At 65.9% G+C, this 50966-nt stretch carries 46 protein-coding genes; 15 read left to right on the top strand and 31 right to left on the bottom strand.

The window, feature by feature from the left end; all coding sequences use genetic code 11:
- Positions 1-16: 16 nt before the first annotated feature.
- Positions 17-472, bottom strand: coding sequence for an RDD family protein (locus tag ACL02S_RS19500; protein ID WP_412803895.1), 456 nt, complete (start codon positions 470-472; stop codon positions 17-19).
- A gap of 276 nt (positions 473-748) precedes the next feature.
- Between ACL02S_RS19500 and glnA the strand changes: the two genes are divergently transcribed.
- Entirely contained in the window at positions 749-2185 is a 1437-nt protein-coding gene (gene glnA / locus ACL02S_RS19505; protein WP_412803896.1) for a type I glutamate--ammonia ligase, read from the top strand.
- A gap of 331 nt (positions 2186-2516) precedes the next feature.
- Positions 2517-3074 carry an HD domain-containing protein gene (locus ACL02S_RS19510; RefSeq protein ID WP_412803897.1) on the top strand — a complete coding sequence of 186 codons (558 nt, stop codon included), beginning with the start codon at positions 2517-2519 and terminating at the stop codon, positions 3072-3074.
- A 49-nt stretch (positions 3075-3123) separates the two neighbouring features.
- Here ACL02S_RS19510 and ACL02S_RS19515 read toward each other — a convergent pair whose 3' ends face one another.
- The 8 genes from ACL02S_RS19515 to sucB all read right to left on the bottom strand — a co-directional run bounded on the left by ACL02S_RS19515 (position 3124) and on the right by sucB (position 14209).
- A complete protein-coding gene (locus ACL02S_RS19515) occupies positions 3124-5316 on the bottom strand; it encodes an elongation factor G-like protein EF-G2 (protein ID WP_412803898.1) in 2193 nt (730 codons plus the stop codon).
- Positions 5317-5498: 182 nt separating this feature from the next.
- Positions 5499-6635, bottom strand: a complete 1137-nt coding sequence (locus ACL02S_RS19520; protein WP_412803899.1) for a hypothetical protein — start codon at positions 6633-6635, stop codon at positions 5499-5501.
- Between the two features lie 220 nt (positions 6636-6855).
- Complete coding sequence (locus ACL02S_RS19525) at positions 6856-8316, bottom strand: serine/threonine-protein kinase (protein ID WP_412803900.1); 1461 nt, start codon at positions 8314-8316, stop codon at positions 6856-6858.
- 253 nt (positions 8317-8569) lie between these two features.
- Positions 8570-9610 carry a lipoyl synthase gene (gene lipA / locus ACL02S_RS19530; RefSeq protein ID WP_412803938.1) on the bottom strand — a complete coding sequence of 347 codons (1041 nt, stop codon included), beginning with the start codon at positions 9608-9610 and terminating at the stop codon, positions 8570-8572.
- Between the two features lie 85 nt (positions 9611-9695).
- Positions 9696-10442, bottom strand: a complete 747-nt coding sequence (gene lipB / locus ACL02S_RS19535; RefSeq protein WP_412803901.1) for a lipoyl(octanoyl) transferase LipB — start codon at positions 10440-10442, stop codon at positions 9696-9698.
- A gap of 206 nt (positions 10443-10648) precedes the next feature.
- Complete coding sequence (locus ACL02S_RS19540) at positions 10649-11194, bottom strand: GNAT family N-acetyltransferase (protein ID WP_412803902.1); 546 nt, start codon at positions 11192-11194, stop codon at positions 10649-10651.
- Positions 11191-12099: a TIGR01777 family oxidoreductase gene (locus ACL02S_RS19545; RefSeq protein ID WP_412803903.1), complete on the bottom strand. Its 909-nt coding sequence runs from the start codon at positions 12097-12099 to the stop codon at positions 11191-11193. The genes ACL02S_RS19540 and ACL02S_RS19545 overlap by 4 nt, the downstream gene beginning before the upstream one ends.
- Before the next feature lie 19 nt (positions 12100-12118).
- Positions 12119-14209 (bottom strand): 2-oxoglutarate dehydrogenase, E2 component, dihydrolipoamide succinyltransferase, encoded by a 2091-nt coding sequence (gene sucB, locus ACL02S_RS19550; protein ID WP_412803904.1) that lies wholly within the window; start codon positions 14207-14209, stop codon positions 12119-12121.
- Between the two features lie 259 nt (positions 14210-14468).
- Between sucB and ACL02S_RS19555 the strand changes: the two genes are divergently transcribed.
- A complete protein-coding gene (locus tag ACL02S_RS19555; RefSeq protein WP_412803905.1) occupies positions 14469-14831 on the top strand; it encodes an oxidoreductase in 363 nt (120 codons plus the stop codon).
- A 68-nt stretch (positions 14832-14899) separates the two neighbouring features.
- On the opposite strand, the gene ACL02S_RS19560 is transcribed toward ACL02S_RS19555, so the two are convergent.
- Positions 14900-16411 carry a leucyl aminopeptidase gene (locus tag ACL02S_RS19560; protein WP_412803906.1) on the bottom strand — a complete coding sequence of 504 codons (1512 nt, stop codon included), beginning with the start codon at positions 16409-16411 and terminating at the stop codon, positions 14900-14902.
- A 127-nt stretch (positions 16412-16538) separates the two neighbouring features.
- On the opposite strand from ACL02S_RS19560, the gene gcvT reads away from it, so the two are divergent.
- Complete coding sequence (gcvT, locus tag ACL02S_RS19565) at positions 16539-17639, top strand: glycine cleavage system aminomethyltransferase GcvT (RefSeq protein WP_412803907.1); 1101 nt, start codon at positions 16539-16541, stop codon at positions 17637-17639.
- A gap of 142 nt (positions 17640-17781) precedes the next feature.
- A complete protein-coding gene (locus ACL02S_RS19570; RefSeq protein ID WP_412803908.1) occupies positions 17782-18879 on the top strand; it encodes a branched-chain amino acid aminotransferase in 1098 nt (365 codons plus the stop codon).
- A gap of 15 nt (positions 18880-18894) precedes the next feature.
- Here the strand turns inward: ACL02S_RS19570 and ACL02S_RS19575 are convergent, their stop codons facing one another.
- From ACL02S_RS19575 to cobT, 3 genes are all read right to left on the bottom strand, one after another.
- Positions 18895-19605: an MBL fold metallo-hydrolase gene (locus tag ACL02S_RS19575; RefSeq protein ID WP_412803909.1), complete on the bottom strand. Its 711-nt coding sequence runs from the start codon at positions 19603-19605 to the stop codon at positions 18895-18897.
- Positions 19606-19660: 55 nt separating this feature from the next.
- Positions 19661-20407 carry an adenosylcobinamide-GDP ribazoletransferase gene (locus ACL02S_RS19580; protein WP_412803910.1) on the bottom strand — a complete coding sequence of 249 codons (747 nt, stop codon included), beginning with the start codon at positions 20405-20407 and terminating at the stop codon, positions 19661-19663.
- Between the two features lie 100 nt (positions 20408-20507).
- Positions 20508-21587: a nicotinate-nucleotide--dimethylbenzimidazole phosphoribosyltransferase gene (gene cobT, locus ACL02S_RS19585; protein ID WP_412803911.1), complete on the bottom strand. Its 1080-nt coding sequence runs from the start codon at positions 21585-21587 to the stop codon at positions 20508-20510.
- 371 nt (positions 21588-21958) lie between these two features.
- On the opposite strand from cobT, the gene ACL02S_RS19590 reads away from it, so the two are divergent.
- Positions 21959-23398: an FAD-binding oxidoreductase gene (locus tag ACL02S_RS19590; RefSeq protein ID WP_412803912.1), complete on the top strand. Its 1440-nt coding sequence runs from the start codon at positions 21959-21961 to the stop codon at positions 23396-23398.
- 41 nt (positions 23399-23439) lie between these two features.
- On the opposite strand, the gene ACL02S_RS19595 is transcribed toward ACL02S_RS19590, so the two are convergent.
- From ACL02S_RS19595 to ACL02S_RS19605, 3 genes are all read right to left on the bottom strand, one after another.
- Entirely contained in the window at positions 23440-24006 is a 567-nt protein-coding gene (locus ACL02S_RS19595) for a bifunctional adenosylcobinamide kinase/adenosylcobinamide-phosphate guanylyltransferase (protein ID WP_412803913.1), read from the bottom strand.
- Positions 24007-24051: 45 nt separating this feature from the next.
- Complete coding sequence (locus ACL02S_RS19600; protein WP_412803914.1) at positions 24052-25035, bottom strand: helix-turn-helix domain-containing protein; 984 nt, start codon at positions 25033-25035, stop codon at positions 24052-24054.
- A gap of 290 nt (positions 25036-25325) precedes the next feature.
- Positions 25326-25928, bottom strand: coding sequence for a DUF3043 domain-containing protein (locus tag ACL02S_RS19605; RefSeq protein WP_412803939.1), 603 nt, complete (start codon positions 25926-25928; stop codon positions 25326-25328).
- A gap of 297 nt (positions 25929-26225) precedes the next feature.
- On the opposite strand from ACL02S_RS19605, the gene ACL02S_RS19610 reads away from it, so the two are divergent.
- Positions 26226-26576: a HesB/IscA family protein gene (locus tag ACL02S_RS19610; protein ID WP_412803915.1), complete on the top strand. Its 351-nt coding sequence runs from the start codon at positions 26226-26228 to the stop codon at positions 26574-26576.
- 143 nt (positions 26577-26719) lie between these two features.
- A complete protein-coding gene (locus tag ACL02S_RS19615) occupies positions 26720-27688 on the top strand; it encodes a carbohydrate kinase family protein (protein ID WP_412803916.1) in 969 nt (322 codons plus the stop codon).
- Between the two features lie 22 nt (positions 27689-27710).
- On the opposite strand, the gene asnB is transcribed toward ACL02S_RS19615, so the two are convergent.
- The gene (gene asnB, locus ACL02S_RS19620) at positions 27711-29654 is read right to left on the bottom strand and encodes an asparagine synthase (glutamine-hydrolyzing) (protein ID WP_412803940.1); all 1944 of its coding nucleotides are present in this window, start codon (positions 29652-29654) and stop codon (positions 27711-27713) included.
- 364 nt (positions 29655-30018) lie between these two features.
- On the opposite strand from asnB, the gene ctaC reads away from it, so the two are divergent.
- Both ctaC and ACL02S_RS19630 read left to right on the top strand, forming a co-directional pair.
- Complete coding sequence (ctaC, locus tag ACL02S_RS19625; protein ID WP_412803917.1) at positions 30019-31104, top strand: aa3-type cytochrome oxidase subunit II; 1086 nt, start codon at positions 30019-30021, stop codon at positions 31102-31104.
- Positions 31105-31118: 14 nt separating this feature from the next.
- Positions 31119-31535 (top strand): cytochrome c oxidase subunit 4, encoded by a 417-nt coding sequence (locus ACL02S_RS19630; RefSeq protein ID WP_412803918.1) that lies wholly within the window; start codon positions 31119-31121, stop codon positions 31533-31535.
- Between the two features lie 157 nt (positions 31536-31692).
- On the opposite strand, the gene ACL02S_RS19635 is transcribed toward ACL02S_RS19630, so the two are convergent.
- The 12 genes from ACL02S_RS19635 to ACL02S_RS19690 form a co-directional block, all read right to left on the bottom strand.
- Positions 31693-32982: an FAD-binding oxidoreductase gene (locus ACL02S_RS19635; RefSeq protein WP_412803919.1), complete on the bottom strand. Its 1290-nt coding sequence runs from the start codon at positions 32980-32982 to the stop codon at positions 31693-31695.
- A gap of 52 nt (positions 32983-33034) precedes the next feature.
- Positions 33035-34603: an alkaline phosphatase D family protein gene (locus tag ACL02S_RS19640; protein WP_412803920.1), complete on the bottom strand. Its 1569-nt coding sequence runs from the start codon at positions 34601-34603 to the stop codon at positions 33035-33037.
- A 108-nt stretch (positions 34604-34711) separates the two neighbouring features.
- On the bottom strand, positions 34712-35437 hold the full coding sequence (locus ACL02S_RS19645) for a lysophospholipid acyltransferase family protein (RefSeq protein WP_412803921.1): 726 nt from the start codon (positions 35435-35437) through the stop codon (positions 34712-34714).
- 206 nt (positions 35438-35643) lie between these two features.
- Entirely contained in the window at positions 35644-36654 is a 1011-nt protein-coding gene (locus tag ACL02S_RS19650) for an ROK family glucokinase (protein ID WP_412803922.1), read from the bottom strand.
- A complete protein-coding gene (locus ACL02S_RS19655; protein WP_412803923.1) occupies positions 36651-37076 on the bottom strand; it encodes a hypothetical protein in 426 nt (141 codons plus the stop codon). The genes ACL02S_RS19650 and ACL02S_RS19655 overlap by 4 nt, the downstream gene beginning before the upstream one ends.
- Entirely contained in the window at positions 37066-38376 is a 1311-nt protein-coding gene (locus ACL02S_RS19660) for an ArsA family ATPase (RefSeq protein ID WP_412803941.1), read from the bottom strand. Before ACL02S_RS19660 ends, ACL02S_RS19655 begins: the two co-directional genes overlap by 11 nt.
- Positions 38373-38810 carry an SRPBCC family protein gene (locus tag ACL02S_RS19665; protein WP_412803924.1) on the bottom strand — a complete coding sequence of 146 codons (438 nt, stop codon included), beginning with the start codon at positions 38808-38810 and terminating at the stop codon, positions 38373-38375. Before ACL02S_RS19665 ends, ACL02S_RS19660 begins: the two co-directional genes overlap by 4 nt.
- 40 nt (positions 38811-38850) lie before the next feature.
- Positions 38851-39234, bottom strand: a complete 384-nt coding sequence (locus ACL02S_RS19670; RefSeq protein WP_412803925.1) for a polyketide cyclase / dehydrase and lipid transport — start codon at positions 39232-39234, stop codon at positions 38851-38853.
- Between the two features lie 29 nt (positions 39235-39263).
- Positions 39264-40391 carry a glycosyltransferase family 4 protein gene (locus ACL02S_RS19675; protein WP_412803926.1) on the bottom strand — a complete coding sequence of 376 codons (1128 nt, stop codon included), beginning with the start codon at positions 40389-40391 and terminating at the stop codon, positions 39264-39266.
- A 75-nt stretch (positions 40392-40466) separates the two neighbouring features.
- On the bottom strand, positions 40467-41393 hold the full coding sequence (locus tag ACL02S_RS19680; RefSeq protein ID WP_412803927.1) for a hypothetical protein: 927 nt from the start codon (positions 41391-41393) through the stop codon (positions 40467-40469).
- 274 nt (positions 41394-41667) lie between these two features.
- Complete coding sequence (locus ACL02S_RS19685; RefSeq protein ID WP_412803928.1) at positions 41668-42765, bottom strand: NlpC/P60 family protein; 1098 nt, start codon at positions 42763-42765, stop codon at positions 41668-41670.
- 246 nt (positions 42766-43011) lie between these two features.
- On the bottom strand, positions 43012-43620 hold the full coding sequence (locus tag ACL02S_RS19690; RefSeq protein WP_412803929.1) for a C40 family peptidase: 609 nt from the start codon (positions 43618-43620) through the stop codon (positions 43012-43014).
- Positions 43621-44171: 551 nt separating this feature from the next.
- Between ACL02S_RS19690 and ACL02S_RS19695 the strand changes: the two genes are divergently transcribed.
- Together ACL02S_RS19695 and ACL02S_RS19700 are read left to right on the top strand one after the other, a co-directional pair.
- A complete protein-coding gene (locus tag ACL02S_RS19695) occupies positions 44172-45974 on the top strand; it encodes a DEDD exonuclease domain-containing protein (protein ID WP_412803930.1) in 1803 nt (600 codons plus the stop codon).
- Between the two features lie 5 nt (positions 45975-45979).
- Positions 45980-46255, top strand: a complete 276-nt coding sequence (locus tag ACL02S_RS19700) for an Lrp/AsnC family transcriptional regulator (protein WP_412803931.1) — start codon at positions 45980-45982, stop codon at positions 46253-46255.
- Between the two features lie 9 nt (positions 46256-46264).
- Here the strand turns inward: ACL02S_RS19700 and trpD are convergent, their stop codons facing one another.
- Together trpD and ACL02S_RS19710 are read right to left on the bottom strand one after the other, a co-directional pair.
- The gene (gene trpD, locus ACL02S_RS19705; protein WP_412803932.1) at positions 46265-47326 is read right to left on the bottom strand and encodes an anthranilate phosphoribosyltransferase; all 1062 of its coding nucleotides are present in this window, start codon (positions 47324-47326) and stop codon (positions 46265-46267) included.
- Positions 47327-47376: 50 nt separating this feature from the next.
- On the bottom strand, positions 47377-47823 hold the full coding sequence (locus ACL02S_RS19710) for a hypothetical protein (RefSeq protein ID WP_412803933.1): 447 nt from the start codon (positions 47821-47823) through the stop codon (positions 47377-47379).
- A gap of 178 nt (positions 47824-48001) precedes the next feature.
- On the opposite strand from ACL02S_RS19710, the gene ctaE reads away from it, so the two are divergent.
- The 3 genes from ctaE (at position 48002) to qcrA (ending at position 50853) form a co-directional block, all read left to right on the top strand.
- Entirely contained in the window at positions 48002-48613 is a 612-nt protein-coding gene (gene ctaE, locus ACL02S_RS19715) for an aa3-type cytochrome oxidase subunit III (protein WP_412803934.1), read from the top strand.
- Positions 48614-48699: 86 nt separating this feature from the next.
- Positions 48700-49563 carry a cytochrome bc1 complex diheme cytochrome c subunit gene (qcrC, locus tag ACL02S_RS19720; protein WP_412803935.1) on the top strand — a complete coding sequence of 288 codons (864 nt, stop codon included), beginning with the start codon at positions 48700-48702 and terminating at the stop codon, positions 49561-49563.
- A 114-nt stretch (positions 49564-49677) separates the two neighbouring features.
- Positions 49678-50853 (top strand): cytochrome bc1 complex Rieske iron-sulfur subunit, encoded by a 1176-nt coding sequence (gene qcrA, locus ACL02S_RS19725; protein ID WP_412803942.1) that lies wholly within the window; start codon positions 49678-49680, stop codon positions 50851-50853.
- Positions 50854-50966 lie beyond the last annotated feature (113 nt).

Genomic DNA, 50966 nt, shown 5'->3' on the forward strand with positions numbered 1-50966 from the left:
GCGGGTGGTCAGGTATTCAGCGCGAATGCACCAGTGCTGTGCCGGTGGCCCGATCGTGCATGCCGCGCCCGTCGGCGTCGGTGAACAGTGCGGGCGCAACGAAGATCAGTAGTATCTGCCTGGCCAGTGCCCGGACGAATCCGACCGGCACCGGCGCATCGATGCGGACCGTTCGCAACCGTAGGAAGTACTGACCGGGTGTGAAACCGAACAGCGCCACCGCCACGACGCCGATGACGAACCAGATCAGCAGGGTCAAGCTCGACGCCGAGCCGCTGCGTGTGATGAACGTCGCGATGCCGAGCGCGATCATCCAGTCTACGAACAGGGCGGCGATCCGGCGGCCCATCCCGGATAGGGATCCCGCTCCGGTCTTCGGTAGCCCGAGTTGTTCCCCCTGGTACCCGAGGATTGCCGAATCGCCGGAATCCGTCGGAGGTCCAGAAAGCCAGGAACCGGTGATACGTGCCATGTGTTTCAGGATAGGCGCGCCGGAGCTGCGGGTCAGCACCGCATGAGCGGTCAGGCCCGGAGGTGGTAGCGGGGTGTGACCGGTGTCGGCGCGCACGGTGGACCCGGCGGGACTACCATGCTGTTCGTGCCCGGAGGTCACCTCCACCGGGCAAGCATACGTGTAACACTGGCGAAACACGGCCTTGACTGCGCGGAAACACGAAATCCATAGCGTCTGGTCGCGACGAACCCACGCAATCGACACGGGCTGGGAACCGATCCGTAAGGAGAACAAGTGACGTTCAGCACGGCCGACGAGGTCATCAAGTACATCGCTGACGAGGACATCGAGTACGTCGACATCCGGTTCAGCGACCTTCCGGGTGTGCAGCAGCACTTCTCGATTCCGGCGAAGGCGTTCACCACCGACCTCGCCGAGGAAGGGCTGGCGTTCGACGGTTCCTCCGTTCGCGGGTTCCAGTCCATCGACGAGTCGGACATGCTCCTGCTGCCCGATTTCAGCACCGCGCGCGTCGACCCGTTCCGCGCCGCCAAGACGCTGAACCTCAACTTCTTCGTGCACGACCCGTTCACCAGGGAGGCCTACAGCCGCGACCCTCGTAACGTCGCGCGTAAGGCGGAGGAGTACCTGCGTTCGACCGGTATCGCCGATACCGCGTACTTCGGTCCCGAGGCGGAGTTCTACATCTTCGACTCGATCCGCTACGACTCGGCCATGAACGGCGCCTTCTACGAGATCGAGTCGGTCTCGGGCTCCTGGAACACCGGCGCGGAGTTCGACCCGGACGGCGGCCGCAACCGTGGCTACAAGGTCCGTAACAAGGGCGGCTACTTCCCGGTCGCGCCGTACGACCACTACGTCGACCTGCGCGACAAGATCTCCACCAACCTGCAGAACTCCGGCTTCGAACTGGAGCGCGGCCACCACGAGGTCGGCACCGCCGGTCAGGCCGAGATCAACTACAAGTTCAACACCCTGCTCTCCGCGGCCGACGATCTGCAGCTGTTCAAATACATCGTCAAGAACACCGCGTGGGCCGAGGGCAAGACCGTCACCTTCATGCCGAAGCCGCTCTTCGGTGACAACGGCTCGGGTATGCATGTGCACCAGTCGCTGTGGAAGGACGGCAAGCCGCTGTTCCACGACGAGGCAGGCTACGGCGGTCTGTCGGATCTGGCCCGCCACTACATCGGCGGTATCCTGCATCACGCGCCATCGCTGCTGGCCTTCACCAACCCGACGGTGAACTCCTACCACCGCCTGGTCCCCGGCTACGAGGCCCCGATCAACCTGGTGTACTCGCAGCGCAACCGTTCCGCCGCCGTCCGCATCCCGGTCACCGGCAACAACCCGAAGGCCAAGCGCCTCGAGTTCCGCGCGCCGGACTCCTCGGGCAACCCGTACCTGGCCTTCGCCGCCATGATGATGGCCGGTCTGGACGGCATCAAGAAGAAGATGGAGCCGCTGGCCCCGGTCGACAAGGACCTCTACGAGCTCCCGCCGGAGGAGGCCAAGAACATCCCGCAGGCTCCGACCAGCCTGTCCTCGGTTATCGACCGCCTCGAGCAGGACCACGACTACCTCACCGAAGGCAATGTCTTCACCGAGGACCTGATCGAGACCTGGATCACCCTCAAGCGTGAAAACGAGATCGCGCCGGTGAACCTGCGTCCGCACCCGTACGAGTTCGAGCTCTACTTCGACGTGTAAGCCTTTCCGGGCCTCTGAACTGCGACGGAGCATCTGACCAAGGTCCTCCGTCCGCAGTAGGTTTCAGCGAGTCCATCCGTTCCGCGATCACTTCACCGATCGTCGAGCGGGTGGACTCGTCTGCGTTCGGGCACATATGCCGGTAGGTCACAATCTCGTGTGGGTGAGGAGAGTGATAAGAGCAGGATCGGATTGGACCTCCTCGCGCAACCGAAGCATCCGGTGTCCTCGATGACCTGCTCGGCGTGGACCGCGGACGGGGAGGACAGCGCAGGTAGACGGAAGTGCCGTCCGCGGCGGTGGGGTGTGGATCGCACTAGGATTTCTGTACATGACGACATTCCGGCCGCTGGACACAGTGGACGATTTGATGTTCCTGCTGGCGGATTGCGCTGATGCCTGGGATATGCCCGACCGCAGTGGTGACCCGGTCGACATCCTCGACCACGACCGCCAGTGTGCCGAATTGCTGCGCCGGGACTTCCCCTCGGACGAGCAACTACAGGTGGCCGGTCTGGTCCATGATATCGGTCATAAGCTCGTCCCTGGTGACGACGCCGGTCACGGCAGGCACGGCGCGGACGCGGTCCGTGCTCTGCTGGGAGATCGAGTAGCTCGTTTGGTGGAACTGCACGTGGAGGCCAAACGTTATCTGGCGGCGACAGATTCGACACACGCGGCGAACTTGTCCGTCTCGAGTAAACGTACTCTGGTCGCGCAGGGCGGTCCCATGACAACCGCCGAGATCACCGCTTTCGAAGCCGATCCCGATTTCACCGCCGCGCTCGCGCTGCGCCGCGCTGATGACGCGGGAAAAGTTATCGGGCTCGCTGTCGCCCCAGTGGAATCCTGGCGTCCGGTCGTTACGCGTGTAGCCAAGAGTCGCTGACCGACTTATCAGGAATTTTTCCTGCTCACGGTGCGTATTCGGGCGACAACTACGTCCGGGTCTTCTCCCCGCGGACCGCGGTGGCGAGCTGGTTGGGCATCGGTTCGTGCCGGGTGTACGCGCGGGTGAAGTCCCCGGTGCCGTGTGAGATCGAGCGTAGGTCGATGGCGTAGCGGCTGAGTTCGAGTTCGGGTACCTCGGCGTGGATCCTGGTGCGGCCGGGCCCGTGTGGTTCGGTGCCGAGGACACGCCCGCGCCTGCTGGACAGGTCGCTCAGCACCGGACCGACATATTCATCGGAGATCACCACCCAGACTTCGGCGAGTGGTTCGAGCACTCTGATCCCCGCGGCTGCCGCCGCCTCCCGTAGTGCGAGCGCACCGGCGGTCTGGAACGCGGCATCGGAGGAGTCGACGGAATGGGCTTTGCCGTCGAACAGGGTGACTCGGACGTCGACGAGTGGATATCCCGCGGTCAGTCCCCGTGCCGCTTGCGCGCGGACACCCTTCTCCACCGACGGGATGAACTGTCGCGGAACAACTCCGCCGACCACTTTGTCCACGAACTCGATCCCTGACCCTTCGGGTAACGGTTCGACCTCGATCTCGCATACGGCGTACTGACCGTGTCCGCCAGATTGTTTGACATGTCTGCCGCGTCCGGTGGCCTTGCCCGCGAATGTCTCCCGGAACGCTACCGCGTAGTCGGTCACATCCACCTGCACGCCGAAGCGTGTGCGCAACCGTTCCAAGGCCACCTCACGATGTGCCTCACCGAGGCACCACAGCACCAGCTGATGGGTCTGACCATTGTGTTCCAGGCGCAGGGCCGGATCTTCCGCGGCCAGCCGGGCCAGGCTCTGGGAGAGCTTGTCCTCATCGGCTTTACTGTGTGCGCGAATGGCGACGGGCAGCAAGGGGTCGGGCATCGACCACGGCTCGATCCGCAGGGGGTTGTCGGTGGACGACAAGGTGTCACCGGTCTCGGCGTGCGCGAGCTTGGTGACATAGGCGATATCGCCCGCGATCGCCTGCCCGAGGGGGCGCTGCTGCTTACCGAAGGGGGCGGTGATCGCGCCGATCCGTTCGTCCGTCTCGTGCCCGTCCCGGCCCTGTTCCTCCAGGCCGTGGCCGCTGATGTGCACCGTGGTGTCGGCATGCAGGGTGCCGGAGAAGACCCGGACCAAGGAGACCCGGCCGACATATGGATCGGATGCGGTGCGGATGATCTCCGCGGCCAGTTCCCCGTTCGGATCGCAGCGCAGCGGATGTGGTTCGGCGCCGTTGGCCGCGATGACGGTGTGCTCGGCCGGTGTCGGAAAACCGCCGGTGATGAGCTCGAGCAGTTCGACGGTGCCCAAGCCCTGCTTGGCGCCTTCCGGTGCGGGCGCGGCGAACAGCACCGGATGGAAGCTGCCGCGCGCGACTGCCCGCTCCAGATCGGTCACCAGCGTCGCCAGGCTGATCTCTTCGCCGTCCAGATAGCGCTCCATCAGGGTCTCGTCTTCGCTCTCGGCGATGATGCCCTCGATGAGACGGTTACGCGCTTCTTCCAGTGCGGGCAGTTGCTCGGCCGTCGGCTCGCCTCGGACCTCCGTGCCGGAGGAATAGTCGCCCACACAGTGCGGCAGCAGCTCCATCATGCCGGTAACCGGCCGGTGGCCATCCGGATTCTTCGGGCCGTATACCGGAAGATGCAGCGGCAGAATGGTTTCCGAAGACCCGCCACCAAGGACGTTCCGGCAGGTCTCGGTCATCACGTCGAACTCGTCACGGGCGGTATCCAAGTGGGTGAGCACGATCGCGCGTGGCATCCCGACCGCGGCACATTCCTCCCACAGCGCCCTGGTCGTCCCTGCGATTCCCGCCGCTCCCTCGGCCGCCGAGATCACGAACAGCGCCGCGTCGGCCGCGCGCAGCCCGGCCCGCAGCTCACCGACGAAATCCGCGTACCCCGGTGTGTCCAGCAGGTTGACTTTCTTCCCCGCCCAGGCCACCGGCACCACCGATAGTTGCACCGAGCGGTGTTGGCGATGTTCGATCTCGTCATAGTCCGATAACGAGGTGCCGTCCTCGACCCGCCCGGCGCGGTTCACCGCCCGCGCGGTGAGCGCCATGGCCTCGACCAGGGTGGTCTTTCCCGATCCGCTGTGGCCGACCAAGGCCACATTGCGGATCTGCTCGGGGCGGTCCGCCGTCATCGCGCTGTTACCTGTGGGCGCTCCGTTGGTCTTGTCCACCATGCGTCTCGCTCCCTTGCCGACACCTGTGGTACATCTACCATCCCACCGGGCGTCGCCTCTCGTCCACGAATCGGAAGATCCGGGTGGTTCTACGGATCGCAAAGGTGCCGTCGACCGGCTCGGGGGCAGTGCGGACACACGGTGTGGCGATATGCGTCGGTGCCCTACCGCGGCAGGCGGCGCTATTGGTCCGTGTACGCGAACTCGTCGGCGGCGATCGATGCCAAGGCCGGGCGCCAGCGCTCCGGGCGGGCCGCGAGTTCACCGACGATATCGCGGCGATGTGGGTCGCTTCTGTATGGGTCCAGGGGGTGCCAGGACGGCCAATGGTCGTAAGCGCGGTCGACGATGATCCGGTCGGCCTCGGTACGGAACCGGATGAACAACCAGCGGCCGTGCTCAGCGTTCTCGGCGGTACGCAGTTCCCACAGGTCGAGCCTCTCGAGCGGGTGGCCTCCCTGACTCGAGATGACGCCATCCGCGACCCGGAACGACACGTCGATCGGTCCGTATCCGACAGTCTGTTCGGCGATCTGCTCGAGTACGCGTGCCAGCTGAGGCGTGCTGGGGGGTTGCTCGCGAGGCAGTTCTGTGGCCGCTCGCATGGCCTCGACCAGCAGTCTGTCGTGCTCGAACTCATTGAACTTTCGGCGGGTCCGCGGACCGGTCGGCGGCGCAGGATACGGCTCGACCGGCCTGGCGGAACCACGTGTCACCGAGGCGTCTCGCAAATACGCATACACTTCATCGAGAGCGGACGGTGCGACGAAATGCAACGCATCGAGTAACTCCCGGTGTACCGAACCGCGTTCCGCGGCTGAACACAGGTCGCGGATGGTATCCATCGCGGCATCGCCGGTTTCTTCGTCATCGCAGTCGGCGATGTCGAACGCGAAGTCTGTGTATCCGTTGACGAAATGATCTATATCGCACAGCGAGCCGAGGCAGGAGCCGGCACCGTCGTACACAGTGGTGGGTGTATGGTGCCATGCGGCGGCATCCCACCAGTACACGAAACTGACAGCGTACTGTATGACCAGCGGGTTCAGCTCTGCGATCGGTACCCAGTGGGGAGCCTGAGCCAGCGGGTCGTAGAATTCTTCAGCGATAAAGTTTTCGCTGTTGCGATCCCAACCGAACAGTACAGCTCGATCGTCGGGATATCGAACTAGGGTAGCCCAGTTTCCTCCGCCGTCATCGAAGGTGATCCGGCCATCGGCGAAATCCTTGGCCGATACATCCCCTTCGGCGAACTCCAATGCCTCCCACACTGCGATTCTCGCCCACAACGTGCTCGGCGCCGGAAAAGTCTCTGTCATACGACTGACCGTAGCGCATACTCAGGACCGGCGATCGGTACCGTATTCGGGCTGCTCGATACGGAATTCGACCAGCGGTCATGCATTCTGTTGTGTGTGGTTGCCGTGGCCCGGCCTGCCATTGCTTTGGATGATCTTCTGGCTGCGGATATCTCCCGTGACGGAAAGTCGCGTCAACAGACATCGTTGGTTACGGTCGTCCGCCCGGTTATCCGCAGTGTCAGCCGGCTCGGTGCGTATACCGTCCCGATCGGCCGTACGCGAGCCATCGGCGCGTTGATCGCGACAGCGCACATATCAGTGTGGTGAGGGCGAGAATCGCAGAGGCACCGCCGATCAGCAGAGGTATGGGATCATTCTCTTCCAGGGCGATGCCGATGATGATCATGCCGATCAGTGCGATAATTGCACTCCCCGTGATCACGGGGTTTCGGCCTCTGTGGTTGCGTCTCCACAGCGATACAGAGCCGATCAACAGTGATAGTGAAACTGTCGCGCTGAAAAACAAGAAAAACAGTAGAAAAGGCTCATAGTCGGAAATGCTGTAATTGTATTTGACATATTCTCTTACGGCCAAGAAGGTTGGCGTAGCGGCGAACAGGCTGAGGATATAAGCAAGGGCCGCGGCGGTTCTGGCGACCGCGCCGGATGGCCGTGGTGGATTGCCCATCGGTGGGGGATGCCATGGGGCGGGTGCGGCGACCGGATGTGGGATCGGACCCGGTTGGTGGTTCAGTATGGTCGGGGCCGAGCGGGGCCACGAGGCGATTGCCGGGACCGGGTGTTGGATTGGTACCGGAGGCTGGTTCAGTACGTGTGGGGCGGGAGTCGGCCGTGTGGTGGTTGGTCTGTTGTGTAGGGCGGTGATGGTGGCTGCGGCGAATTCGCCACAGTGTGTGAAGCGTTGATCACGGTGTTTGGCCATTGCGCGGGCGAGCACGTGATCGAGTGCCGGTGGTAGATCGGGGCGGATGGTGCTGAGTCGGGGTACTGGTTGGGTGAGGTGCCCGGTGACGACTTGGGCGGGGTTTTTTGAGGAGTACGGTGTTTGTCCGGTCAGGAGGGTGAAGAGGGTGCAGGCGAGGGAGTATTGGTCGGCGCGGTGGTCGATTGGTGTGCCGGAGAGTTGTTCTGGTGATGCGTAGGCGAGGGTGGCGGTGAATGTTCCGGTGGCGGTGAGGTCGGTGTCGGTGTCGAGCATGCGTGCGATGCCGAAGTCGGTGAGGATGGCGCGGGTTTGGCGGCCGGCTTCGGGTTCGGAGATCAGGATGTTGGCTGGTTTGATATCTCGGTGTAGTACGCCGCGGCTGTGGGCGTAGTCGAGTGCGCTCGCGGTGTCGGTGATGAGTCGGACGATGGTGTCCGGTGTGGTTGTGTGTGGGTCGAGTCGGGCGGCGTCGATGCCGCGGATGTATTGCATGGACAGCCACAGGTGTCCGTCTTGTGTGCCGCGGTCGTAGATGTCGACTATGCCTGGGTGGTCGAGGTGGGCGACGATGTTGGCTTCTTGTTGGAAGCGTCGTCGTAGTCCTTCGTCTTCGGATACCGCGCGGTGTAGCAGTTTGAGTGCGACCAGTCGTGGTAGGCGTGGGTGGCGGGCGAGGTAGACGATGCCCATGCCGCCTTGTCCGAGGATTCCTTCGATCTGGTAGCCGGCGAACGACTCGTGCACCCCCAACACCTGGCGGTTCCCTTCTCGATCGAGCGCATTTGGAACCAATGCAGCGTATACACCGAACGGTGCCGGGTGCCACCGGCCTCGACCCCATCCGAGGCTTCGGCGTCTATCCGAGTCGGGGTTCCGTATCGGGCGGTAACTCCGTCACGATCGCCGACTCGGGTCCGAGTCGGCGAAGACCGTGGTGTTCGGGCTGCGTACCGAGATCGTCAGGGGCGCTTGCTCGATGAGTATCGTCCGGGTGGTCGGCCGAGGTTCAGCTGCCGAAGCGGGCCAGTACGGCGCCTGCCTCTTGGGTGGCGGTGCCTTCGTGGGCCAGATGCGCCAGCTCCGGGGCGATCTCACGGCCGTGATGGGCCATGGCCTGGGCATAGAGCCGACCGGCTCGGTACGAGGAGCGGACCAGTGGGCCTGCCATCACACCCGCGAAGCCGATCTCTTCGGCCATGGCCGAGTGTTGCACGAATTCCTCCGGCTTCACCCACCGATCGACCGGGTGATGGCGCGGAGACGGGCGCAGATATTGGGTGATGGTGAGGATATCGCATCCGGCTTCGTGCAGATCGCGCATGGCCTGGGTGACTTCATCCGGTGTCTCACCCATACCGAGGATGAGATTGGACTTGGTGACCAGCCCGGCTGCGCGGGCAGCGGTCAGTACCGCGAGCGAACGCTCGTAGCGGAAGGCCGGGCGGATGCGCTTGAAGATACGCGGCACTGTTTCCAGGTTGTGCGCCAGCACTTCCGGGCGGGAGGAGAAGACTTCGGCGAGTTGGTCCGGATCGGCGTTGAAGTCGGGGATCAGCAGTTCCACGCCGGTGGCGGGATTGGAACGCTTGATGGCGCGGACGGTTTCGGCGTAGAGCCAGGCGCCACCGTCGGCCAGGTCGTCGCGGGCGACACCGGTGATGGTGGAGTAGCGCAGGCCCATGGCCTGGACGCTTTCGGCGACCCTGCGGGGTTCGTCGCGGTCGAGGGCGGCGGGTTTGCCGGTGTCGATCTGACAGAAATCGCAGCGGCGGGTGCACTGTTCGCCGCCGATGAGGAAAGTGGCCTCGCGGTCTTCCCAGCATTCGAAGATATTGGGGCAGCCCGCTTCCTCGCAGACGGTGTGCAGGCCCTCGCGCTTCACCAAGCCCTTGAGTTCGGAGTATTCCGGGCCCATGGTGGCGCGGGTGCGGATCCACTTGGGTTTGCGCTCGATCGGGGTTTCCGCATTACGGGCTTCGATGCGCAGGAGTTTGCGGCCGTTCGCGGCGCGGGCGTCGGATCCGGAGGTAGTGGCTGGAGCAGGCATAGGGGAACCAGTGGGTGCCGCAGCGGGTTCGGCCGCTGCCGCGTTGTGCGGTGTCGGGGTATCGACTGAGGTCACTCGATCGACCTTACGCTGTCGCCGCAGGCGGCTGTGGAGCAGTGCCTGCCGTGGGTGGGCGGGGAATGGTGTGCTCGGTGACCGGAAGATCACCGTCGAGGGCGCGGACGATGGCCGCGGCGGTCAATGGTTTGAGCTCGGCGACGGTCACTTCGCGGCCGAGTTCGCGGGTCAGTGTGGTGACACCGGCGTCGCGGATACCGCACGGAATGATGGCTTGGAAGCCGTCCATGGCGGAATTGCAGTTGAGCGAGATGCCGTGCAGGGCGACGCCACGCTGTACCCGGACGCCGATCGCGGCGATCTTGCGTTCGGCATACGGCCCGGTCGCGGGTAACCAGACGCCGGAACGGCCTTCTACCCGGCCACAGTCGAGGCCGAGCTCGGTGCAGACGGTGATCAGCGCCTCTTCCAGCCTGCGCACATAGGCGACGACATCGATGGGCTCGGCCAGCCGCACGATCGGATAGCCGACCAATTGCCCAGGGCCGTGCCAGGTGATCTTGCCACCGCGATCGACCTGGACTACGGGGCTGCCGTCGATCGGCAGATCCTCGGTCTCGGTGCGGCGGCCCGCTGTGTACACCGAGGGGTGCTCGAGCAGGAGCAAATGATCGGATCCGGTGCCCTCGGCGCGTTGGGCGGCGAGGCTGCGCTGCAGGTCCCAGGCGGCCTGATAGTCGATGAGTCCGAGATCCTCGACCACGATCGGGGTCGTATCCGATCGTGCGGACCGGGTCGTGCGCGTGTTGTTCACAGTCCCGACGCTACGCCCACTCGGATGACCGGTTCCAGTGCCTCGCTATGGGAACCGCCACAGTGCGGCGGCGCTGCCCTGGGGCGCGTGGAATCGCGTGTGCTGCGCACCCGGCCCTGCGGCGGATGCGATGAGGAGGACAACGTGCCGCGGGAACCATCGGTGTGGTTGAGCCACTGCCGGTGTGGATGCATACCGGCAGTGGCTCAACCGAGGTCGGTGACGTTCACGGGCAGGGTCAGTTGCATCAGGGTCAGGTCCATCCAGTGCCCGAACTTATGGCCTACTTCGGGAAGGGTGCCGACAGTGCGGAAGCCGAAGCGTTCGTGCAGCAGGATCGAGCCGGTGTTGCTCGATTCGATCGCGGCGATCATGGTGTGCACGGTGCCTGCGCGCCTGGCCCGCTCGATGAGTTCGGCGAGCAGCGCCCTCGCGATACCGCGCCGCTGGAAGCGTTCGTCCACATAGACCGAGTCCTCCACGGTGTAGCGGTATCCGGACTTGGTGCGCCACGGGCCATAGCTCGCGTAGCCGACCGGTTCGCCGTCGATTTCGGCGACCAACACCGGGAAGCCCCCGCCGCTGCGGTCGTGGAACCAGGTGACACGGTTGTCCAAACCGACCGGCTCGGTATCCCAGATCGCGGTGGAGGCGGCGATATTCGCGTTGTGGATAGTGAGGATCGCGGGCAGGTCACCGGGATGCGCGTCCCGGATGACGGTGACGGGCCCGGTATCGAGCCGGTTGCTCATCGACCGTCTCCTGGATGTCCGACGGTCGCCGCGAGCGCGGCGCCGAGCGTTGGGTGCTGGAACTGGTATCCGGCCTGCTCCAGTGCGGTGGGAATCGCTCGTGGGCCGCGCAGGAGCACCTCCTGCGCCATCTCACCGGCCAGTGTGCGCAGTACCACCGCGGGGATCACGAGCGGGACGGGCCGATGTAGCGCCCGACCGAGGGCGCGGTTGAATTCGGCGTTGGTGACCGGTGCGGGGCCGGTCAGGTTGATCGGTCCGGAGATGGTGTCGTTGGTGAGCGCGAAGAGGATCGCGCCGATCTCGTCGGCCATCGAAATCCACGGCACGTATTGGCGACCATTGCCGAGGCGCCCGCCGAGCCCGAGCGCGTACATCGGTTGCAGCATGCCGAGCACGCCGCCGGAGCGAGACAGTACGACGGCGCTGCGCAACAGCACAGTGCGAGTGCCGGATTCGGCCGCGGGCTCGGTGGCGCTCTCCCAGTCACGGCACAGTGTGGCCAGGAAACCCGAACCAGAGGGCGAGGTTTCGTCCACCACCCGATCGCTGGTTTCGCCGCCGTAGTAGTGCACTCCACTGGCATTGAGCAGGACCGGAACACCCGTGGTGACGACCATATCGGCCAGCACATCGGTTGGGGTGATCCGGCTGTCGCGCAATTCCTGTTTGAAGCTGCCGGTCCAGCGACGCCTGCCGATATTCGCCCCGCAGAGATTGACTACGGCGTCGGCACCGCGAAACGCCCGTTTGTCCACCTGGGCACGGGCCGGGTGCCAGGCGAATTCATCGGGTCCTGCGGCTTTTCTGCGCACCAATCGGACGACCTCGTGCCCGCCGCGGCGCAGTGCCGCGACGAGCGCTGTCCCGATCAATCCGGACGAGCCGGCGATCACGACCTTCATACGAGCCGAGGTACCTTCCTCACAGACCGAGATCGGCGTCGAACGCGGCTTCTTCGAGCCGGTGCCGGATCGTGGTCAAGAAGCGGCCCGCGTCGGCGCCGTCGATCAGGCGGTGATCGTAGGTGAGCGGTAAGTAGCACATCGAGCGGACGCCGATGGACTCGTTACCGGTCTCGTCGGTCACCACGACCGGACGCTTGACGATCGCACCCGTGCCGAGCATCGCCGCCTGCGGCGGAACCAGGATCGGGGTGTCGAACAGCGCGCCCTGGCTGCCGATATTGGTGATGGTGAAGGTGCCGCCTGCCAGTTCGTCCGGCTTGAGGCCACCGGTGCGGGCACGCTCGGCGATATCGGCGATGGCGCGCGCCAATCCGGCCAGGGACAGGTCACTGGCATTGTGGATCACCGGGGACAGCAGTCCCTGTTCGGTGTCGACGGCGATACCGAGATGCACCGAGGCGTGGTAGGTGATCTCCTTGGCGGATTCGTCATAGCTGGCGTTGACATTCGGGTGCGCACCGAGCGCCTCGACGACGGCCTTGGCGAAGAACGGCAGGAAGGTCAGGTTGACGCCCTCGCGCTCGCTGAATGTCGCCTTGGCCTGCTTGCGCAGCGTGGCGATCTTGGTGACATCGGCCTCGTGCACCTGGGTCAGCTGCGCGGTGGTCTGCAGCGACTCGCGAGTCTTGGTCGCGGTGATCTGGCGGATGCGGTTGGCCTTCTGCACGGTGCCGCGCAGGTGGGCCAGCTGTGCGGGAACCTCGGCCTTGGTGGCCTTCGCCGGTGCGGCGGCCGGGGTGGCCGCGGCCGGAGCTGCCGCCGGAGCCGGTGCTTTCGCGGCCTCGGCGGCGGCGAGCACATCCTGCTTGCGAATGCGGCCGCCGACCCCGGAGCCGGTGATCGTGGCCAGATCGACGTTGTTCTCCTCGGCCAGCCTCCGGACCAGCGGGGTGACGTAAGGGGTTGCGCCGTTGGTCGACCCGGCCGCTGGTGCCGGTTCAGGAGCCGGTGCCGGTTCAGGAGCCGGTGCGGGCTCGGGTGCCCGCGCCGCGGCGGGTTTCGGTGCGGGAGCAGGGGCGGCGGCCGGTTTCGGCTCCGGTTCCGGTGCCGGTTTCTCGGCAGTCGCCGGTGTCCCGCTGCCGATCACACCGAGTCGGCCGCCGACCGATACGACATCGTCCTCCTGCGCGGTGATCTCCAGCAGGGTGCCCTCGACCGGCGAGGGGATCTCGGTGTCGACCTTATCGGTGGAGACCTCCAGCAGCGGCTCATCGATGGCGACCTGGTCGCCGACCGACTTCAGCCAGCGGGTGACGGTGCCTTCGGTGACAGACTCACCGAGTTCCGGCATGGTCACGGGGGTGCCTTCGGCGGGCTGTGCCGAGGCGGTCTCGGTGCTGGGTGTGGTGTGGTCGGGTGCCGCGGCGGCCTCGGGTTCCGGGGCGGGTGCCTGTTGTGCGGGGGCGGCGGCTTCCGGGGCGGGTGCGGGTGTGTCGGTGGTGGTCGCGCCCGGTTCGCCGATGACACCGAGTTCGCCGCCGACTTCGATGACGTCGTCTTCTTTGGCAATGATTTTCGACAGCACACCCGCCGCGGGGGAGGGGATCTCGGTGTCGACTTTGTCGGTGGAGACCTCCAGCAGTGGCTCGTCGACCTCGACCGTGTCTCCTTCCTGCTTCAGCCAGCGGGTGATGGTGCCTTCGGTGACGGACTCGCCGAGTTCCGGCATGGTCACGGAGGTGCCTTCGGCGGATGGCGCCGATGCGGCTCGGTCGGGTGCCGGAGCGGTCTCGGGTTCTGGGGCGGGTGCCTGTTGTGCGGGGGCGGCGGCCTCTGGGGCGGGTGCGGGTGTGTCGGTGGTGCTCGCGCCCGGTTCGCCGATGACACCGAGTTCGCCGCCGACTTCGATGACGTCGTCTTCTTTGGCAATGATTTTCGACAGCACACCCGCCGCGGGGGAGGGGATCTCGGTGTCGACTTTGTCGGTGGAGACCTCCAGCAGTGGCTCGTCGACCTCGACCGTGTCTCCTTCCTGCTTCAGCCACCTGGTCACCGTTCCCTCGGTGACGCTCTCACCAAGAGCGGGCATCTGGACGGAGAAGGCCATGTCCGTTGACTCCTCTGACTGCTCGACGGGTTCTACAACAGTTGATCTCGCTGCGGACGCCCGTCGCGGGTCGCGACGCTCGTCCGGAAGCCACCGATAATCATGCGTGGCACCGGAGATCCGTGCGGTTCTTGTACCGCGGTCCATCCTTGCACTCGCGCGCAAACTGTGTAGAGCAGGGCGGCGAACTGTACAGAGCTGGCAGTATGGGAAGACCGGCGGTGAACATTCTCCGGTGCTGGAAAGGAGGTCGGCGTCGGTGGGATTGCTGGATCGTTTCCGTGGCAGTGTTGCCCGAGCAGGCGGCGCGCTACGTGGGGGTTCTCCGGATGGGCAGGAGGCTCGTTATCTGTCCGAGTGGGTACGCGCGCGCATCGGTGTCGAAGGTTATATCGAACCGAAGACTATGGTGACAGATGTCACAGTAGTGCTTATTGCCGCCGATGGTGAATGGACGCGCCGGATCGTGGGGGAACGAGGGGCGCAACGGCTTGCCAAAGACTTGCGTATCCCTGTCTACGACGTGCGTAAAACCGGGTATCCCCAGCGGATGCGCGATTACGATGCGCGCAAGCGGATAGCGCAACGGCGTGCGTTCGAGGCGGAGCTGCGTGATCTGTAGACCCGTGATCCGACAGCCCCGCGTGCGGTAGGCCGGGGCATCGCCAGGGGAGGCGATGCCCCGCGCGGTCACTCCGCGGCGATGTCCTCCAGTACGGCGATCAGGGTGCGCACCGGGACACCGGTGCCGCCCTTGCCGATGTAGCCGAATGGGCTGCCGGTGTTGTATGCCGGACCGGCGACATCCAGGTGGGCCCACTGCACGTTCTCGGGGACGAATTCCGCGAGGAAGAGCCCGGCCGCGAGCATGCCGCCCCAGCGGTGTGGCGTGACATTGGCCAGATCGGCGATCTTGGATTTCAGATCGGCCCGCAGTTCGCCGGGAAGCGGCATGGCCCAGCCGTTCTCGCCGACCGTACGGGAGATGTGGGCGACGCGGTCGCGGAACTCCTCGGTACCCATCACGCCTGGCGTGCGGGTGCCGAGCGCGACCATCTGCGCACCGGTCAGTGTCGCCACGTCGATGAGGTAGTCGGGCTCGTCTTCGCCGGCCCGGACGATCGCGTCGGCCAGGATCAGGCGGCCTTCGGCATCGGTGTTGATCACTTCGACAGTGGTGCCACCGTATTGGGTGAGCACGTCACCGGGACGTTGTGCGGTAGCCGAGGGCATATTCTCGGCCATGGGGACCGTGGCGGTGACGGTGAGCGGCAGGTTCAGCCGAGCGGCAAGCAGCGTCGCGGCGATCACCGCGGCCGCGCCCGCCATATCGGAGGTCATGTTCTCCATGTTCTGTGCGGGCTTGATGGAGATGCCGCCGGTGTCGAAAGTGATGCCTTTGCCGACCAGTGCGACCTTCTTCGGGCCACCCGTATAGCTGATCCGGATCAGGCGTGGTGGCCGGGAGGACCCCTTGCCGACTCCGAGTACGCCGCCGTAGCCGCCCGCTTCCAGGGCCTTCTCGTCGAGTAATTCGACGGTGAGGCCTGCTGCTTCGGCGAGCTCCTTTGCACGGGAGGCGAACTCGGCGGGGAACAAGTGACTGGGCGGGGTGTTCACGAAATCTCGTGCTGTGGCTACCGCTTCGGCGGTGAGCTGGGCGCGGGACAGCGCCTCGGCGCCGACTCCTGGCTCGGGCACCAGCAACTCGACACGGGCTACCGGACGCTCGTCGGGCTTGGGTGCGGATTTGTCCGATCGGAATGGTGTGAACGAGTAGGCGCCCAGATAGAAGCCTTCCGCGGCGGCGGAGAGGTCGAGGCCGGACAGGGTGGTCACCACCAGTGCTGTTCCGGTGAGTGCGCGCGCGGCTACCCCCGCCGAGCGGCGAATTTGCTCCGCATCGAGTTTGTCGGGGGCGCCGAGGCCGACGGCGAGCACGCTGGAGACTCCATCCAGCCCGGCCGGGGCGGGGATCCGGTTCAGCTCCTCGGCCTTGCCCTTCGCGCCCACCGCGCCGAGTTGGTCGAGCAGTTCAGCACGGATCTCGGTGGTGAGCACGTCGCTGAACAAGTCATCGGGCGCGATGGCCGGACCATCTTCCGAGGAGGTCACCCCGATGACGAGCACATCGGTGTCGACACCGATGTGTTCGGTGCATGCCAGTTCCGGTCCGAGTGAGCGATCTGCGACAGCGGTCATCGGCCTAGGCTATGCGCTCGGGCTGTCCGGTCGCTTCCCGGTGCCGCGCCGCGCTGCCGCCGCGCCGGAGTTCCGCTGTGTTCACGCGTGGATCGTGGCTGCCGGTCGGCCCCGATAAGCTCGGTTGGTGACCGAGACGAACCTCCTGCAAGGACCCATTCACGCTGTGCACGCCGAGCTGGGTGCCACCTTCGCGCCGTTCGGCGGCTGGGAGATGCCGGTTTCCTACGCCGGGACCGTGGCCGAGCACCGAGCTGTCCGCACGACGGTCGGGCTGTTCGATGTCAGCCACCTCGGCAAGGCCACGGTGCGCGGGCCGGGAGCCGCGGCCTTCGTGAACTCGGCGCTCACCAATGACCTCACCCGGATCCGTCCGGGCAAGGCGCAGTACACGCTGTGCTGTACGCCGGAGGGGGGAGTGATCGATGACCTCATCGCCTACTACGTGAGCGATGACGAGATCTTTCTTGTGCCGAATGCCGCCAATACCGCCGCGGTCGTCGCGGAACTGCGCAAGACCGCGCCGGAGGGTGTTGCCGTCGCCGCCGAGCACCGTGACTACGCCGTATTCGCCGTACAAGGTCCGCGCTCTGCCGAGGTGCTGACCGCGCTCGGCCTGCCGACCGACCTCGAGTACATGGCCTACGCCGACGCGGAATGGGATGGTCGTCCGGTTCGGGTATGTCGCACCGGCTACACCGGCGAGCACGGATATGAGCTACTGCCGCGCTGGGACGATGCCGAACCGCTGTTCCGCGCCTTGGTCGAGCAGGTGCGTGCCGCCGAGGGCCAGGTTGCCGGGCTCGGCGCCCGCGATACCTTGCGTACCGAGATGGGTTATCCGCTGCACGGGCACGAATTATCGCTGGAGATCTCGCCGGTACAGGCACGCTGTGGCTGGGCGATCGGCTGGAAGAAGCCGGATTTCTGGGGCAAAGCTGCTCTGGAACAGGAGAAGTCGGCAGGTCCGCGCCGAATCCTGCTCGGCATCAAAGCGCTCGATCGAGGTGTGCTCCGGCAAGGGCAGAAGGTATCGCACGCGGGTGTGCCGGTGGGTGAAACCACCTCGGGCACCTTCTCACCGACTCTCGAGCTCGGTATCGCGCTGGCCCTGTTCGATACTTCGGCGGGCATCGAGCCAGGCACCGAGGTCGAGGTCGATGTCCGTGGTCGCCTGCTTCGCTGTGAAGTCGTACGTCCACCTTTCGTCCAGCCGAGCACCAAATAGCCGGGTCGGTACGCACCCGCGGTCCGGCGCCGAGCATCCGTAGCGGCGGTCGGTGCCGGTTCGGGGAGTCGCTTGCCATACCGGGCGGGAGCGGGGGATATGGGTGGTATCGACCATGGGCGGTACGGATAGGATCGTCGCCATGACCGCTGCCGCACAGTTCACCCGTGTTCCGCATCCCGCGCCCGCTCCGGCGCAGCGGCGACAAGAGGTACTGGCGGAGCCGGGTTTCGGGCGGTACTTCACCGACCACATGGTCTCGATCGATTGCATCGATGGAGCATGGACGAACGCCGTGGTGGAACCCTATGCCCCGCTGGCATTGGACCCGGCGACGATGGTGTTCCACTACGGTCAGGCCATCTTCGAAGGGCTCAAGGCCTATCGCCAGGGTGATGGCAGCGTTTCCTGCTTCCGTATCGATGCCAATGCCGCGCGGTTCCGTCGTTCGGCCCGGCGGATGGCGATGGCCGAGCTGCCGGAGGAGCTGTTCATCGAATCGGTGCGGCAACTGCTCGAGGTGGACCGCGACTGGGTGCCCGCGGCAGGCGGTGAGGAATCGCTGTACCTCCGGCCGTTCATGTTCGCCACCGAGGCGGGGCTCGGCGTGAAGCCTGCCGCGTCCTACAAGTACCTGCTGCTCGGCTCGCCCGCGGGAGCCTACTTCCCGCGTGGGGTGAAGCCGGTGCGGGTCTGGTTGTCCACCGAATACGTGCGTGCCGCACCTGGCGGCACCGGTGAGGCGAAAGTGGCGGGGAATTACGCGGCCTCGTTGCTGGCTCAGGCCGAAGCGTCGGATAAGGGCTGCGATCAGGTGGTGTGGCTGGACGCCTGTACGCGCCGCTATGTCGAGGAGATGGGCACCAACAACCTGTTCTTCGTCTTCGGGTCCGGCTCAGAGGCCCGTCTGGTCACCCCTGAGCTGTCCGGCTCCCTGCTGCCCGGTATCACCCGCGATTCGTTGCTGACCCTTGCCGCGGATTCCGGTTTTTCGGTCGAGGAGCGCAAGGTTTCCGTGGAGGAGTGGCGCAAGGGCGCCGAAACCGGTGAGATCACCGAGGTTTTCGCCTGCGGTACCGCCGCGGTGATCACCCCGGTCGGCTGGGTTCGTTCCGAGCAGGGTGAGTTCACCATCGGCGGTGGCGAGCCAGGGGAGATCACCATGGCCTTGCGGGACACGCTGACCGGTATCCAGCGTGGCACCTTCGCCGATATCCATGGGTGGATGCGCCGGATGTGATCCGGCGCAGGTGCTTCAGCCCGGCATGAGCATGCGCCACTGCTCCAGAGTCTGCGGTCGCATCACGTAGTTCGTGTCCCGGATAGCCGATAACGCGGCGCTGGGTTCTTCGGAATACCAATGCCCCGGATAGACCACCGGATCGCCTGCGAGTCCGGCCAGGTAGCGCAAGCTGCGGAACATTTCGTCCGAATCGCCGCCGGGGAAGTCGGTGCGACCGCAGCCGTCGACGAACAGGGTGTCGCCTGCGATCAACCGATTGTCGAACAGAAAGCACTGGCTGCCAGGAGTGTGTCCGGGCGTGTGGAGTAATTCGATATCGAAAGCACCGACGGTGATCTTGTCGCCGTGCGCATGACCGGTCAGTTGGCTTTCGGCGATATCGGTGACCCGGGCCACCCATGGCAGCTCTTCGGCGTTGACATGGACCGGAACATCGGTCTTTTCGAGGAGTTCGCGCACACCTCCAAGGGTGAAGCCGAGCATCGTGCCGCCGACGTGGTCGGGGTGGTGATGCGTCGCGAGCACGCCGGTGAGCCGCAGGCCTGCTGCTTCGGCGATGTCAACCAGGTCACTCGCCGCATAGGCCGGATCGATCACCACGCACTCGCCCGTTTCCCGGTCGCCGATCAAATACGCGAAGTTACGCATCTGCGTCGCGATCGGATCGCCTACGGCGTAGTCGCGTCCAGATAACAACTGGCGAAAGTACAGGCGTTCAGACATGCCGCCCACCCTATTCTCCGGCCGGGATCGTCCTGGTACCGCGGTGGGAAAGGGGTCAGCCGGGAAGAGATAACACGACCGCGCTCAGCGCTACCGCCGTTTCCACCGCGGCACCGAGTACATCGCCGGAGAGCCCACCGAAGCGACGGACGCAGTGGCCGACCAGAACCGCCGCGGCGGCCAGGGCGAGGACCACGGCCAGCGGCCCGAGCCACGGTCGATCCGGTACGGCCGAGACCGCCACGGTGACCGTTGCCACAGACCACGCCACCGCGACGAACGCCGATTGGGTGCCCGCGACCAGGGCACCGAATCCGGTGCCGGGTGCGGCGGTGCTCGCCCTGCAGGCGAGTACCGCGGCGACCCGGCCGGTCATGACGGCGAGTACCACCCCGAACCACCGGCCGGAGTCGGCCAAGGCCGCGAACGACATCGCTGGTATCCCGATGGCGAACACGATTCCCGCGACGCCGAACGGTCCGGCTCCGCCGCTCTTCATGATCTGCCGCGCCCGCTCGGGAGGTCCGTAACTGCCGAGTCCGTCCATGGTGTCGGCGAGCCCGTCGAGATGCATGCCTCTGGTGGCCAGCGCCAGCCCGCCGACCGCGAGCAGTCCGGCCAGTGCGGCACTCGCACCGGCTTGAACGAGGACCCACAGCAGCCCCGCCGCGCCCGTTCCGAGTAATACCCCGACCACCGGCGCCAACCGGATCGCCGATCCCGCCGCCGTGCGATCGACGACATCCGGTCCGCGGATCGGCAGTACCGTGAGCCAGGAAATCGCCAATCGCAGCCCGTTCATCCCGTATCTCCCGTGGTCTTTCGAGCCGGTACCGGCCGGGCCTGGTGTGCCGAGGTGCCCGGGTCGTGCTCTCGTGGGGGCAATGCGGGCCGCGGACTGTTCACTTCCGCAGGTCGGGTGTGGATTGTGTTTGTTCGGCCTCGGCGGTGCTGACGCCGGCCTCGGCGAAAGTGGACATATCGGCGAGAGTCGCCACAGCAGCCCGGAGCAATGGGAGGGTGCTGAGTGCGCCGGAGCCCTCACCGAGACGCATGCTCAGATCGATCACCGGTTCCAGGCGCAGGTGCCGCAGTCCGAGGGTATGCGCGGGTTCGGTGGAACGGTGGCCTGCCAGCCACCAGGCCTTGGCGCCCCCGGCGAGGTCTTCGGCAACCATGGCCGCCGCCGTGACGACGACGCCGTCCAGAATGACGGGCGTGCGCCGGACCGCGGCTTGGGCGAGGAAGGCGGCAGCCGCGGCGAAATCGGCGCCTGCGGCGACCCGGAGGAGTTCGACCGGGTCTTTCACCACCGGCCGCGCGCGGCGCATCGCATCGCGGAGGGCGGCGACTTTGCGGATCCAGCCCGCGTCATCGATTCCGGTGCCGCGGCCGACCGCGGCAACCGGTTCGGTATCGGTGAGCGTTGCGATGAGCACGGTGGCCGGTGTGGTGTTGCCGATGCCCATATCGCCCGCGATCAACAGATCGGCGCCCGCATCGATTTCCTCGTCGGCGATCGCGCGACCCGCGGCGAGCGCCGCCTGTACTTCCTCGGTGGTGAGCGCGTCCGCACGATCGATCGACCCGCTGGAGCGACGCACCTTGTGCTCCGAGATATGCGGGTCGGTATCGGCATCGACGGAGATATCCACCACCCGGACCGTCGCGCCTGCCACGTCCGCGAGCGTGTTCACCGCGGCGCCACCGCCGAGGAAATTCGCCACCATCTGTGCGGTGACCTCGCTGGGATACGCCGATACCCCATGCCGCGCGATGCCGTGATCTCCGGCGAACACCACGACACGGGCACGTTCGAACTGCTTGGGCGGGCAGCTACCCTGGCAGGCCGCCACCCAGTTGCCCAGCTCCTCCAATCGGCCCAGCGCCCCAGCCGGTTTGGTCAGTTGTGCCTGCCGCTGCTCGGCCGCCGCACGGCACTCTGCGTCCGGGGGTGTTACCGGTCCGAATCCGTGCGTCACTATCGAGCCTTTCGGTCATACGGTTTCTGCCGACTACGCCGCCCAATCTTGCCATTGCGCGGTCGCGTCGAGGGGCCACCACCCTCCCGGTCTCCCTCCGTGGGTGTCATACCGCGAACGATCGGCCGTGAAGTGCGAAAACGACCACATCGAGCTGTTACAGTCCCGGATGACGCAGCTGTGCTCAGCTTCCTCGCGCCGGTTCGGATCCGGATGAAGGTGGTGCACGTTCCGGTCGACCGGGGTAGCGGAGCATCCGGATGAGAGTGTTCGGTATGCCCACTGCGGCATGCCTAGGGATGACGACGCATTCCGATATGGAATGGCTCCGATATGGAACGGCAACGGCCGGATACCACCTGGGAGAGAACGTGTCGCGAGAATTGCCTCGGCGGACTGCGCTGAAGGGGCTGACTGCGCTCGCCGGAGCCGCTTCGCTCGGTGGGGTGTCTGCCTGCGGCCGATCCGCGCCTCCCGGTTCCACCGAGCGGACCGAATTGACCGGGCAGGTGGTGCGCCCGGATGACCCCGACTATGCGTCGGCGCGCAGGTACTGGGACGAGTTGTTCGATTCCTCGCCACGAGCGCTGGTGTTCTGCCGGAATACCGAGGATGTGGTCAATGCCCTCAGATACGCACGGGAGAACGATATCCCCTTCCGGGCCCGCAGCGGCAGGCACTCGCTGGAAGGGTGGTCATCGGTCGACGATGGCATCACTATCGATGTCAGCTCGCTGAAGTCCGTCGAGATCGATCCGCAGGCGATGACCGCGACGGTCGGCACCGGGCTGACCCAAGGTGAGTTGGTCGATGCGCTGGCGCCGTACGGTTTTCCCACCGGAGACGAGGCCACGGTGGGGTTGGGTGGTTTGATTCTCGGCGGTGGTATCGGTCTGTTCTGCCGCAGGATGGGCGTCGCGTGCGACAATCTGCTCTCCGCCGAACTCGTGATCCCCGAGGGCGATTCGGGTGCGAGAATCGTGCGGGCCGATGCGGAGCGGAATACCGATCTGCTGTGGGCCTGTCGCGGCGGTGGAGGCGGGAACTTCGGTATCGCCACGGAGTACGAGCTGCGTATTCATCGGATTCCCGAGCAGCTGGGAACCTGGCAGGTGCGCTGGCCGCTGGACGCGCTCGCGCGGGTGCTCGATACCTGGCAGCGCTGGGCGCCTGCGGCGGATGAGCGGCTGAGCTCGGTGTTCAATGCGCAGCGTGCGTCTCCGAGCCTCACGGTCGGCGGCACCTTCCTCGGGCCCGCCGACCAGGTACGCCGGATGGTCGGGCCACTGTTGCAGATCCCAGGGGCGGATTTCGAGGTGGCGGCCATGAGCTACGTGGATTATTTCCATGCGGAGAACGCGAACCCACGCCGGTTCCGCAGAGCGAAATACACGCCGATGTGGGTGCACGACCCGCTGCCACCGCAGGCCCGTGAGCAGATCAGCGCGATGATCGCCGACGCGCCGAGCCCTGACTGCAGCTTCTGGGCACTGAGCTGGGGTGGCGCGGTACGCAGGCCGCCCGAACACGGCGCTGCCTGGTACTGGCGGGACCCGATTTTCTATGCCGAGCCCGGCGCCACCTGGAACGGGGCGGAGGCCGACAGCGCGCATATCGCGTGGATCGAACAGTTCCGGGGTGCGCTCCAGCCGTTCTTCCACGGTGGGTATGTGAATGTCCCCGACCGATCGATCGCGGACTGGGGCGCGGAATACTATGGTGCGCATTTCGATCGGCTCCGGGCCGTCAAGGCCGAGTACGACCCGCATGAGGTTTTCACCTTCGAACAGAGCATTCCCCCGCTGCGCTGATCAGCCCCGTGTGATCGGGCGGCTACCGGATCCCGATGCTGTCAACGCAGCCGCTGGGGCAGGCCGGCGATGACGAAGAAGACCTCGTCACAGACCTGGGCCAGGCGCTGGTTGAGGAGGCCTATCTCGTCTCGGAACAGGCGACCGGAGCGTGTCGCGGGGATGACGCCCATCCCGACTTCCGGGGTCACGATCACCAGGGTGCCCGGATAGGCGGCGACCGCCGCGACCAAAGCGTCGGTATCGGGCGAGAGGGTGCCGCGCGGCGCGTCCCAGGCTCCACACGCATCGATGCGTGCGGTCAGCCAGGTTCCGATGTCATCGATCAGCGTGACTGGCGGTTGTCCAGGCTGCGCCGCGGCCGCGGCGAGCACCTGCGCCGGGTCGGTGCTCTCGACGAGTGACCAGTGCGCGGGCCTGCGGCTGCGGTGTCCGGCGATCCGTGCGGCGAAATCCAGGTCGTCCGGATCGGGTACCGCGGTGGCGAGATAACGTACCGAGCCGCCAGCCTCGGCGGCGAGATTCTCCGCGAATGCCGACTTACCGGACCGCGCGCCGCCGAGAACGAGAGTACGACGTGGCGTTGCGGGCGGAGAACTGTGCGGCACAGGTGCACGGTATCAATCGGATGGCATGTGGTTCGGCGCTCGGGATCAGACCGCGGCCCGCACCGTTTCCCGGCCGTCACCGAAGCGGCGGCGGTACTCGGTTGGCGCGATGCCGACCATGCGCTGGAAGTGGTGGCGCAGCAACGCGCCGGAGCCGAAGCCGGCGCGGGCGGCGATGTGTTCGAGGCCGAGGCCGGTTTCCTCCAGTAGCTGTTTGGCCAGCAGGATGCGCTGATTGGTGAGCCACTTCCCCGGGGTGGTACCGGTCTCGGCGGCGAAGCGCCTGGCGAAGGTACGGGTGGACATATTGGCGCGGGTGGCGAGTTCCGCGACGGTATGGGGCAGGTCGAGATGGTCGTTCATCCACGTGAGAGTCGGGACGAGACTATCGGAGGTGCAGGCGGCGATGGGACGTTCGATGAACTGACGTTGCCCGCCGTCACGCTGTGGCGAAACCACCATGCGGCGGGCGATCGCATTGGCCACTGCGCTGCCGAGTTCCCGCCGGACCAGATGCAGGCAGGCATCGATGCCCGCGGCGGTGCCCGCGCTGGTGATCAGATTGCCTTCGTCGACGAACAACACATCCGGGTCGACGGTCGTCTCGGGGTACGCGGCGGCGAGCTTGTCCACATGGCGCCAATGTGTGGTGCAGGTGCGTCCGTCGAGCAGCCCGGCCGCCCCGGCCAGGAATGCCCCGGAACAAACGGTGAGCACGGTTATGCCCGCCGCCGCCGCGGTACCGATGGCCTCGACGATCCGCGGATCGAATCCGCATTCACTGTTGGGTGTGGCGGCCGGGATGGCGATCAGATCGGCCTTCGCCAGCTCCGCGAGCCCGTATTCGGGTGCGACGGTGACTCCAGGGGTGTTGGAGCGCAGTGCGACGCCGGGCTCGGCTCCGCAGACGCGGAAGTCGAAGGCAGGCAGTCCGTCGGCAGTGCGGTCGAGACCGAAAACCTCACAGATGACCCCGAATTCGAACATGGTCAACTGCTCGGACAGCACCACGGCGACCTTGGACAACATGCCGGTCAGTGTACTGGCCGTATTTTTACGAACAATGTCGTTGCTGCCACTTTTGGCGGTAAAGTGCTGCGAGAAAAATTACTGCCATGATCGGTCTGATTCTTTTCCTCGCGGCTGTAGCGATCTGCGTGACGCTGTGTCTCCGACATGGGGAACGGGCGGGTTCGTCGGATATCGTCGATCGCGATATCGAGCGGGTGCGCGCTGAAGTAGCGGCTATACGCGGGGTGCGGCACTTGCGGGCAGCGGCTGCCGCGCCTACTGCGCAGTGCGCGGACCGCCGGGAAAGCTCATACTGCGTCGCCGGGGCCGACTCGCGGCTTCGGGGCACGCATTCTGCGGATCTGCGAGGCGCGAACGAAGGCGTACCAGCCCAGTCGGTATCCGGTGTCGGTGGTATCGGGGAAACGCTCCCTGACCCGGTTGTTCACGATCCGGCCGAGCATGATCCCCTCGATGATCATAAATGTCATCATCACCAGCATCGCCAGGGTGACGATGGCCTGCAGCCCTGGCGCGGCGAACATCGACAGGACCAGCACCAGCGCCATCGGCATGAACAGGCCGACCAGATTGCGGCGCGCGTCGACGATATCGCGGACGAATGCCCGGATCGGCCCCTGGTCGCGGGGTAGCAGGTACTTCTCTTCGCCCGCGAGCATGCGGGCCCGCCGGTCCTGGGTGGCGGCACGCCGTTCGGCCGCAGCCGCTTTACGGTTCGCTTTGCTGCCACGCGCGGCCTTGCGCCGGGCGCGGGCCTCTTTCGCGGTGAGCGGAGCCGGCGCCACCGGGCCACGCCGCTTACCTTGTGCGTCACGACGTTTCGGGGTTGGCCTGCCTTTGCCCGCGGTGGTCGCTGGTGCCGTACGGGTGGTGCCATCGGCTGTGACCACCGCCGGTTCGGTGGTCGCGTCGGTGGTACTGGGCTCGCCGCGGCGGAACAACTTCACATAGACCAGGCTATTCGATGTACCCTGCGCGATGAAAAGTGGTCCGGTTCGCCCCGGGCCTGCGGGATCTTCGCCCGGGGGGCCGCGGGATCTTCACCCGGAGGGCCTGCGGGATCACACGGGGTGCGTGTTGTCGTCGGCCCGCGGGTGGCAAGATGGGAATAGCAGCCCGCCGAGTCGTGTTGACCGATACGTCCCGTGCTGTGCCCGGGCCGACCCTAGGTTCCTCGAGGAGAGTTCATGACTGTGCAGAACGAGACCGCCACCCACGGTGTGACTCTGACCGATGCCGCAGCCGCGAAGGCGAAGGCACTGTTGGATCAGGAAGGGCGTGACGATCTGGCGCTGCGGATCGCGGTACAGCCCGGTGGTTGTGCGGGTCTGCGTTACCAGCTGTTCTTCGACGATCGCACACTGGACGGCGACCTGACCGTCGACTTCGGTGGCGTGAAGCTGGCTGTCGACCGGATGAGCGCGCCGTATGTCGAGGGCGCCTCGATCGACTTCGTCGACACCATCGAGAAGCAGGGTTTCACCATCGACAATCCGAATGCCACCGGCTCCTGCGCCTGCGGCGACTCCTTCAACTGAGCCCAACCGCAGGCACGGGGCGGATCCCGCTCCTCGCTGGGGAACTCGATGCTGATCCGGCGGGGCGGGCATTGATACGGTGAGTAGTGGGCCTGCGTTCTGGCCCACACCGCCTGTCGCCTACCGTTGAAGGGCTCAGCCACGTGTCTATCGCCGTTTCCGCGTCCATCGCGACCGACCACCTCATGCGCTTCCCGGGTCGGTTCGCCGACGTGCTGCTGGCCGATCAGCTCGATCACGTGTCGTTGAGCTTTCTGGTCGATGATCTGCAGATCCGGCGCGGCGGTGTCGCCGGCAACATCGCTTACGCCATGGGCCTGCTCAATCGAGCGCCCGTATTGGTCGGCGCCGTCGGCGCCGATTTCGCCGAGTATCGCGCCTGGCTGGAGTCGCATGGCGTCGATTGCTCCGCTGTGCTGACCTCCGAGCGTGCGCATACTGCCCGCTTCGTCTGTACTACCGATGACGATATGGCGCAGATCGCGTCGTTCTATCCGGGCGCGATGAACGAGGCCCGCGATATCTCCATCGCCACGCTCGCCGACACACGGGAGATCGACCTCGTTCTGGTCGGCGCCAATGACCCCGAGGCGATGCTGCGCCATACCGCCGAGTGCCGGGAGCTCGGTATCGCGTTCGCCGCCGATCCTTCCCAGCAGCTCGCCCGGCTGGACGGCGATCAGTCGGTACAGCTGATCGACGGCGCCGCGTACCTGTTCACGAACAAGTACGAATGGGGCCTGCTGCTACAGAAGACCGGGTTGAGCGAAGCGGAGGTCGCGCAGAAGGTCGGGGTCAGGGTCACCACGCTCGGCGCCGACGGGGTGCGGGTCATCGGTGCCGATGGCACCGAGGTGACCGTCGCCGCGGTGCCCGAGATCGAGAAGGTGGAGCCGACCGGTGTCGGCGACGCCTTCCGTGCCGGATTCCTCATCGCCCACACCGCTGGGCTGAGTCTGGAACGTTCCGCGCAACTCGGATCGATGATCGCGGTGTTGGTGCTGGAGACCATGGGCACCCAGGAGTGGTCGCTGAACAAGGAGACCGCCCTGCAGCGTCTGGCCGACGCCTACGGAGCCGAGGCGGCCTCCGACATCAAACCCTTGCTCTGAACCGGTTCTCCGGAGGTCGGAGTTACAGCGACACCGGGTACACCGGTTCCTGGATCTCCGGCTTGATCCGGTCCTCGACGAAGATGCCGTGCCACACCATGAATACCAGCAGCGTCCACAACCTGCGGCTGTGATCAACGCTCCCGGCTCGGTGCGCGGTCAGCATCTCGCTGACCGCGCCTTTGTTCAGCAGGTGGTCGGTCTGCGATTCGGCGATCTGCTGCTGCGCCCAGTCGTAGAGTTCGGTGCCGCGCAACCAATGCCGGAGCGGGACGGGAAAGCCCAGTTTGGCACGGTGCAGCACATGGGAAGGGACGATGCCTTCCAAGGCCTGACGCAACGCGTACTTGGTGGTCTCCTTGGTGATCTTCTGGTCGAACGGCAGTTCCTCGGCCACCTTCAGCACCTCGGGGTCGAGGAACGGCACGCGTAGCTCCAGCGAGTTGGCCATGGTCATCTTGTCCGCCTTGACCAGGATGTCGCCGCGCAGCCAGGTGAACAGGTCGATGTGCTGCATGCGCGCCACCGGGTCCCAGCCGCGGGACTGGGCGTACAGCGGCGCTGTGACGTCCTGGTGGGTCCATTCGGGCCGGAAATCGCGTAGCACCGCACGCAGCTGGGCGTCGTTGAAGCTGCGTGCGTTGCCGTAGTACCGCTCTTCCAGCGTGAGTGAGCCGCGATGCAGCAAGCTCTTGCCTCTTGTGCCCTCCGGAATCCGGTCCGACAGTCTGCCCGCGAGTCTGCGCAACCCACGAGGCAGCCTCTCGAAGGGTTTCAGCGACAACGGTTCCCGGTAGATGGTGTAGCCACCGAACAGTTCGTCGGCGCCTTCGCCCGATAGCACCACCTTGACGTGCTTACGTGCCTCTTTCGCCACGAAATACAGCGGGACCAGCGCCGGATCTGCCACCGGATCGTCCAGGTACCAGACGATCTCGGGGATCGCCTGCGCGAACTCGGCGGGGGAGACCACCTTGACGATATGTCGCGCGCCGATCGCCGCCGCGCTCTCGGCGGCCACATCGACCTCGGAGTAACCCGCGCGTTCGAACCCGGTGGTGAAAGTGATCAGGTTCGGGTTGTGCCGCATGGCCAGCGCGGCGATCGCGGTGGAGTCGATCCCGCCGGACAGAAACGAGCCGACGGTCACATCGGCGCGCATATGCTTGGCGACGGAATCCTCCAGCGCCGCGGCGATCTCGCGGTAGCGCGTCGCCGCCGAACCGGGAGCGAACGGTCGGACCGGGAACGTCGGGGTGAAGTATCGGGTGACGACCGGCGCCGTGCCGGGCCGCAGGGTGGCGTAGCTGCCCGATTCGAGCCTGCGCACATCCCGGTGCAATGTCTCTGGCTCCGGTACGTACTGCAGCACCGTGTAGTGCTCCAGCGCGCGCGGGTCGACCGCGTCGTCCAGCCGCAAGATGGGTAGCAGTTCCAGCAGGCTCTTCTTCTCACTGCCGAACGCGGTCCCGCCCGGCCCGGTGGCCAGGAACAGCGGTTTGATGCCGAAGGGGTCGCGGGCGAGGAACAGTTCCCGCTTCTCGGTGTCCCAGATCGCGAAGGCGAACATACCGCGCAGTCGCCGCACCGCATCGGGACCCCAGTAGTGGAACGCCGCGACGATCGCCTCGCTGTCGCCCTCGGTCCGGAAGATCTCGCCATCCGGGAACTCGGCGGCGTGTTGTGCGGCGATCTCCGCACGTAACTCCAGGTAGTTGTAGATTTCGCCGTTGAAGGTGAGCGCGTAGCGCTCGGGGTTCTCCGGCGGACCCCAGCGCAGCGGCTGATGGGAGTGCTCCAAGTCGATGATGGACAGCCGATTGAAGCCGACGACCAAGTGCTCGTCGTGCCAGGTGCCACGCTCGTCCGGGCCGCGGTGGCGTACACAGTGCAAGGCGTTGTAGACCTGCTCCACCGTATCCGGTGCCGCCTCGTCAGATGCCAGGAATCCGAGCAGTCCACACACGGCGTCGGCTACCTCGTTTCTCACAGTTGGGGTACGCGCTCATCGACCGGAGCGCCTAGCGAAATCCTGCGTCCGAGTATGCCGCACCCGCTGAAACCGCGCGTCGCGCACACGGTGTCCGGAACGGAAGCGCAGGTAATGATCATGGTCGGTGCGCTGGATCCGGTGTCGAAGCCGACCCGGCGACATACCGGGGTGCTGTTTGGTCTACGCTGCGTAGTACTCAGGTCTCTCTCAGGCGGTCCGTGCATGGACGCGGCGGTCAGGGGAGTGCTCTGAAACGTGCTTAGGACGCATTGCCGGGGCCGATCGCAGCCCCGGACGGTGCACTGTCGGAATGTGTGGCGACCAGGAAGGCGTGAGCGTGGCGCACAAGGCGAGCGAAGAGATCGGGGCACGACCCGCCGTGGGTCGGCAGAGCCGCATCCTTCGGCGGGCCGGGCTGGCGGTGTCCTTGGGGATCACCGCGCTGCTCGTCTCGGGCTGCTCGATCGACAATGTTTGGCTGCGGTTCGGCTGGCCCTCCGGTGTCACACCGCAGGCCACCCGGATGCGGGAACTGTGGACCTGGTCGGTCATCGCCGCGCTGGCGATGGGCGTGCTGGTCTGGGGTCTGACCTTCTGGACAGTCACCTTCCACCGCAAGAAGGCGGATTCGCCGGAGTTCCCGCGGCAGACCGGTTACAACGTGCCGTTGGAGCTGACCTTCACCGGTATCCCGATCCTCATCGTCCTCGGGTTGTTCTGGTCGACCGTCGTCGTGCAGAACTATGTGCACGAGAAGGTGGACAATCCTGACGTCACTGTCGATGTGACCGCTTTCCAGTGGAACTGGAAATTCGGTTACCGCAATGTCGACTTCAAGGACGGTTACCAGTACGACGGTATCGACACCGCGCGTGAGGGGCTGAACCAGGAACAGCTCGACGAGTACGCGGAGCGGACCGAGGACGGGCACCCGAATCCGGGCCCCGTGCACGGTAAGCCTGCCAACGACATCCTGTCCTACCTGCACTACGACGAGGTCGAGACGGTCGGTACCAGCACCGAGGTGCCGGTGCTCGTGTTGCCGACCGACAAGGTCATCGAGTTCCAGCTCGCCGCGGCGGACGTGATCCACGCCTTCTGGGTGCCGGAGTTCCTGTTCAAGCGCGACGTGATGCCGAACCCGAAGGAAAACCACTCCGACAATGTCTTCCAGATCACCAAGATCGAGAAGGAAGGCGCGTTCGTCGGCCGCTGTGCCGAGATGTGTGGTACCTACCACTCGATGATGAACTTCGAGGTCCGAGCGGTCACGCCGGAGAAGTTCACCAAGTACCTGGATGCGCGACGGGCTGGCATGACCAACGCCGAGGCGCTCGAGTCCATCGGTGAATCCCCGGTGGCCACCTCCACCACGCCGTTCAACACCAAGCGCGATGTCAAGAGCGCGGCCCCGAGCAAGTGAGGAAATGATCTGATATGAAGATCGAAGCGCGGATTTTCGAACTGCTCACGGTATTCTTCGTCCTCATCTCGATCGTCTACGGCTACTTCACCGGCCGCTCACGTACCGGCATCGAATGGGCCGGTACCACGGCCCTGGTGCTGACCGCGGGCTTATCGCTGATCATCGCGACCTACTTCCGTTTCGTCGCCCGCCGTATCGATCTGCGGCCGGAGGACTACGAGGACGCCGAGATCGTGGACGGTGCGGGTGACCTGGGTTTCTTCTCGCCCGGTAGCTTCTGGCCGATCACCCTGGCCGCCGCTGGTTCGGTGGCCGCCCTCGGCCTGGCGTTCTTCCAGTTCTGGCTTATCGGTCTCGGTGTCGTTCTCGTCCTGATCGCCGTGGCCGGACTGGTGTTCGAGTACCACGTCGGACCGGAGAAGCACTGACCCGCTCGGGTACCCATCCGAGTGCAATACCTCGCCGAGCGCCCCACCGGATTCCCGGTGGGGCGCTCGGCGTATGGTGCGACCCCGGCGCGGGCCGTGGCTCGGCCGCCGGAGGTGTGCCCAGGCGGGGGCCCCGCGCATACGCCGGGGCCGCGGATTACTCCGCCGAATAGCGCAGTGCCTTCTCCGAGCGACAGATCTCCTCGACTCCGGAGACGATATCGCGCAGCAGTTCCGATGGCCACGCGGTGGGCCGCAACCGGCAGGTGAACGTGATCAGTCCGTGGTCCTCGGCAGGTAGGCCGCGCGCGGCTGATTCCGTGCGTAAGTAGGGTGAGCGCACGCCATAGGTCATCGCCGAGATGACAGTGAAGCAACCGGTACGTTCTCGGTGCCCGGAGAACAGATCGTGGAGACGGTAGAACACCGACATATAGCTCGACAGTGGGGCGAAAACACCCACGCGGTAGGCCGGGCCACGTTCGGACGAGCTGAGCGCCGTATCGGCCAGGTACTCCGCGTCGCGCAGCGTCTGTACCTTCGGCGCGAACAGCACCGCGCCCGCGGCCGCGTTGCGTACCGGCATGCCCGCCTTACCACTCGCGGCGGAGGCGATAGCGCCGAGCGATTTCCGCGCCCGTGACCCCACCTCGCGGCGCGCCCGCAACGATCGGGTCGGCACAGTGGGATGCAGACTCGACCACTGCCCGAACCGTACAGTGCCCAGTTGCACGTGTCCGGTGCCGACCGGCCTGGCCACTTTCAGCGGCGCCGTATCGACCCAGCGGCCGACTTGCAGCTCCGCATCGCCCGGCCGGGCGATCTCGGCATAGGCATGTTCGACGAACGAATCGAAGTCCAGGAACCGGTCGGCGTTGGTGTTCAGCCAGGTGCGGTCCTTGTCCACCTCGATCGCGTCCAGGGTGAGCGCGGTGATGATCCCGGCCCGTCCGCCCGCGCCGAGCAGGCGCTGGAATCGTTCGGTGTGGTGAGTGCGCCCACAGGTGCCGATGCGTCCGTCGGTGTCAACGTATTCCAGGTCGACGACCTGGTCGATGAACAGACCGTATTTATGGGAGGCCGTGCTGACCCCGCCGACCGAGGCGAAACCGCCCGCGGTGATATCACGGTGGTCGCCGACGATGGGCAGGCCGAGCCCGTGGGCGCCGAGCTTGCGGTCTATCTCCGAGAGCTTGGCGCCTGCCTGTACCCGGACGGTGCGCCTGCCGAGATTGATGTCGAGCACCTTGTTCATCCGGCGCAGCGACACCACGGTCGGCGCAGCGGGCAGGGTGAGCTCTTCACTGTCGAGCTCCACGGCCTGCTCGCCGCCGTACACCATCAACTGTTCCGATCGTCCACGCGAATCCCGGACTGTGCGAACGACATCGGCGGTATCGCAGGGGAGATATTCCTCGGTGGTGCTGGCAGTGTGCGGCGTGCTCATAGCAGAAAAGCTAACCACAGCACGGCCGCCACTGCTCGCCCTCGACGGGACGTTACCGCTGCGCGGGCGCGAGACGTTTGCTGAACAGCACCGTCCCGTTCGCATCGCACAGATCGACAGTCAATTCCCTGGACTTCCCATCGATGCGTACCTCGCCGAAGTGCTGAAAGGCGCTGTCCAGTGGCGAGAGGTTCGGGGCGGGCGGCGCGTGTACGAAGACCGCCTCCGGGCCGAAGGTGCCGTCCAGTTCGTTCGGTCCGAACGCACCCGCGTTGAGCGGACCGGAGACGAACTCCCAGAACTCGTCGAAATCGGTGAACGCGGCGCGCTCGGGTGCGTAATGATGCGCTGCCGTGTAATGCACATCCGCGGTCAGCCACACCACATCGGTCACCTTGTTCGCCTTGATCGATGAGAGCACCCTGGCGATTTCGCTTTCCCGGCCTGACGGCGCCCCTGGATCACCGTTGGCGGGGCCTTCGTAGGCAGTGGTGTTCTTCTGTTCGCCGTCAGGGACCACGAGACCGAGTGGCATATCACTGGCAATGATCTTCCAGGTGGCCTTGGAGGCCCGCAGACCATCGATCAGCCAGGCCGTCTGCGCCGCCCCGAGAATGTGACCGTCGGGCCCATTGTTGGCGTCGTTGGTGTCCTTGTACGTCCGCATATCCAGCACGAAGACATCGAGCAGTGGACCGTAGGCGATCTTGCGGTACAGGCGGCCGTCTCCCGCCTCTGTCGGCTCCAGCGGCATCCACTCGTGGAAGGCTTGCCAGGACCGTGCGGCCAGGGTGTCCATACTGCGTTCGGTGTAGCCCTTGGATTCGGCGAGCACACCACCCGGGTACCAGTTGTTCACCGTCTCGTGGTCATCCCACTGCACCACTTGGGCGACGGTGCTGTTGAAGCGGCGGTAGTTCTCGTCGGTCAGGTTGTAGGCGTAGTTGCCGCGGAATTGGTCCAGCGTCTGCGCGACAGCGCTTTTGGCCTCGCTCACGGTATTGCGCCAGATCCGGCCATCGGGCAAGGTCACCGTTTCCTTCAGCGGTCCGTCGGCATAGATCGAATCGCCGGAATGCAGGAAAAGGTGCGGATCGCGGGCGGCCATAGTGGAGAAGATCTGCATACCGCCGAGGTCCGGGTTGATGCCGTAGCCCTGGCCCGCGACATCGCCGGACCACTGCAGGGTGATATCCGATGTACTGGTCGGCACAGTACGGAAGACGCCGGTGACCGGTTCGGAGGTCGCGCCGTCTTCGCCCTCTAGCGTCACCCGATAGTGCACCTGCTGCCCTGCGGGCAGACCGTTGATCCGCATCCGGCCTGTGCCGTCGGAATCCGGTGTGAGTAGTGGTCCGGTGAAGCGTTTGGCGTCGGTGAACGATTCGGTGGCCGCGGTCTCTACGATCATCGTGGCAGGTCGGTCCGCGCGTGCCCAGATCAGTGCCCCATCCGTCCTCGGATCGCCCACCGCGACGCCGTGCGTGAGCGCCGGGCGCTGCCGGAGCAGTCCTTGGCCGTTGTCCGAGGAGCACGCGGCCAATGCGGGTGCCGCAACGAGTCCGAGGGCGGAGGTGCGCAGCAGGGTGCGCCGGGAAACTCTGAAGTCCGAGCGTGTCATGGCGCAAGCCTGTCGCAGTGACGCCAACACGACGTGAACACGCCGGGTCCGCCCGGCCAACAGCGAGCAGGCCGCTGTTGGCCGGGCGGACCAGGCGTGGTGCCGCGGTCAGCCCACGGCGGTGTCCGGGATCCGTGCGGCCTCGGGGTGGTCGCCGCTCGGCACACCCTTCTTCAGGCTGTGGGCGTAGACATCGACATACTCTTGGCCGCTGAGGCGCATCAGTTCGTACATCACCTCGTCGGTGACGGCGCGCTCGACGAAGCGGTTGCCTGCCATCCCCTCGTAGCGGGAGAAATCGAGCGGCGCACCGAACTTGACGGTCACCTTCCTGCGGCGCCAGCGGAAGGGGCCGGGGGGGCTGACCTCGTCGGTGCCGATGACGGCTACCGGAATCACCGGGACGCCGGTTTCCAATGCGAGCCGGGCCAGGCCGGTCTTGCCCTTGTACAGGCGACCATCGGGGGAGCGGGTGCCTTCCGGGTAGAGACCGACCAGGCGTCCCTGGTCCAGCAGCTTGCGTGCCGCGTTGAGCGCGTCCTCGGCGGCATCGGCGCCGCTGCGATCGATCGGGTACTGGCCGGTGGTGCTGAAGAAGAATTTCTGCATCCGCCCCTTGAGACCGGGGGTGGTGAAGTACTCGGCCTTCGCCAGGTAGTTGATCCGCCGTGGACTCAGCAGCGGAGCGAACAGCCAGTCGGCGAAGGAGAGGTGGTTACCCGCCAGGATGGCAGGCCCGTCCGCCGGAATATGCTGCGCACCCTCGACCGTAGGCCGATTGTAGAGATGGATGAGCGGCCCCAGCAGTACGAACTTCAGCAGCCAATAGAACATGAACGTCCTTCCCCCGGGCCTGGGATAGTGGCGGGTACCTGCGTCAATTGCCGACTTTACCGCTGGTGCAAGATCACATCCAACTGCGTCGGCGAATCTCACCACACCGAGGTGCCGACAGCAAGCACTGGCGCCGGTCGATGTGTCGCGATGGCTCAGGAGGCGGCGGTGTGCCAGAAGACGGAGCGGGGCGTGTCGCGGTCGGGTCAGCGACTGGTGCGCGCCACCCGCGCGGGCGTGCGCGGACACGCCTGCAGCGCGGCCTTGGCCAGGTCGGCGGCACCGATCATGCCCGCGGCCTCGCCGAGCTGGGTGGTCCTGATGCGGGCAAGTGGCCGGTGGCCCGCGCCGGTGATCGTGCGGGCGTATTCTTCGCGGGCCTCATCGAGGAACAGGGGTGCCGAACTACTGACACCACCCGCGATGACCACAAGGTCCGGATCGAAGAGGTCGCTGACGAAAGCGAGCCCGAGTCCGAGCCAGCGCGCGAAATCGGCCATCACTCGCACTGCGAGCGGGTCGCCGTCCTGTGCCGCGCCTGCGACCCGGCGTCCGGTCAGCGAGCCAGGATCACGTGCCACGTCTCTTGCCAGTACCGACCGCACCGGTGCGGTGGCAAGCATCTCGATGGCGGTATCGGCCAGCGCCGTCCCGCTGCAGTAGCGCTCCCAGCAGCCGCGCTTACCGCACGGACAGGCCCTGCCCTCCGGAACCACCCTGAGGTGGCCGAGTTCCGGTGCGGCGCCGTGGGTGCCTCGATACAACCTGCCCTCGATGAGAAGCGCCGAACCGATGCCGGTGCCGATCGTGATGAGTACCACGTTGTGGCCACCCGCCGCGGCGCCGAACCGGTGCTCGGCCCACATCGCGGCATTGGCATCGTGCTCCAGGATCACCGGTAGTTCGAGACGGTCGGTGAGTCGCTGTGCGACCGGGGCGTCCTGCCAGGGCAGATGTGGGGCGAACCGGACAGTGGAGCGGTCGCCGTTGACGAATCCCGCGACCGCGAGGCCCACCGCGCCGATCGGGTGCCTGCGACGCAGATCGCGCACGGCGAAGTCCAGTGCGTCCTCCAGCGCCCGCGCCGAATGTGGTGTCGGCGCCTGGACGGTATCCAGTACCTCGCCACTGTCATCGACCACGGAAGCGCGAATGTTGGTACCGCCGACATCGATTCCGACGGTCAGCGGGCACGCATGGGCCATCTGGCGCGTCATACCTTGATTGTCACGGGAATGTCCACGTATCGGGCGCGTTCGGGATCCTCCGTGTCCGTAGGTGGGCCGTGCCGATGCGGCGCACCGGTTTCCGGGTCGGTATCGGTCGGCATAACCGGTTCGACCGGTACCCCGGCCAGTGCTTCGCGCAGTACGGTGACGATCGCGGTGCCGTGGTCCGCGACCGCGGCCAGTACCTCATGATGCTCCCCCCGTACCAGTGCGGCTGCCGCGCACACCGGACACCAGTGACAACTGGACCATTCGGTCGGACCGCCCGCGGCCTGCCGCAGTACCGGCTCCACCCGTTCCAGTACCGCCTCGGCCAGTAACTTCAGTTCCGCAGCGAATTCGTTGACACCGCTCGGCGGGGCATGGTCGCCGGTTTTCTCTGCCTCGGGTCGATGTGGATCACCGGTCATGTCCATCACTTTCGGACTCGCGTGACCAGAGCCGCGGATCGGGCCGGAACCGGATCACCAGGTGCTCGTCGTCGAGTTCGGCACCTTCGACCGCGCACCGCCGCAATACCGGTGCCAAGCGCACCCGGCGCCGGACTCCGTCCGCTCCCACGATCAAATCGTCCTCCACTCGGCCAAGGCGCAGCGTCGCGGTGTCGACGATCGGCAGGTGCATGCGCAGCGCGTACACCGACTGCACCCCGGTGCCGGATTCCCGGTGAACCACCGGTGCGCCGGGAATCGCGTCGACCTCCGCTTGATTCTTGCCCAGCATAAGCTCCGGACGGCCGGTATTTCCTGTCGAGTCCACCGCATAGGACAGTGCGGTCAGCGAGTTCAGTCCGATCGGCTCCGGTCCGGTATGTGGTGCGACCACCACCGGGATACCCGGCATTTTGCGGCGCAACTCGGTGATCACCTCGGTCTGCTCGCCGCGGCGGTTCGAATACCAGTGCACCGCTGGGTGTTCGGCGCGCACCGAATCCGCAGGTGAGCTGAGGGCGGGCAATACCTTGTTCACGACAACGGTATCCAGCCGCAGGCCGAGCAGTGCGGTAGCGGAACGCACACGTTCCGATTCGGCCACCGCGACTCGCTCGGCGAGGGTGACCAGCCGTGCTCCGGTACGTCGATGATCGGCGAGCAGATCACGAACCTCGGTGACCGCTTTCACGATTCGTTCGACCGTGGCCGCGAGCACGGCGCGGCGCAGATCGGTGCCGATGACTTCGAGCGCTCGCGCCCGCGGCGGCCAGATCCGCTCCAGATAGCCGAGTAGTGTGTCCGGTGCGGTGACAATGCGCAGCATATCCGCTGACGGCGGACAGTCGACCACGACCAGATCCCAGTCGTCCGCTATGGCGAACTGGGTGATCTCCACCAGCATCAGTAGTTCCTGCACGCCGGGCAGCCCGGTCAGTTCCGCCGGATCCAGTGCGGCGATATCGATACCGTGGTCATGACCACGGCCCATCGAGACCATCCGGACCACATCGCGGAACCGGTCCTCCAGTAAGGCGAGTGAATCCACTTCGATCACGTCCAAGCCGGGGAGTACGGTCTGCACTCCGGTCACCGTGCCGGGGTCGTGCGGCACCCGGAAGCCGAGCGCATCGCCGAGTGAATGCGCCTGATCGAGTGAGGCGACCAGTACGCGCAGGCCAGATCTGGCCGCGGACATCGCAGTGGCACACGCCAGCGTGGTCTTACCTACCCCGCCCTTGCCGATGAACAGCTCGACCCGGGTCGTATGCGCGGTCAGCCCTCGACCCGTTTCTTCAGTTCTTTCAGCGCGGTATCGGTGATCACCTTTTCGGCTTTGCGCTTGAACATACCGATCATGGGGATGTTCAGATCGACGGTCAGGGTGTAGACGACCTCGGTGCCACCGCCGGGCTGATCGATCAGCTCGTAGGTGCCGTTCTGCATCTTCTGTAGTTCACCGCTGAGCAGCGTCCAACTGACCGCCTTGCGGTCAGGGCGCCAGTCGTAGGACAAGACATAGGTGTCTTTGACGACGCCTGCGTCGAGCACGAAGCGTGCGGTCTCGGCCAAGCCGTCCCGACCTCGCTTCAGCACATCGACGGACTTCGCCGCCGAGACCCACTCCGGGTAGGACTCCAGGTCGGCGATGACGGACATCACCTGCTGCGACGGGGCCTCGATGATGATCGATCTCTGGGTCCTGTCGGCCATGCGGACAGCGGTTCCTTTCAGCGTGCGGGCGGGCCTGGTGTCACGGTAGGTGCGCGGGTGCGACACCGGCTGGGCGACCCGCCTCCAGCCGGGATTTCAGTTCGAACGACATGTCTTTGCCCGCGACCCGGCGAGCTCGGTTGGCGGCGGCGAGTTTGTTCACCGGCAGTGCGGGCACCGGTTCGGCATGGAGGAAATAGTGCAGGATCACCCCGTCGAGTGCGGGTTCCAGCCATACCTCCATAGTTCCGTCCAGCGCGCCGGTCACCGCCCAGCGGATACCGTTCTCTCCTCGATCCTCCCGGATTTCCACGACCAGGTCCGGCCACCAGCGGCGCCAATTGCTCGGTCCCGCCAGTAACTCGGCGACGGCGGCCCCCGGTGCGGCGACGAAGGTCTGATCTGCGACCTGGATACTGCTCACTCCGCTGAGCGTAGTAGATGCGTTGCCGATCACCGCAGCAACTGTCGTAAGCGTGCGCCCAGGTTGTCCCAGTGCCAGTGTTGCTCGACGAACGCTCGCCCCGCCCTGCCCATCCGTGCCGCCGCTTCCCGGTCGGACAGAATTTCCACCAGGACGTCGGCGATCTGCTGGACGGACCGGCCGTCAACCACCCGCCCGGTCTCGCCCTCGCGAACGGTTTCCGGTGCGCCACCGGAATTGCCCGCTACCACCGGAACACCACAGGCGGATGCCTCCAGGTACACGATGCCGAGGCCTTCCACATCCAGCCCCGCGCCTCTGGTCCGGCACGGCATGGCGAAGACATCGGCGAGGGTGTGGTGGGCGGCGAGTTCGCCGGACGGAACCCGGCCGGTGAACACGACGTCATCGGTGACTCCTGCCTCGGTTGCCAGCTTGCGCAGCTTCCCCTCCGCTGGGCCGCCCCCCGCGATGACAAGGACAGCCCCATCGATCCTGGTGCGGATATCGCGCATCGCGAGAATCAGCGCGTCCTGTCCCTTCCGTGGGACCAGGCGCGATAGGCACAGAATGGTCGGGCGGTCGCCGAGGCCGTAGCGCACCCGCAGTTCGGCGCGTGCTGCCGGATCCGGGTGGAACACCTCGGTGTCCACGCCGGGCGGCAGATACTCCAGCGCTGCGTTCGGCCCGAACGCGGCGGCGAATCGGCGACGGGTGTAGCGGCTGACATAGGTGACCACATCGGTGTGCTCGCCGATGGCACGTAGTGTCTGTCTGGCACCGGGCAGCATCGACCAACCCACCTCATGGCCGTGAGTACTGGCCAGCACGCGCTCGGCGCCTGCCCGGCGCAGTGCCGGGGTCAGCAATGCCAGCGGTGCCGCCGCGCCGAACCACACTGTGTCGCACTTCTCACTCCGCACCAGGCGCGCGGCCCGGCGCCGCACGAGTGGCGAGGGAAGCATCAGCGTGGTGGGATGGCGAACTACCTGGAATTTCTGGTTGGCATCGAACTTCAGATGGCTGTCGCCACGCCAGCGTGGGGCGTAGACCACCAGGTCATCCGGGGGCAGCTGACCGGCCAGTGCTTGCAAATATGATTGGATACCACCCGGCCGTGGCGGGAAATCGTTGGTAACCAGCAAAGTTCGGGCCATGCGCAACAAAATACTTGGTCCGGTTCGTGCCGGTGCCGTCGCGGGTTCGTCACCCGTTGCGGTCGGGCAGGACGATCAGGCCGTCCTGGTATCGAGCCACGCGCGCCAGCCTGCGATGAAGTCGGATCGGGTGGTGCCGAGTACTTCGCGGAGGATGAGATCCTCGGTGCCTGCGTCCTGTTCGGCCGCGGCGATGCGCTCATAGAGCTGGACGAGGTGGGCCCTGCTGTACTTCCCGGCGATGAAAGCGCAGATCGACCACGCCTTCTCGTAAGCGAATGCGGCATCGGGGCCGGAGAAATCGGTATCGTCGGGGAAGCCGTGCGGGATGTCACCACTGTGCGTATGCGCGGCGACAGTAGGGGCGATATCGGCGAAGCGCCGCCCCCGGCCATGGTGGGCGGTGTAATCGGCGAAGCCTTCCAGCATCCACAGCGGCGCACCGTCTACGGTGCGGGCCCGGGTCGCGAGGTGAGTCAGTTCGTGCCGTAACAAGGTCGCCATACCGTCGGGGCCGAGACGTTGACCCGCGTCAGGACTGAAGACCACGCGCTGGCCGGTGGGTTCGGTACCCGGTGTGAACGGGTCGGCGACTGATGCGGCGGCGACCTCGGCGGGAACGAGAGTGCTCGTGCGCAGCAGGCCGGCGAATTCGGAGGGGGAGGAGGCCACGACCACCAGCGCCGACTGGGCCCATTCCGGTCCGAGTACCTCGGTCACCGCATCGATCGCCGGGGCGAGTTCGCGTTCCAGGATGTCGATGTCGTCGCGCTGGCTGGGATGGCCGACGAGAAGAGACTCTTGCCCGTCACCGGTCGGCACCGCACGGACGACGATCGGTCCGAACGGTTCGATGATGCGCTGTATATCGGCCACTCTCGGATCGGCGGCCGTTGTCCGGTCTACGGCGTAGGTGGTCTCCGGTTGGGCGGTGGGTAGTGCGGGCAGTACCGCGTTCGGGAGCATGAGCAGTGCGGCGCCGAGTCCGGTCAACGCCAGCATGATCGTTACGGTGAGACAGAACTCGAAACGTCGGCGCGCTGTGCACCAGGCGCCGAATCTGCGGATTCCGGTTACCACCGTGGCCTGCCCTGGTCGATGGCACGGTATGTCGCGCCGAGTATCCGGCGGCGATGCCTTCGCCGCCGGATACTCGGCGCGAGGTGTAGACCGCTCGTATCGTTCCCGGTCATGCGCGGTTGTCGTTCGGGCTCGCCGCGGGTGGTGCGGCGGCGGTGACCGGTTTACTCATGACGATCAGTCTTACTCATGACGGTCAGTACCGCCGAGCGGAGTGGAACGGCGTCGAGCCCATCGGCGCGACCGCGACGGGAACACCGAAGGTAGAGGCATGCAACATGAGCCCATTACCCGCGTAGATGCCCACATGTGAGATATCGGGGTAGAAGAAGACGACATCGCCGGGTTGCAGATCCTTCTTGGCGACGGGTGTGCCGTAGCCGGCCTGCTGTGAGCTTGTGCGCGGTACTTTTTTACCGACCTGCCGGAATGCCCACTGGATCAGGCCGGAACAGTCGAATTGGTTCGGACCGGTAGCACCCCAGACATAGGGGTCGCCGACGCGGGTGAGTCCGGCCGCCAGAGCGCTGGTGCCGCTGCCGGGGACGAGACCCTGTAACAAGGTATCGCGGTCGAAGCCGGGCGGGAACGGGGAGCCTGCCAGCATGGACTTGTCCTTGATCGACAGCGCGCTCCATGCCTGCACCACCTGAGTGATGGCGGCGCCGAGATCGCCGCGCTTGCGGTCGAGGTCGACGCGTACCGCATCGGCTTGCTGCGCTGCTGTGCGGGCGGCGTCGGCGGCGGCCTTGGCCGCCGACTCGGCCGCTGCGGCGATATCGGTGGCCTCGCGGTAGTGGTCGAGCTGTTCGGCGGTCTGCGCGGTGACCACATCGAGGGTGGACATCTGGTCGAGCAGTTGTTGCGGTGAGTCGCTGACCAGGACGGTGAACAGCCGGTTGGTTCTGGCGCCCTGGTACGCGGCGATCGCGGTCCGGTCGATGACCGGCTGGTACCGGCGTACTTCGGCGCGGGCGAGGTCGGCTGCGTCGGTACGTGCGGCCAGCTCGGCGTCGGCCGCGCGCTGCGCGGTGAGCTTCGCGTCGAATTCGGCCGCTGCTCCGAGGGCCTGCTGGTTGAGCTGCTCGGATTGCCGGGACAGCTCGATCATTCGCTGGACGGCTTCGGTCGCGGTCGCGGGGGAAGCGACCGGATCGGCGTAGGCAGGCCCGCCGCCGTAGAGGCCGGTGGTCAGGATTCCGGCCGTCAGCGCTGCTCCTAACAGACGGTGTACTCGTCTGCTTCGCTGATATCGACTTCGGTGATGTTCCGGCACCGCCTGCGCCTGCCCCATTCTCTCGTACAGTGAGCTCTCGTGGAATCGGCGAGAGGCTTTCGCCGAACCAGGAAGTATGCCGGATAGGCACTCGCCAGATGCGCAACCGGGCTAACCAGTAAAAGATCTGATTTAGGTTACGGAACGGCGTGGGGCGATGTCCAGTAGGCCCCGAAGCGATCACAGGTTCCGCGGTGCTGCCGATTCGCGGTTGCGGCCCGGCAGCGATTCGCAGGGGTTGTCGTTATATCCGCTTTGTCCGTCTCAGAAGCGGCGAGCTCCGGCGACCGGCATCGAGGAGATCGGAGAGATCTGCACGGGTGTACCGGAAGTGGCCGCGTGCACCACATTGCCGTTACCGGCGTAGAGGCCGGAGTGTCCCCCGCCGTAGAAGGAGATCAGGTCGCCGGGGCGCAGATTGTTCATCGACACAGGGGCGCCGGCGGCGAGCTGTGCGCCACTGGTGCGTGGCAGCTCGCGACCCGCCTGCCGATAGGACCACTGGACCAGTCCGGAGCAGTCGAACGAGTTGGGGCCCGCGGCGCCGTAGACATACGGGGAGCCGATCTTGCTCATCGCGGCGTCGAGGGCGATTTCGCCGACGGACTTCGTCGGTGCGGTGAAGGGCGCGGGGGCGGGCAGAGCCTCGGGGGCCGGAACGGGCAGGGGAGCTGGTGCGGGCAGCTCGAGTCCCGGGATTCCTTGTGGGATCTGGATCTCGTTCGGGATCTCGATGGTCCCCATGCCGGGAATGGTCACCGGTTGAGCTGAAGCCGGGGCGGCGGGCAGTAGGAACGCGCCGAGGGTGGCAGCGCCGACGGCCCCGGCGGCAACAGTGCGCTGTGCCTGACGCTTGACAGCGTTGGTCGTCATGATGCGGTACTCCCAATCTGCCTCACGACGCCGCACCGGGTGGCGCGATGGACTCCGCGAGGTCTCGAAAAGGCTACGAAAAGATCACGGTGGTATGTAAACCCCTGAATGTGAATGACGAGCCTTCGGTGAATCCGGCGAATGCGTGGTGTGAGCTATGTCCCACCAATCACGAAAAGATAACAATGATGAAATTTCGAGTGTTTTCAGGTTTGCTGCCCTGGTGTGCCCCAGGGGCTCGATCGGTCGCCTTGCCTGCGGTGATAGCAGTTCCCACAGGTGGATTCGATGAAATCGATGCGAATCTCGATATGGCCACCTGTTAGCCCTTCGGGCGAGTCGGGTTGTCGACGCGCCCGGTAGCCGTTCGGCGCACCTCATCCGGCGCGTCCGGCCCTTTGATGCATATACAGAATGATTGTGATCTACGTCCCATTGAGGCATTCCTAGATCATTTGCGGGTAAATGTGTTCGGTTGCCGTGTTGTTATCCGGGCATCCACGTGCCGTAGGTGCGTTGTGTTGTCGGACCGTGGCCCTACGCTGCGGGGTGTGTCCGACCTCGCTCCACGCCCGGATGTCACCAGGCAACTGGCCTTCGACGAACTCGACACCCCTCTCTTCGACACCACCTTCGTGGTTGTGGACCTGGAGACCACGGGAACCAGTCCTGAGGCCGATGCCATCACCGAGATCGGCGCGGTGAAAGTGCGTGGCGGCGAGGTGCTCGGCGAGTTCGCGACGCTGGTCGATCCCGGCCGCCCGATCCCGCCCGCCATCGTGCGCATCACCGGGATCACGACCGCGATGGTGCATGCCGCGCCCCGGATCGAGGCGGTGCTGCCGAGCTTCCTGGAGTTCGCGGGATTCACCGGATCCGCCGATCCCGCCGTTGGCGTGGTGTGCGTAGCGCACAACGCTCGGTTCGATATGGCGTTTCTGCGGGCCGCCGCGGCCCGATGCGATATCTCCTGGCCCGCGCCGCAGGTGCTGTGCACGGTACAGCTGGCTCGGCGGGTACTCGACCGCGCCGAAGCGCCCTCGGTGCGGTTGAGTGAGCTGGCCCGGTTGTTCGGCGCTGCCACGACACCGGCGCACCGGGCCCTGCAGGACGCCCGCGCGACCGTCGATGTCCTGCATGCCCTGCTCGGCCGGATCGGTAACCAGGGCGTGCGTAGCCGTACCGAGCTGTTCGACTACCTGCCGGGTATCGCGCCACCACAGCGCGCCAAACGCTTCCTCGCGGCCGAGCTGCCCGCCGACCCAGGGGTGTATCTGTTCCGTGGTCCTTCCGACGAAGTGCTCTATATCGGCACAGCAGTGAACCTGCGTCGTCGCGTCCGTACCTACTTCACCGGTTCGGAAACCAGGAGCCGGATGCGGGAGATGGTGTCGCTTGCGACGCGGGTCGACCACGTCGTATGCGCGCACGCGCTGGAGGCCGGTATCCGGGAACTGCGGCTACTGGTGGCACACACCCCGCCGTACAACCGCAAGTCGAAGTTCCCGCGCCGGGTCTGGTGGCTCACCCTGACTCGGGAGCCGTTCCCGCGGTTCTCGGTGGTACGGGAACCATCCATGGACGCGATGGACGTGGTCGGTCCGTTCACCTCACGGAATGACGCGGCCGATCTGGGTGCGCTCATCGCCGAGTACACCGGTGTGCGCACCTGCGCGACCCGGCTGCCCCGGCACGGGGTCCACGACTGTCCGCCCGCTGTGATCGGCGGGTGTCCGGCGGCACGGGAAGGTCGCCCGCTGGACCAGGCCGAATACGCGGCCGCCCCCGAACTCGTCCGCGCACTGTTCGCCGGACAGACGGACGCGCCGCTGCGGTCCATGTTCGAACAGATCGAAAGCCTCTCGCACGCAGAAAACTTCGAGGCTGCCGCGCGTTTGCGTGATCGTACGGTCCTGGCGATACGCGCACTGCATCGGGTGCAGCGGTTGGTGGCACTGGCGGAGATCGCCGAGCTGATCGTCGCGCATCCCGACGGTAGCGGTGGTTGGGAATTCGCGGTTATCCGCTACGGCCGCCTTGCCGGATCCGGTACCGCACCGCACACCGTGCCGCCGATGCCGGTGGTAGACCGGATCGCCGCTACCGCTGAGACGGTCGTGCCTGCTCAGGCCCCTGTCGCGGGGAGTGCGGCACCGTTGCGTGGCGCCGCGCCGGAAGAAGTGGCTTTGATCGTGCGCTGGCTGGCGCGCCGAGGGGTGCGGATCGTGCGAACCACCGAGGGCTACCGTGAGCAGATGTACAGCGCGGCACGTTGGCTGGGCTGGGCGGCGACAGCCGCCGCCGCGGCGCGGGCACAACCCGCCGAGCAGTCGTATCTCGACCGCTTAGGCTGAGCACCATGATTACCGCGATCGTCCTGATTCATGCCGACAACGGCCGTATCCCCGAGACCGCGCAGGCGGTCGCGGACGCCGAGGGAGTCGCGGAGGTCTATTCCTGCGCGGGGGACGTGGACTTGATCGCATTGGTACGGGTTCGTGATCACGAGCGGATCGCCGAGGTGGTGACCGGCCGGATCGATAAGACGCCTGGTGTGCTGCGCACCACGACGCATATCGCCTTCAAATCGTATTCGAGCGCCGATGTGGAAGCGGGTTTCTCGCTGGGTGAGTAGTCCGGCTGTTCAGCTGTCGCCGAGCGTCTGGGTCAGTTTGGCCCAGCGCGACAGCAGCGCGGCCGCTCCGCCGTTGTCGATCGCCGCCGCGGCGATATCGATGCCCGCGGCCAGCGCGTCGTGTAGATCGCCCTCTGGATCGCCCTCGCCGCGAGACCAGCCGTAGGCCACGATCGCGGCGGCGGAATTCAGCAGGACCGCGTCCCGGACTGCTCCGTGGGTGCCTGCGAACACATCGCGGGCCACGCCCGCGTTCACTTCGGCATCGCCGCCGCGCAGCGCGTCCAGTTCGACGCGGGGAATACCGAGCCGGGTGGGATCGATGGTCGTCCGGCGTTTGCGTCCGCCGGAGACGATCCACGCGTCGGTGGTGTCGGAGGTGGTGATCTCGTCCAGACCGTCGTTGCCGCGCACCACAAGCGCACTGGCGCCGCGGTCGGCGAACACGCCCGCGATCACCGGGAGCAGATCGGCGAACGCGCAGCCGACCAGCCCGGCACGCGGCTGTGCCGGATTGGTCAGCGGCCCGAGCACATTGAATATGGTGGGGATGCCGATCTCACGGCGCGCCGCTCCCGCGTAGCGCAGCGCGGGATGGAAGACGGGCGCGAAACAGAATCCGATGCCCGCCTCCCGCACACAGCGCGCCACCGCCTCCGGGCCGAGTGACAGCCGTACCCCGAGCGCCTCCAGTACATCGGCACCGCCGCTCTTGGACGACGAGGCCCGACTGCCGTGTTTGACGACCGGTGTGCCGGTCGCGGCCACCACGATCGAGGACATGGTCGAGATGTTCACCGAGCCACTGCGGTCACCGCCGGTGCCGACGATATCGACCGCGTCGCCGTCGATTCGTACCAGGCGGGCATGGTCGAGCATGCCCGAGGCCAGGCCGGTCAGCTCGGTGGGAGTCGGGCCTTTGATCTTCATGGCGACGCCGAAGGCGGCGATCTGCGCTGGGGTGGCGTTATCGGACATGATCTCGTTCATCGCCCATGCCGTATCGCCGGTGGCGAGGTCGTTGCCGTCGGCGAGGGCTCCAAGTATCTGAGGCCAGCTGCGTCCGCTCATTCCATACTCCCGTCCCGCTGGTGCGCCGACCAGTTCATCCGGAAAGCAGCCTAGTCCGCGGGTGGCCGAGCCGAGGAGCCCGGCTGTAGGGCATCCCAGCCGTCGGCGACCCCTTCGTACCGCTGCGCGAGGCCTGCCATCCGGACGCGCTCTTGTGCGCAGTGCAGCGCGTCCAGCAGCTGGACGCGCTGTAGGAGCACGGTTTCCAGCGGGGCCGTTTCCGGTCCGCCCGCCGCCCGTACCGGGGAATATCCATCCTGCGCGGCGATCGCGCACACGGTTTCCACATGCTGGGGTGGAATACGCAGATGATGCCGTAGCACTGCGGGCGCGTCCCTGGTCAGTTCGGTCGCACGTGCCAGTACGGCCGAACATGCCTCCGCATCGTCGAAGCCTGCCGCGACCACCACCAGATCGGCGCTGTCCGGGTCGAGTGTCGCAGGTCGGTGCCGCCGGAAGAGCCGTAGCCACCGCCACGCGGGTCCCTTCGTCGCCATCTCAGCTTCTCCTTACCCTCGCCTGTCATGCTGACGGAACCCTTACCCGTCATGCCGACCGATCTGTCATGCTGACACGCCTGGTCGGGCGCTCGTCGTATGCCGCGTTACCCGACACAGGAGAACGAGTTACGCACCCGGGTACTGCTGTCGTACTACGACGAGTCATACTTACCCCGTGACGACCGCAGTAGGGACCCCAGGATCGGCCATTACTCAGCGTGTGCATTCGCTGAACCGGCCCAACATGGTCAGCGTCGGTACCATCATCTGGCTGTCGAGCGAGCTGATGTTCTTCGCGGGCCTGTTCGCGATGTACTTCGTCGCGCGCGCGCAAGCGACCGGCCCTTGGCCGCCGGAACCCACCGAGCTGAATCTGTATCTCGCGGTGCCGGTCACGGCCGTGCTGGTCGCCTCGTCTTTCACCTGCCAGATGGGGGTGTTCGCCGCAGAGCGCGGTGACGTGTTCGGGCTGCGCCGCTGGTACGTCATCACCCTGCTGATGGGCACCTTCTTCGTCGCGGGCCAGGCCTACGAGTACATGAACCTCGTCCATGAGGGCACGACGATCTCCAGCAGCGTCTACGGCTCGGTGTTCTACATCACCACCGGCTTCCACGGTCTGCACGTCATCGGTGGTCTGATCGCATTCGTGCTGCTGCTGATCCGCACGAAGCTCAGCAAGTTCACCCCGGCGCAGGCCACCGCGGCGATTGTCGTCTCCTACTACTGGCACTTCGTCGACATCGTGTGGATCGGGTTGTTCGCCACGATCTACTTCGTCCGCTGAGTGTCGTCGCCGCGTGGCCGAGTATGCGCGGCGCGACCCGCAATCTTTCGCACAAGTCGGTTCCGTCTACTCCAAAAGGGACACAGATGAGTTCATCTCCCCCGTCAGCGCCAGAGCCCGCCAGCCCCGGGAACGGCCAGGCCAGCAAGACGCGCAGGCAGCGCCGCATCCGCCGTCGCATTGCGGGCGGGCTTGCGCTGCTGGTGGGCCTCGTCGGAGCAGGCTTTCTGGCCTCGGTCCTCACCCCAGAGCCGCAGCGCGCCACCGCGAACGAGGATCAGTCCGCGTTGATCCGCGAGGGCAAGCAGCTGTACGACACCTCCTGCATCACCTGCCACGGCGCGAACCTGCAAGGTGTGCCCGATCGCGGTCCGAGCCTGGTCGGTGTCGGTGAGGCCGCGGTCTACTTCCAGGTGTCCTCCGGTCGTATGCCGATGACCAGGAACGAGGCCCAGGTCGAGCGCAAACCACCGAAGTTCGACGCGCACCAGACCGACGCGCTCGGCGCGTACATCGCGGCCAATGGCGGCGGTCCGACCGTGATCCGCGACGAGAACGGCGAGATCGCCCAGGAGTCACTGCGCGGTTCGGATATCGCCCGCGGTTCGGAGCTGTTCCGGATGAACTGCGCGTCCTGTCACAACTTCACCGGACGCGGTGGCGCGCTGTCGTCCGGTAAGTACGCGCCGCCGCTGGATCCTGCTAACGAGCAGCAGATCTACACCGCGATGCTCACCGGTCCGCAGAACATGCCGAAGTTCTCCGACCGTCAGCTGAGCCCGGAGGAGAAGCGCGACATCGTCGCCTACGTCAAGAACGCCAGTGAGGAGCGCAGCCCGGGCGGCTGGGATCTCGGCGGCTTCGGTCCCGCGACCGAGGGGCTGGTCATCTGGGTGCTCGGCATCACGCTCGTGGTCGGTGGCGCGATATGGATCGGATCCCGGTCATGACCGCTCAGCGCCAGGAGGCGGTAGTTTGCGTGACTGCGGTAGCTTGCGTGACCACGGAGGGCGCCCGGTCATGCCGAAAGGACACACGCCATGAGCGATAAGGAGCGAGACGACATGGGTCGGCCGGATGAGGGCCACGACGCGCCATCGTCGAAGGAACAGTCGGTGCCGGCCACCCCGGCGGAGCCGACCGAGGCGGAACTCGACGCGATGTCGCGTGACGAGCTGGTAGAGCTCGGTACCGGACGCGACGATGTCGAGGTCGTCTACCGCCGCGAGCGGTTCCCGGTCCCTGGCACCCGCGCGGAGAAGCGGGCCGAGCGCGCGGTGACCTTCTGGTTCGCGGTATCCGGTATCGCGGCAGCGGCACTGGTCGGCGTGTTCCTGTTCTGGCCGTGGGAGTTCAAGGGCAAGGACGAGGAAGGCCACGGGCTCTACTCGCTGTTCACCCCGCTGGTCGGTCTGACCTTCGGTATCTCGGTGCTGGTCATCGGCGTCGCGGTGGTGCTGATCCGCAAGACGCTCATCCCCGCCGAATTGTCCGTCCAGCAGCGGCACGACGGCCCCTCGCCCGAGGTCGAGCGTCGGACTCTTGCCGCCGAGCTGCAGGACGCGCTGGACACCTCCACGCTCGCCCGGCGCAAGATGCTCCTGCGTACCGCGGGCGCAGGCGTCGGTGTGCTCGGTATCGGTTCGCTGCTGGTATTCGCCGGTGGTCTGATCAAGAACCCGTGGGCCAAGGGCGACAAGTCGCCGCTGTGGGTCTCGGGCTGGACCCCGGACTACGCGGGCGAGACCATCTACCTCCGCCGGGATACCGGCCGCCCGCAGGACGTCGTCCTGGTGCGTCCTGAGGATCTGGACGCGGGCGCCATGGAGACGGTGTTCCCGTGGAAGGAGAAGTGGCGCGGAGACGAGCACGCCACCTTCAAATCGCTGCGCGGTATCCGCAACGCGGTCATGTTGATCCGGCTGCGCACCGAGGACGCGGAGAAGGCGATCAAGCGCAAGGGCCAGGAGAGCTTCAACTACGGCGACTACTTCGCCTATTCGAAGATCTGCACCCATCTCGGCTGCCCCACCTCGCTGTTCGAGCAGCAGACCAACCGGATTCTGTGCCCCTGCCACCAGTCGCAGTTCTCCGCGACCGAATGGGGTAAGCCGGTCTTCGGTCCCGCTGCTCGCGCACTGCCGCAGCTGCCGATCACCGTCAACGCTGAGGGCTTCCTGGTCGCCAACGGCGACTTCATCGAGCCGCTCGGCCCGGCCTTCTGGGAGCGCCGCTCATGAGTCCTTCTATCGCAGTACAAGCCAGCGAGGCGGATGAGCGGTATCGTGCCGCGGCGTTCGTGAAGCGGTCGATCAATAAGGTCTTTCCGACGCATTGGTCGTTTTTGTTGGGT

The organism is Nocardia spongicola (genome assembly GCF_047200775.1).
Lineage (GTDB): Bacteria > Actinomycetota > Actinomycetes > Mycobacteriales > Mycobacteriaceae > Nocardia.

Bases quoted from the DNA above. Each gene is read 5' to 3' on its own strand.
- ACL02S_RS19500 (WP_412803895.1), bottom strand. From the start codon at position 472: ATGGCACGTATCACCGGTTCCTGGCTTTCTGGACCTCCGACGGATTCC.
- ACL02S_RS19510 (WP_412803897.1), top strand. From the start codon at position 2,517: ATGACGACATTCCGGCCGCTGGACACAGTGGACGATTTGATGTTCCTG.
- ACL02S_RS19515 (WP_412803898.1), bottom strand. From the start codon at position 5,316: ATGGTGGACAAGACCAACGGAGCGCCCACAGGTAACAGCGCGATGACG.
- ACL02S_RS19520 (WP_412803899.1), bottom strand. From the start codon at position 6,635: ATGACAGAGACTTTTCCGGCGCCGAGCACGTTGTGGGCGAGAATCGCA.
- lipA (WP_412803938.1), bottom strand. From the start codon at position 9,610: ATGCCTGCTCCAGCCACTACCTCCGGATCCGACGCCCGCGCCGCGAAC.
- ACL02S_RS19540 (WP_412803902.1), bottom strand. From the start codon at position 11,194: ATGAGCAACCGGCTCGATACCGGGCCCGTCACCGTCATCCGGGACGCG.
- ACL02S_RS19545 (WP_412803903.1), bottom strand. From the start codon at position 12,099: ATGAAGGTCGTGATCGCCGGCTCGTCCGGATTGATCGGGACAGCGCTC.
- sucB (WP_412803904.1), bottom strand. From the start codon at position 14,209: ATGGCCTTCTCCGTCCAGATGCCCGCTCTTGGTGAGAGCGTCACCGAG.
- ACL02S_RS19560 (WP_412803906.1), bottom strand. From the start codon at position 16,411: ATGACCGCTGTCGCAGATCGCTCACTCGGACCGGAACTGGCATGCACC.
- ACL02S_RS19570 (WP_412803908.1), top strand. From the start codon at position 17,782: ATGACCGCTGCCGCACAGTTCACCCGTGTTCCGCATCCCGCGCCCGCT.
- ACL02S_RS19575 (WP_412803909.1), bottom strand. From the start codon at position 19,605: ATGTCTGAACGCCTGTACTTTCGCCAGTTGTTATCTGGACGCGACTAC.
- ACL02S_RS19580 (WP_412803910.1), bottom strand. From the start codon at position 20,407: ATGAACGGGCTGCGATTGGCGATTTCCTGGCTCACGGTACTGCCGATC.
- ACL02S_RS19600 (WP_412803914.1), bottom strand. From the start codon at position 25,035: ATGTTGTCCAAGGTCGCCGTGGTGCTGTCCGAGCAGTTGACCATGTTC.
- ACL02S_RS19610 (WP_412803915.1), top strand. From the start codon at position 26,226: ATGACTGTGCAGAACGAGACCGCCACCCACGGTGTGACTCTGACCGAT.
- ACL02S_RS19630 (WP_412803918.1), top strand. From the start codon at position 31,119: ATGAAGATCGAAGCGCGGATTTTCGAACTGCTCACGGTATTCTTCGTC.
- ACL02S_RS19635 (WP_412803919.1), bottom strand. From the start codon at position 32,982: ATGAGCACGCCGCACACTGCCAGCACCACCGAGGAATATCTCCCCTGC.
- ACL02S_RS19640 (WP_412803920.1), bottom strand. From the start codon at position 34,603: ATGACACGCTCGGACTTCAGAGTTTCCCGGCGCACCCTGCTGCGCACC.
- ACL02S_RS19645 (WP_412803921.1), bottom strand. From the start codon at position 35,437: ATGTTCTATTGGCTGCTGAAGTTCGTACTGCTGGGGCCGCTCATCCAT.
- ACL02S_RS19650 (WP_412803922.1), bottom strand. From the start codon at position 36,654: ATGACGCGCCAGATGGCCCATGCGTGCCCGCTGACCGTCGGAATCGAT.
- ACL02S_RS19655 (WP_412803923.1), bottom strand. From the start codon at position 37,076: ATGACCGGTGATCCACATCGACCCGAGGCAGAGAAAACCGGCGACCAT.
- ACL02S_RS19665 (WP_412803924.1), bottom strand. From the start codon at position 38,810: ATGGCCGACAGGACCCAGAGATCGATCATCATCGAGGCCCCGTCGCAG.
- ACL02S_RS19675 (WP_412803926.1), bottom strand. From the start codon at position 40,391: ATGGCCCGAACTTTGCTGGTTACCAACGATTTCCCGCCACGGCCGGGT.
- ACL02S_RS19680 (WP_412803927.1), bottom strand. From the start codon at position 41,393: ATGCTGGCGTTGACCGGACTCGGCGCCGCACTGCTCATGCTCCCGAAC.
- ACL02S_RS19685 (WP_412803928.1), bottom strand. From the start codon at position 42,765: ATGGGGCAGGCGCAGGCGGTGCCGGAACATCACCGAAGTCGATATCAG.
- ACL02S_RS19690 (WP_412803929.1), bottom strand. From the start codon at position 43,620: ATGACGACCAACGCTGTCAAGCGTCAGGCACAGCGCACTGTTGCCGCC.
- ACL02S_RS19700 (WP_412803931.1), top strand. From the start codon at position 45,980: ATGATTACCGCGATCGTCCTGATTCATGCCGACAACGGCCGTATCCCC.
- trpD (WP_412803932.1), bottom strand. From the start codon at position 47,326: ATGAGCGGACGCAGCTGGCCTCAGATACTTGGAGCCCTCGCCGACGGC.
- ACL02S_RS19710 (WP_412803933.1), bottom strand. From the start codon at position 47,823: ATGGCGACGAAGGGACCCGCGTGGCGGTGGCTACGGCTCTTCCGGCGG.
- qcrC (WP_412803935.1), top strand. From the start codon at position 48,700: ATGAGTTCATCTCCCCCGTCAGCGCCAGAGCCCGCCAGCCCCGGGAAC.
- qcrA (WP_412803942.1), top strand. From the start codon at position 49,678: ATGGGTCGGCCGGATGAGGGCCACGACGCGCCATCGTCGAAGGAACAG.